This is a genomic window from Actinoallomurus oryzae, assembly GCF_039541955.1.
GTDB lineage: Bacteria > Actinomycetota > Actinomycetes > Streptosporangiales > Streptosporangiaceae > Actinoallomurus > Actinoallomurus oryzae.
In genome coordinates, this window is record NZ_BAABHF010000044.1 from 1 (window position 1) to 44,038 (window position 44,038).

Sequence of the window (44,038 nt, forward strand, 5' to 3'; positions counted from 1 at the left end):
AACGGCCAACCCGCCCACTCCGAACGCCTCACCCCAGAACTGATCATCCGCGCCTCCACGGACCCCACACAACGTTCCGGCACCATCACCGGACTCCATCCGGATGGCTGAGAGATTCGCCGGGCGAGGGCACATGCGGTACGGCGGAGCCCGGGTCGTGGCCGGCGAAGGCCAGACCGATGACGAACCCCGCGACCTCCTCCAGCTGGCGGGCGCGGTCCAGCGGCCCCAGCACGGCCGGTGCGCCGCCGACCGCGCGTACGAGATCGCCGACGACCTCCAGCGCCGCCGCGTCGTCGCCGCACATCGCCACGGTGACGGCCGCTTCGCCCGGTCTCGTCCACTGGTCGGAGGGGAAGAGATGGAAGGCCTTGACGACGTGCGCCCCCGGCGCCAGCCCGGCGATCCGCTCCGCCATCGAGTCGTCGTGCCCGGTGAGGAGCACGCCGACGCCGTGCTCGACGGGGTTCGTGGGATCGATGAGCGGTGTGCCCGCCAGCGAGCCGCCGTCGGCGCCCGCCGCGCGCAGCACATCCTCGACGCCGTCCCATGTCACGGCGAGCAGCACCGCGTCCCGCCCGGTGACCACCTCCCGCGGCTCGGCCGCGCGTACGCCCTGGCCCACCCGATCGGCGAGGTCCCGCGCCCTGGCGTACGACCGCCCGCCGACCACGATCTCGTGTCCCGCTCGTGCCCAGCCCTCGCCCAGCGCCGCGGCGAGGGTTCCCGTCCCCAGGATTCCGATCCGCATCGTCGTTTCCTTCCTGTTTTCGACCTCGGGCGGCCACAGTAGGAAAGGCGCCGCGCACCGAGCGGTGTGTATCGCGTGCGCGACGATGGTGAGTGAGATGAGCGAAGCCCACTGCTACGAGCTGGTCGCCGACTGCCGCCTGCGGGCGGCCACCGATCTGTTCGCCCATACATGGGACCCCGTCGTCCTGGCGGCCCTCCAGGGCGGGCAGCGCCGGCGCCGCGAGCTGCGGGCCGCGATCGGCGGCATCAGCGACAAGGTCCTGACCGACACGTTGCACCGCCTGTCCGCCAACGGCCTGATCGAACGCCACACCTATGCCGAGGCCCCGCCGCGCGTCGAGTACGGCCTGACCGCCCTCGGACAGAGCCTGGTCGAGGGCCCGATGAGGGCGCTCGCGCGCTGGGTGAACGAGCACGGTGACGAACTCGCCGACGCCCAGGAACGCGCCGTACGGACACTGCCCATAGATTGAAGCCATGCCGCGCGGGACGTACGTTCATGACTCGCAGGTCGAGGAGAGGTTCTCCTGCGCTCCGGACGGAGGGGGCTGGCGCTACACCGCCGAGCGCTCCGACGGCGGCACCGTCGAGCTGGTCGCCGACGGGCACTGGCGGCCCGCCCGCCTCCAGGTGACCTCAGGCGAGCACGTGCTGCGCGGCGGCGCGGCAGGGGCCGAGCTGCTGTGGGTCACCGGAGGACGGGAGAGGTCGGCGCGTGCCGCCGGGTTCGTCGGTGAGTCTCCGGGGCTGCTCGTCGCCGTCGCCCGCTCGCTCGGCCTGGCCGAGGGCGAGCGAGCCGACGTGCGCCTCCTGGCGCTCACCGAGCCCGCGCTCGCGGTCCGTACGGTGCCGCAGCGCTGGGCGCTCACCGAGATCACCTGGCACGAGGCCGACGAGGCGCGGCTGCCGGTCGAACGCTATGAGATCACCGATCTGGAGACCGGGGAGATCTCGGAGTGTCACCTCGCCGGCGACGTCGTCGTGGCCGCCTCCGGGATCGAGCTGACCGGCCTGGACGACCCGCCGAACTTCACCTGACCCACTGCCCGGGCGGCAGGAACCGCGGCGCCGCCCCGGGGACCGCGCCGAGCCACTCGGGACCCGGCACCGGGCCCGGGCCGTACGAGGGCGGCGGTGGCGGGGGCCCGCCCACCGGGATCGCCTGGGGCAGGGGCACGACCGGCGCCCCGCGGCGGTTGATCGCCTCGCGCCGGGCGGCGCGTTCGGCCAGCCGGATCTCCTCCCGGCGCCGGCGCTCGGCCAGGACCGCCGACAGGTAGATCTCCGGCCGGAAGCCCGGGGGCGGGGGCGGGCTGACGTAACGCAGGATCTCCGCCATGAGCCGCTCGCCCATCGCGTCGCGGACGCGGGGCGCCAGCTCCCAGAAGCGCGTGAGGTACTGCCGTGCGGCCATCGCCACGTTGTCCGGCAGCATGGCGAGCTCCAGCGACCGGGCCCACGGCGCGAGCGGCGGCGGCATCATGGCGACCGGCCCGAGGAAGACGTTGACCGGCACCCGGTCCTGAATGACGATCGTGCCCGCGAACAGGTCGCCGAGCCGCTTGCCGCGCTGGTTGAGCAGCGACGTGATGAGCGCGGGCGAGCCGAGCAGCGACCAGATCTCCAGGAACCCGGCCAGCGCGCGCACGAGGGCCTGCCGGAACCGCTCAGGGCCACCGTCGTCGCCGACGACCCGCAACCCGACCGCGAGCTTGCCCAGAGTGCGCCCGCGCGTCAGCGTCTCTGTGATCGTCGGATAGCCCACGAGCACGCCGACCATGAACACGATCGCCAGCCCCGCCGTCACGGCCGAGTCGAGCACCGTCGCCGACAGGCCGACGAAGATGAAGCAGATGTAGAGAATGAAGATCTGCAGCAATATGTCGACGAACAGGGCCAGGGCGCGACTGGCCAGCCGCGCCACCCGGATGTCGAGTGCGACGGCCTCGCCGGTCACCAGTTCGATCGGCACGCGCCCTCCGGTCGGGAGTCTTTGAGAGACTGGTGGGGAATCCCCAAGAGTCTTTGAGAGTAGTCTGCCCGTTTGTGGACGTCGATGCTTTCGTGGCCGCGCACAACGCCGAGTGGCGGCGCCTGGAGCAACTGGTCAACCGGGGCTCGAGGAAGCTGAGCGGCGCGGAGATCGACGAGCTGGTCGAGCTGTACCAGCGGGCCGCGACCCACCTGTCGGTCGTACGCTCCAGCTCGCCGGAGCCCGCGCTGGTCGGCCGCCTGTCGTCGCTGGTGGCCCGGGGCCGCGCGGCGGTGACCGGTGCGCACGCGCCGATGTGGCGCGACGTCGCCCGCTTCCTCACCGTCTCCTTCCCGGCCACCGCGTACCGGATGCGGTGGTGGTGGCTCGGTGCGGCGGTCATCTCCAACATCGTGTCGGTGGTCATCGCCATCTGGGTGGCCCGCAATCCGGACGTGCAGGCGTCACTGCTGTCACCGGCGCAGATCCGCGAGCTCGTCGACCACGACTTCGCGAACTACTACACCGACCACGCGGCGGGCGCGTTCGCCTTCCACGTGTGGGTGAACAACGTGTGGGTCTCGGCCCAGGCGCTGATCTTCGGCATCCTGCTCGGCATTCCGACGATCTTCGCCCTGTGGGCCAACCAGCTGAACCTCGGCGTCTCGGCCGGCCTGATGTTCGCCCACGGCAAGGGCGCGATCTTCTTCGGCCTGATCCTGCCGCACGGCATGCTGGAACTCACGGCCGTGTACCTCGCCGCGGCGGCGGGCCTGCGCCTCGGCTGGACGATCATCGACCCGGGCCACCGCCGCCGCAGCCACGCCCTGGCCGAAGAGGGCCGCGCGGCGACGAGCATCGCCGTGGGGCTGATCATCGTGCTGGCGGTGTCGGGCGCGATCGAGGGCTTCGTGACGGGTCACGTGAACACCACGTGGCTGCGCATCGCCATCGGCGTGGTCGCCGAGGCCGCCTTCCTGACATACGTGATCGTCTTCGGCCGCCGCGCCACACGCGAGGGCGACATCGGCGACATGGAAGCCGTCCCCGACGCGGCCCCCGTCGCCGCCTGACGCAAGTTCGTCGACAACCCGCGACGAGAGTGGCGCGTCTCACGTACGCATAAGGCACGGCGGCGGTCTCGAACCTTGCCGCGGCTGTGCCCACGCACCTGAGCCGGCCGGCGATGAGTCATCCCACCGCCGACCACGCCTCGCCCTCACTCGACTCACCCATGACGCGGGATCAGGAGTTTCGCCCCTCATGCTGCCCAAGAAGCAGTTCCTCCTTACCTTCGTGCTCTTCGCCGCCACGGCCTGCGGTACCACCAGCGCGGCCGATCCGGCTCCGACCGGTACGGCAGCGGCGCCCGGCTCCGTGGCCGCCACCCCCACACCGACGCCGGAGGCCTTGCCGGACGGGTACGACCCGGCTCGGAACCCGAAGTCGGACATCGCCGCCGCGCTCGCGAAGGCGAAGGTGGACAAGCGACCGGTGTTGCTCGACTTCGGTGCGGACTGGTGCCCCGACTGTGTGGTGCTCGATGAAACGGTCCGTACCAGGCGGGTCCGCCCGATCATCGGCCGCTTTCACGTCGTGGCGATCGACGTCGGTCGATTCGACCGGCATCTCGACCTGGCGAGGAAGTACCACCTGAACCTGCGGACGAGCGGCATTCCCGCGCTGGTCGTCCTGACACGCACCGGCAAGATACGCACCGTGACCAACGACGGGTCGTTCGCGAACGCTCGTTCGATGACACCCGCTCAGGTCGCCGCCTTTCTCAAGCGGTGGCAGTGAGACCGGCACGACTCCTCTGGGCGATACCGCTCCTGCTCACCGGCTGTGTTCACTCGCAGGCCCGGCCGGTCACCGCGAGGTTCACCGAGAGCGGCGTCGAGGTGACGATCACTGTGACGGCAGAGGCGGTGCGAGCCGCCTACCGGCCGACGCGGGCCGGATTCCACGTCTACAGCGTGGACCTGCCGGAGGGCGGCGTCCGGGGATTGGGCATTCCGACACGGCTGAGCGTGCGAGGGGGGCTCACGGCGACCGGACGGGCCACCGCGGACAAGCCCGTACGGCCGCTGGACCTACCGTCTCTCGGGGTGACGCTCCGCGTCTATCCGGACGGGCCCGTCACGGTCCTTCTGCCGGTCCGGCGCACCGGGCGTACCGCCGACATCGTGGTCTCGTACGGCGCGTGCAGTAGTGGAACCTGCCTGGCACCGGTCACCGACCACGTGACCACCGTGGCCCTTGGCTGAGGGGCCGGTCAGAGGCGGCCGGCGGCCTTCAGGGACAGGTACGCGTCGGCCAGGGCCGGGGCGATCTCCTCCGGTGGGGCGTCGACGACCTCCACGCCGTACTTGCGCAGCTCCGCCGTCACGCGGCTGCGGTCGGCGCGGGCGCGTTCGGCGGCGGCGGCGTCGTACACCGCGCTCGCGTCGCCGCGGGCCGCGGCCATCTCGCTCACCCGCGGGTCGCTCACCGCGGCGACCATCACCAGGTGCTTGGCGGTGAGCTGCGGCAGCAGCGGCAGCAGGCCCTCCTCCATCGCCGCGGCGTTGAGGTCGGTCAGCAGTACCACGAGGCAGCGCTGCCGTACGCGGGCCAGCAGCGTCGAGACCATGCCCGCGGCGTCCGCCTCGATGAGCTCCGGCTCCAGCGGGGCCATGGCGCGGACCATCGCGGGCAGCAGGTTCGTGCGTGTGCTGCCCTCCACCCGGGCGCGGACCTGCCGGTCGTAGGCCAGCAGGTCCACCCGGTCGCCCGCCCGCGAGGCGAGCGCGCCGAGCAGCAGGGCGGCGTCCATCGAGCAGTCGAGCCGCGGGATGTCGCCGACCCGGCCCGCGGCCGTACGGCCGGTGTCCAGGACCAGGTAGATGCGGCGGTCGCGTTCGGGCCGCCACGTGCGGACCACGACGTCGCTCCGCCGCGCCGTCGCCCGCCAGTCGATGGACCGTACGTCGTCGCCGTCCACGTACTCCCGCAGCGAGTCGAACTCCGTGCCCTGCCCGCGGATGAGCGCGACGTGCTGGCCGGTCAGCTCCCGCAGGCGGGAGAGCTTGGCCGGCAGGTGCCGCCGCGAGGGGAAGGCCGGCAGGACGCGTACGGTCCAGGGCGCCTGCCGGGAGAGCTGGCGGGCCGCCAGCCGCAGCGGCCCGTACGACCGGATCGTCACCGAGACGGCCCGACGGTCGCCCCGGCGCGTGGGGACGAGGCGCATGTCGAGACGGCGGCGCTCGCCCGGCGGCACCGACAGGCGGGCCGAGCGCGGCGTCGCGCCGGCGCTGGGCGGCCAGGCGTCGCGCACCTCCGCGCGCAGCCGTCGGGTACCGGGGTTCTCCACGATGAGGGAGACCGAGGCCTCCTCGCCGAGCCGGACGTTCGTGTCACCGGAGCGGTGCAGGCCGAGCGCGCGGACGTTGCCCGCCAGCGCCAGGTCGGCCGCGATCAGGGCCACGATCAGGGCGTTCACCAGGAGCAGCGTCCACCAGCTCGGCACGATGACCATCACCGCCGCGCCGAGCAGCGCCAGGAGACCGGTACGGCCGGTCAGCGCCATGCCGCGCTCCTCAACGGGGCGCGGGGACGGTGGTGAGCACGCCGTCGAGCACGCCGTCGGTCGTCGCGCCCTCCAGCTCGGCCTCGGGCCGCAGCTGCACGCGGTGGCGGAGCGTCGGCCGGGCGAGGGCCTTCACGTCGTCCGGGCGCACGTAGTCGCGGCCCGACAGCCACGCCCACGCCCGTGCCGTCGCGAGCAGCGCGGTCGCGCCACGGGGGGAGACGCCGAGCTGGAGTGAGGGCGACTGCCGCGTGGCCCGGCACAGGTCGACGACGTAACCGCTGACCTTCGGGTCGACCCGGATGCGGCGTACGGCGTCGCGCCCGGCCGCCAGGTCGGCCGGTCCGGCGACCGGCTTGATCCCGGCCGCGTCCAGGTCGCGCGGGTCGAACCCGGAGGCGTGCCGCTGGAGTACGGCGATCTCCTCCTCCCGCGAGGGCACCGGCACGGTCAGCTTCAGCAGGAACCGGTCGAGCTGCGCCTCGGGCAGCGGATAGGTGCCCTCGTACTCGATCGGGTTCTGCGTGGCGCACACCACGAACGGGTCGGGCAGCGGGCGCGGCACGCCCTCCACCGACACCTGCCGCTCCTCCATCGACTCCAGCAGCGACGCCTGGGTCTTGGGCGGCGTGCGGTTGATCTCGTCGGCGAGCAGGAGGTTGGTGAAGACCGGCCCCTCGCGGAACTCGAACTCCGAGGTCCGGTTGTCGTACACGAGTGAGCCCGTGACGTCGCCCGGCATCAGGTCGGGGGTGAACTGCACGCGCTTGAAGTCGAGCCTCAGCGCCTGCGCCAGAGTGCGGATGAGCAGTGTCTTGGCGACGCCCGGCACGCCTTCGAGGAGCACGTGCCCGCGGCACAGCAGGGCGATGACCAGGCCGGTCACCACGGCGTCCTGCCCGACGACGGCCTTGGCGACCTCACCGCGCAGCGCCATCAGCGCGGCACGGGTGTCCTGCGCCGGAACGTCGTCCGACGGCTCGACGCCGTAGATGTCAGATCCCTGTTCCGTCACGCGCTGCGAACCTGCCTTTCGAGTTCGTCGAGGTAGCCGGAGAGCCGGACCAGCTCGACGTCGTCCATTGGTGGAGGACCGTACAGCGCCGCGCCGATGGCGGCGTGCGGCTCTCCCGTGTGCGCCGCGATGCCGGCGATGATCTCGTTCGCCATGGCCGGGTCGGAGGCGGCGCTCTTCGGCATGCCGAGTAGGGCGGTGAGGCGTTCGAGCGCCCCGGCGCGCAGCGCCAGGGCCGCGCGGTCGCCGGCCCCGCGCGAGCGGTACAGCCGGGCACGTCCCTCGACCGCCTCCGCGGAGCGCACCACCACGGGCAGCGGCTCGACCACCACCGGGCCCAGCCGGCGTGCCCGCCACAGCGCGACCAGCACCACCGCGATCACCGCCTGCAGCACCGCGAGCTTCACGCCGAACGGGACCAGCTCGGTGAACGACTTCTGCCCGCCGGCGCCGGGCGGCGGCGGGGCCGGCAGCAGCCAGACGACGTTCGAGCGGGAGCCGAGGAGGTTCATGCCGAGCGCGGCGCCGCCGTCGTCGGTGAGGCGCTCGTTGGTGAACGGCGTGCCCGAACCGAACACCGTGACGTTCGCGCCGTTCACCGGCAGTTGGACGAGGCCGGGCCGCCCGTCCCCGATGTAGCACTTCGTCGCACCGGCGGGGGCCCGGTAGACCTGACCGCCGATGAGGCCGATCGAGCCGGCGTTCGCCGCGGCGGGCAGCGAGCAGCCGGGGGAGATCGTGCCGGAGGTGACGCCGTCGGGCTCGACGCCGGGGGCGAGCTCGTCCAGCGTGTCGCCGGTCGGCTCCAGCAGCAGCCGGTCGCCGGGCAGGGCGCGCAGGGTGGCCAGGTCGGTGGAGGTCAGCCGGTCCGACCGCGCGATCACCAGGAGCGTGTCGGGGTTGGTGCTCATCGCGCCGGCCGCCGCGGACACGCTGCGCGCCACGGTCACCAGGGTGCCGTGCTGCCGGGTGATCTCGACCAGCGCGCGGGTGCCCTGCTGCCCCGGCGACTCGGGGTCGAGGTACTCCGCGCGGACCGTCGGCCGCAGCGCGGCGAGCACCACGCCGATGACGGCCAGCGCCAGCAGAACGATGAGGACGCCGCGCGAGCGCCGCCAGCGCCGGCGCGCGACCTGGCGTGCGGTCTCGGGCGCGGCCGGGGGCGCCGCCTGGACCGCGGTCACGTGGTCCCTCCGGAGACGAGCGGGGCCGGGCGCGCGGCGCGCAGGCGCCGGTCGAGCTCGGTGAGGCGCCCGTACGCCTCGGCGTCGCCTTGGCGCCCGCCGTACCAGACGTCGTCGAAGATCCGTACGCCGGCGGCGAGCTCCTCGGCGTGGTCGGGCAGCGCGGCGCCCGCCTCGGCGGCCAGCTCGTCGGCGGTACGGCCGGGGCGGGGTTCGACGATGACGCGTTCTTCGAGGTCGCGAGCGATGGCGCGCAGGCGTTCGCGGATGGCCTCGGGCCACTCGCCGGCCGCCGCGTGGCGTTCGGCGGCGGTGCGGTGGTCCTCGGCGGTCGTGTGCGCGTCGTCGAGCAGGCTCGTGCGTTCGGCCGCGCTGCGGCGCACGTTGCCGAGGCGCCACCACACGGCGGCGGCCACGATGATCAGCAGCACCACCAGCACGACCAGCGCCGTCCAGCCCCAGCCGCCGCCGGCGTGCTCGCCCGGCGTATGGCCGAACAGGCTGTTCAGCCAGTCACTGATCTTGTTCAGGATCCGGTCGAGGAACGACGGCTTGTCACGCTGGTAGATCGGCTTCTGCAGCTCGCGGCGGGCGAGCTCGCGCGCCGCGTCGCGGCCGACGGGCGGTGCGGGGGCGTTGAAGATCACCGTGGCCACCCCGGCGGGGGAGGCGGAGGCGGCGCGGGCGCCGTCCACGGGACGGGGGTACGTCGTACCTTCGGCTGTGGGCCGGAGCCCGCGGCGGTGAGCGGTCCGGGCAGCCACGCGGCGAGCGGGTCGTCCGGCGGTCGCATCTGCAGCTCCAGGTCGAACGCCTCACGCCGCATGCGGCGGTCGGCGTACACGATGGCGATCACTCCGGCGTTGAACGGGTTGACCAGCGTGCCGGCGACGATGCGGCCGACCGCGCTCACGGCCAGCAGGGCGACCAGGAGCCCGCCGCTCGGATTGGGATGGACGTTCGCCACGATCTCCACGACGACGGTGAACGGCCCCGGAATGACGACGAACTCGGCCAGCACCGTGATCACCAGGGCGAGGAACAGGACGCCGAAGGTGCGCCACCAGCGCCCGCGCACCATCTCCGCGGACCGGCGCAGCGAGGCGATCACCCCACGGTGCTCCATCACGAGGATGGGCGTGCTGAAGGCGAGCCAGATGTACGCCATCACCATCGCCACGAAGGCGAGCGGTGCCCCGAGGATCCAGGTCACGGCCTGGACGCCGACGGGGGCGTCGACCGCCACCGCGGCGATCATCGGGGTGAGCGGGATCGCCAGCGCCAGGAACACCGCGACGAGGACCGCCGTGGCCGCACCGAACAGGCGCCCCAGGCAGGGCCGTACGGCACGCCAGGCGTGGACGAGCGAGGTCGGGCGGCCCAGCAGCGTCCGTGCCATCACCGGCGCGAGCAGCCCGGAGAGCAGCAGCACGACGTACGCGGTGAGGAGCAGGCTGCCGGCGGAGATGACGAACGCCCAGCCCACCGACTTTTCGACGGCGCCCGGTGTGATCTCGGTACGGGCCTGCGAGCCGATGAGGAAGTACTGGGCGAGCGTGACGACGACCTCGACGACGGTCGTCATCACCGCGGACATGCCCAGCGTGGCGCGGGGGTTGCGGCGGATGTAGGTGACCGCTCCGTCGAGGATCTCCGAGACGCCGAGCGGGCGCAGCGGGATCTCGGTCTCCAGCTCGGGCTCGTCGGCGGCCGGCTCGGGCACGGGGGGCGCGGGCCGGTCGGACGGGGGCCTGTCGGCGCCCGGCGTCGCCCAGACCCCGTCGGACGGAGGTGCGTCGGCGCCCGGTGTCACCCGGGCCTCGTCGGACGGAGGCGTGTCGGAGCCCGGTGTCGCGCGGGCCTCGTCGGACGGAGGCGCGCCGGAGCCCGGTGTCCCCCAGGCCCGCGGGTCGGTCACGCTGCCCCCTCCGTACTGTCCCCTGGCGATACGGGGTGTCCCCTGTCGATACGGGCCATCCTGCCACGCGGAAGAGGGCCGCGTGATCGCGTGAGAGGACTCCCTGAAATCAGGTATCAATGGGGCAAAATAGGGACGCGGAACCACTGCGCCGGATCGATCCCCCCGAGAGACCCGCGGTGGAGCCGTCCGACAGCGACCAATCCCCACCAGGTCGGGAGAGCCGGTAATGGCGATCGTCACCGCGCGAGGGGTCGCCATATGGGGGATCAGAGGTAACCTTGGCCTGCTTGGGGGGACCCACCTCTTACAACTCCGGCGATGAGGGTACATGAAAGGACGCGTGCTGGTCGTCGATGACGACCTGGCTCTGGCCGAGATGCTCGGCATCGTGCTTCGGGGAGAGGGCTTTGAGCCGTCATTCGTGCACGACGGTGACAAGGCGCTCGAGGCGTTCCGGGAGACCCGTCCCGATCTCGTGCTGCTCGACCTCATGCTTCCCGGCATCGACGGCATCGACGTGTGCCGCCAGATCCGGGCCGAGGCCGGGGTGCCGATCGTGATGCTGACCGCCAAGAGCGACACGGTCGATGTCGTTCTGGGCCTCGAATCGGGTGCCGACGACTACATCGTCAAGCCGTTCAAGCCCAAGGAGCTGGTGGCGCGCGTCCGCGCCCGGCTCCGCCGTACCGACGACCCGACGCCCGAGCTGCTGCAGATCGGCGACATCGCGATCGACGTGGCCGGTCACTCGGTCAAGCGGGGCGACCGGCACATCCCGCTCACACCGCTGGAGTTCGACCTGCTGGTGGCGCTCGCCCGCAAGCCGCGCCAGGTCTTCACCCGTGAGGTCCTGCTCGAGCAGGTCTGGGGCTACCGCCACGCGGCCGACACCCGGCTCGTCAACGTCCACGTCCAGCGGCTCCGGGCCAAGATCGAAAAGGACCCGGAGCATCCGGAGATCGTCGTCACCGTACGCGGCGTCGGCTACAAGGCCGGCCCGGCCTAGTCCGGCCGTGCGGATCCCCCTGAAGACGTCGGCCCGCCGCGGCCTGCGCGTGATCCGCCGTCTCGCTCGGGCCGCGCTGGGCGCGACGCACGCGCGCTGGCGGCGCTCGATCCGCGTGCGGGTGGTCACGACGACGCTGGTCGTCTCGGCGATCGTCGTTGCCGTGCTCGGGGTGTTCCTGATGCAGCAGATCACCAACGCCCTGCTCGAGGCCAAGGAACGCGCCGCGCTGCTCCAGCTCGACGACGGCGTGGGCATCGCCCAGGGGCAGCTCGCGACCGGGCCCAGCGACCCGGAGACGCTCAACAACGTGGTGACCACGCTCGCACGCCGCAGCGGCACGGCGGGCCTGTACGAGGTCATCCTCATCGACGACCGCGACCCGGGCATCAACGGCTTCTCCAGCAACTCGATCAAGCCCGGCAGCGTGCCCACCCGCCTGCGGCTCCAGGTCGAGCGGGCGCCGGCCAGCACGCCCTACCGCACGTACGGCCGGCTGAGCTACGACGACGGCACCTCGGCGGCCGGACTGATCGTCGGCGCCAAGGTCAACGCCTACCAGATCTACTACCTGTTCCCGCTGACCCAGGAGCGGCAGAGCCTCGTGGTCGTGCAGCGCACGCTGTTCGGCGTCGGCGCGGCCCTGATGCTGCTGCTCGCGGCGATCGCCTCCCTGGTGACTCGCCAGGTCGTCATCCCCGTGAGCCTCGCCGCCCAGTCGGCCGAACGCCTGGCCGCCGGGCGGCTCGAAGAACGCATGAAGGTCCGCGGCGAGGACGACCTCGCGCGGCTCGCGACCTCGTTCAACGACATGGCCGCGAACCTCCAGGAGAAGATCGTCCAGCTCGAGGAGCTGTCGAAGGTCCAGCGCCAGTTCGTCTCGGACGTCTCTCACGAGCTGCGGACACCGCTGACGACGATCCGGATCGCCGCCGACGTGCTCTATGAGGCACGCGAGGAGTTCGACCCGCTGACGTCGCGGTCGGCCGAGCTGCTGCAGAGCCAGCTCGAACGCTTCGAGGGCCTGCTGACCGACCTGCTGGAGATCAGCCGGTACGAGGCGGGCGCCGCCACGCTGGACGCCGAGTCGATCGACGTGCGCGAGCTGGTGCTGCGCGCGGTCGGCGACACCGAGGGCCTCGCCGAACGCAAGGGCAGCAAGATCATCCAGCAGCTCCCGGGCGAGGCGACCATGGCCGAGGTCGACCGCCGCCGCGTCGAGCGGATCCTGCGCAACCTGCTGGTCAACGCGGTCGAGCACGGTGAGGGCAAGGACATCGTGGTGAGCGTGGCGGCCGACCGCGACGCGGTGGCCATCGCGGTCCGCGACCACGGATGCGGCCTGCGGCCGGGCGAGGCCCACCTGGTCTTCGACCGCTTCTGGCGCGCCGACCCCGCCCGCGCCCGCACCACCGGTGGCACCGGCCTGGGCCTGTCGATCTCCAAGGAGGACGCCCGCCTGCACGGCGGCTGGCTCCAGGCGTGGGGTGAGCCCGACCAGGGGTCGCAGTTCCGGCTGTCGCTGCCGCGGGTGGCAGGAGCCGAGCTGCGAGGGTCGCCGCTGCCGCTCGTCCCGCCGGAGATCGAGCTCCGGCGCGCCCCGTACGCCGAACTCAAACTGGAAGCCGACGCATGAGGCGGGGGCTCGCGCTGGTGACGCTCGTGCTGTTCGCGGTCACGGGGTGCGCGGGCGTTCCCTCGGGAAGCCAGGTGGTGGGCGGCCGGGTGACGGGTCACCGGCAGCCGATCGACGATCCGTACGTCCGCGTCATCCCGGTCGGCCCCGGCCGCGACTGGGACCCCGGCAAGATCATCACAGCCTTCCAGGCCGCGTCGGGCAGCTTCGACGGCCCGAACGGCGACCACAAGGTGGCCCGGGAGTACCTGGCCTGCGGCGGATGCTGGCAGCCCGGCATCTCCACGGTGGTCTACGACCGGATCGAACAGACCTCGGTGCAGATCGGCGGCGCCCGTGCGTCCGTGACCGTGGAGGTCGACCAGCTCGGCAAGATCGGCTCGGACGGGCAGTACATCGCCGACTCGCACCGCCTGAAGGTGACGTACCAGCTCCGCCAGGACGCGCAGAAGCAGTGGCGCATCAGCTGGCTGCCGCAGGAGCTGCTGCTCAGCCGCAACGACGTGAACCGCGCCTTCCGCACGCTCGACCTGTACTTCTTCTCGCCCGACCGGCAGGTCAAGGTCCTGGTGCCGAACCCGGTGTTCATCCCGATGGTCAACCGGACGTGGCTGTCGCAGCAGCTCGTGAAGCAGCTGCTCGGCGGCCCGACGACGTGGCTGCGGGGCGCCGCCGTCCGCACCGGCTTTCCCGGCGGCACCCAGCTGCGGCGGCTGGACATCTCCGGAGGCGTGGCGACGGTCGACCTGAGCCGCCAGGCGCGCTCGGGCGACCTGCGCAACATGTCGATCCAGCTGATGTGGACGTTGCGGCAGCTGCGCGAGGTCGACCAGCTCAAGCTGGAGATCGAGGGCAAGCCGGTGGAGGTGCCCGGCGCCGGCGGGACGGTGCAGTCGGCGAGCGTCTGGGCCGGTTATGACCCGGACGGCCAGGGCGACGTGCCGCGAGGCTGGGTGCGCACCGCCGACGGACGGCTGGCCCGCCTCGACTCCTCCGTACCGCAGGTGCTGCTGCCCAAGCTGCGGGTGTCCCACCCGGCGATCTCCTACGACGCACGGCAGGTCGCCGCCGTGAGCAAGTCCGGCGACACGGTGACGGTGACGGACATGACGACCGGCGGCACCCGGGTCGTACTCCACGCCAAGCTCGCGGGCGGCCGGTTCTGCAAGCCGTCGTGGGACCTGCACGGGAACGTCTGGGCGGTCGAGTCGAACTCCCGGGGCTCCCGCCTGTGGGAGATCACCCCCGGCACGACGAAGATCGCCGTTGACGGCTGGACCCTCGCGCCGTACCCGGTCCGTGCCCTGCGCATCTCGCGCGACGGCACGCGCGCCGCCGCGATCGTGCAGATGGGCCAGGTCTCCCAGGTGCAGCTGGGCCGCGTCGACCCGGCGCCGACGGGCGGCCTGCAGGCCGAGGGCTTCATCGCGATCAACTCCGACCTGTCGGCGGCCGTGGACCTGACCTGGCGCGACGCCGACCACCTGGCGGTCATCGGCGCGACCGACGGCAACCCGTCGCCCCTGCTCTACGACGTGCCGGTCGGTGGCGGCGCCATCCAGCCGATAATGGGCCCGGGCGGCGACATGAAGGCGGTGGCCGCCTACCCGGGTGCCCCGCTGCTCGTCGCCCAGCACGTGGCGAGCCCCCAGCCCCTGGACAACGTGTGCTGGCTCAGCGACAAGTACGGCGAATGGAAGTGCTACGACCGCACCTCCGCCCCCGCCTACCCCGGCTGACACGTGTCCTCCTGAGCGGTCGCCGCCCGACAGCGCCTGACCTGCGTGTTCTCCTGCCCTTCTGGACCGTCGGGCCATCTCGACGAGTACCTCTCTCCTCGTGAGCGGCGTCGCGTGGCAGCGATCACGGCGCTCGCCTGTACTTCGGCACCGGCGGCGCGCAGGGCCCGGGCCGCTTCGGCGAGGGTCGCGCCCGTGGTGACCACGTCGTCTACGACGATCACTCGCCGGCCTCGAAGGGCCACGCGGGACTCCATGGCACCAACGAGGTTGAGGACGCGATCCGCGGCGGTCAGGCCGGCCTGGTCCGCCACGCGGCGCCGATGCCGCAGCGCCCGCACGCACACGGCCCCACCCGCAGGGCGGGCGTCGGGCGTTTCGCGTGCCGCCCGTCTCGCTGCCCGCTCTGCGGCCCCTCTTGTGGCCTGTCTCGCCGCCTCCTCGGCGATGCGCAGGGTCGGGTCGTGGCCCCGGCGCCGTACGGACGCCCTTGAGGAGGGCACAGGGACGAGGAGGAGCGGCCCGCCGGGATCGGCGGCCGTCGTCGCGGCGCGTGCCAGAGCGGCGCCCAGAGGCCGCGCCAGGCCGGATAAGCCGTGCTCTTTGTGCGCGATGATCAGTCGGCGGACCGGGCCGGCGTACGGCGCGACGGCGAAGGGCGGCGGCAGGCCCACGGGGAGGGGGCTTGGCAGGCACAGCCGCGCGGGACCGGCGAGATGGTCTTCGCAGGCGCGGCACACAAGTCCTCCGGGCTCGCCGCAGCCCGCGCACGGCTGGGGAAGGAGCAGGTCAAGAGCTGCTGCGAGAAGCCTCATGCCTCCTGAGCCTGCCGGGTCGGCTGATGGGATACCAGCCCCGTCCACACCCTGTGGAAAACTCGGCGCCTCGCGGGCGGCGGGGGAGGGCGCGCGGCGACACGCCGAAGCCGGGCGCACGGCCATCTCGTCGGATGCGGCTACCAGCGGTAGCGGTTTATCGCCTGTCCGCCCCACGGGCGTCGGACACGGTGGGCGATCGGGTGTTCGCGGCGAGCGAGATCGGCTCACGCCGTCTCAGGGCATCGCGCAGGTGGCGACGGTGGGCCGCCGGGCGGCCGTACCGCCGTCCCCGTAAGGCGTGGCGCGCCGCGCCGGCCGCCCGAAACCCCGGGTGCCGATGACTATCCGTGGTTTTTCTCGGGGCCCCCACCTGACATTCATGGCGTAAGGGGTTAGCGTTCCTGACATGACACCCGCCCGGGTCCGTGGTTGCGCCGAGTCTCAACCGGCCCGGCAAGCCGATGCCAGCCGCAGGCGAAACGGCCCACGTAAGGCGACTTCTCGTCGACCGATCACGGTGCGGCTTAGAGGTAAGACCTGCCCCGCCGGGGGATCAGATGTCCTCCGGACCGGGAGAAGGGCAGTAGTGGCGAGAGCGCTGCGAGACCCTCAGCAGGCGGATGTGGGGACGAAGACCAGGTCGGCCGGGCGGGTGTTTCCTCTACGTCACGGCAACCGACGTATGGAGACATGGAGTGTCGAGCCCGGCTGCCCCGTGCCGGGTGCTCTTGAATACCGGGAGGAGGGGGGTCCCCTATGGACATCATCGTGAAGGGGCGTCACACGGACGTCAACGATCGGTTCCGTCGTCATGTGGACACCAAACTCGCCAAGGTGGAGAAGCTGGATCCCAAGGTCATCCGTGTCGACGTGGAGGTCTCCGAAGAGCACAACCCCCGCCAGTCCGACACCCGTGAGCGGATCGAGCTCACCATCGTCTCCCGTGGCCCCGTGATCAGGGCCGAGGCCGCCGCGGACGACCGCTACGCCGCTCTCGACATGGCCCTCGGCAAGCTGGAGAACCGCCTGCGCCGCGCGTGCGACCGCCGCAAGGTCCACCACGGCACCCATGGCCGTGCCAGGCTCGCCGACGCGCTCGCGCCGGAGACCGACGCGCTCCCCCCGATCGCATCCGAACAGCCGCCGGCCCGGGCCGAGGAGCCCGCGCGCACGCCGGAGACCGACGCGTACGCCCCGCCCGAGCCCGAGGGCATCGTGCCGATCGCGATGGAGGGCGACGGTCCGGTCGTTCTGCGCGAAAAGTCGCACAAAGCGGACCCAATGACCATTGACCAGGCACTATTCGAGATGGAACTGGTCGGCCACGATTTCTATCTCTTCCGTGACAAGGAGAGCGGCCGTCCGAGTGTCGTTTACCGGCGGCGGGGCTGGGATTATGGAGTGATCCGTCTTATCGAGGAGTGACGCCGCGCTTGCGCGGCGCCACCACCTCGACCAATCTGGTCCCAGGCGGTTCCGGCGAGGGACCGCCTGGGACCACACGGTCGTATATGTCTCACCCCCGCGAAGACGCCCACGATCCCCATGGGCCGGCGCACCGTTTGGAGGAGGAGTTGAGCGAGGCTCCGCAGACTCGTGACCCCGCGGCCGGTGACCCCATCCGCGTCCTCATCGTCGACGATCACGCGCTGTTCCGCCGTGGCCTCGAGATGGTCCTCGACGACGAGGACGGCGTCGAGGTCGTCGGCCAGTGCGGTGACGGCGAGGAGGCCGTGGAACAGGTGGGTGACCTCGTTCCGGACGTCGTGCTCATGGACATCCGGATGCCGCGTCGCGGCGGCATCGAGGCGTGCACGGCCATCAAGGACCAGGTGCCCAGCGTCAAGATCGTGATGCTGACCATCAGCGACGAGGAGGAGGACCTCTTCGAGGCGATCAAGGCGGGCGCCACCGGCTACCTGCTGAAGGACGTCTCGATCGACGAGGTCGCCGACGTCGTGCGCGCGGTGCACGACGGCCAGTCGTTCATCAGCCCGTCGATGGCCTCGAAGCTGATCACCGAGTTCGCGGCCATGGCCAAGCGCGGCGACGAGCGCCAGCAGCAGGTGCCCGCGCCGAAGCTGACCGACCGCGAGATGGAGGTCCTGCGCCTGGTCGCGCGGGGGCTCGGCAACCGCGAGATCGCCAAAGAGCTGTTCATTTCGGAGAACACCGTCAAAAACCACATCCGGAACATCCTGGAGAAACTCCAGCTCCATTCCCGGATGGAGGCCGTCGTGTACGCGGTACGGGAGAAGCTGCTCGAAATCAGCTGACCCCGGCCGAGAGCCCCCGCCCTAATTCAGGGCGGCGGTCAGCGGTGCGGCGAGGGCCGGCGGGTCGATGCGTTCGACGCGGACCGCGTCGCAGCCCACCCATTCCGCCGCCTCGCGCAGCGCCTGGGCCAGGTGGGCGACCGCGCGTTCGGCCTTGCCCGGGGTGTTCGCCGCCGCCGGCTCCACGGAGGCCTTGCGGGCGATCAGCGTCGTGCCCTCACGCGCCGGGTCGACCCGGCCGATCAGATGCCCGCCCGCCAGCACGGGCATCGTGAAGTAGCCGTGCACGCGCTTCGCCTTCGGGACGTACGCCTCCAGGCGGTGGTCGAAGGCGAACATCCGCTGGGTGCGCTTGCGATCCCACACCAGCGAGTCGAATGGCGAGAGCAGCGTCGTGCGGTGGCGGCCACGCGGCACCTCGGCCAGGGCCTCCGGATGGGCCCAGGCGGTGCTCCAGCCACGAACCTCCACCGGAACCAGGCCGGTCGCCTCGATCACCCCGTCGACCTGTTCGCCCCGGACCCGGACGTAGTCGGCCAGATCCGCCCGCGTCGCGACCCCCAGGGCGCGGCCCGCACGGGCGACGAGCGTGGTGACGCACTCATCGTCCGACAGGTCCTGCTCGCGCAGCTCCGCCGGGATCGCCCGCTCCGCCAGGTCGTACACCCGGCGCCAGCCGACCCGCCGGGTGCAGACCACCTCACCGGTCGCCAGGAGGTATTCCGCGGCGATCTTGTGGTCCGTACGGTCGAACCACTCACCGCCCTTCTTCGCGCCGCCGAGGCCCGTCGCCGTCAGCGGGCCGTCGGAGCGGAGGCGCTCCAGCACCTCCTTGCACGCCTGCTCGGGCGTGCGGTGCCAGTGACGGCCCTTCCGCTGGTAGTCACGGCGCCGGAAGGCGTACAGCGGCCAGTCCTCGATCGGCAGCACGCACGCGGCGTGCGACCAGTATTCGAAGGCGGCCGTGCCGTTCCAGTAGGCGCGCTCGACGCTGGAGCGGCCGACGGCGCCCAGGCGCGCGTAGGCGACCAGCTCATGAGAGCGCGCCAGGACCGAGATGGTGTCGAGCTGAACCGCCCCGAGATGACGGAGCGTGCCGAGGGCACGCCGGGCACCGGGGTCGCCGCGCAGGCCACCGCCTCGATGTGTGCTCGCGACACGCCCGAGGAGACCTTGGGCGCGAAGTTGAATCCGGCGTGCCTGCTCGGGGGTGAGCTCTACGGGAGGCATGGCCCGATGTTACGGACCACCACCGACAGGAACGTGAGGAAGATCAGCCGTGCGGCCTGGTCGTGGCCGGGTCGGTGGCCGTCCCCGGCCCACCCACCTCGCCACGGGCGCCGGCGAGCTCGGAGTGGTGCCGTTTCTCGGCCACCTGGCGAGGACCGTCCAAGATGACGTCGTCGAAGATGTGCACGGCCGCGGCGATCAGCCCGCCGACCACGACGATCCCGACGCCGACCCAGAACAGCCACCACTTCGGGTGCGGCACCAGCGCGACGCCCCCCACGCCGAATCCGATCCAGATCACGACGACCGCCAGCCATGAGCTGGCACGGCCGGCGTGTGAGTTCTGGGCCATTCATCCCTCCCCGCGGGTCACGCGCTTTCGTTCGGTGCGGACGACCGGTCACGCGCCCGCTGCTCCAGTTTTTTACACGATCGCTTGGCACGATCATGGCGAACCCTGACCCGGTCGCGGGCATCACCGGTCTCGTGATAGTGACGGTTGTCCCGCTGTACGGTTGGACTCGCCTACGATGACACCGTACGGGTCGTGTACGCGCGCCTCCGACACGACCCCCGGCGATACCACGAACGCTGCGAGGAGCTCCCGAGAGTGCCAGTAGTCATCGACAAGATCCTTCGCGCCGGCGAAGGCAAAGTTCTGCGTAAGCTCAAGCGGATCGCCGACCAGGTCAACTCCATCGAGGAAGACTTCGTCGACATGAGCGACGCGGAGTTGCGCGCGCTCACCGACACCTACAAGGAGCGTCTCGCCGACGGCGAGTCCCTTGACGATCTGCTTCCCGAAGCGTTCGCCACGGCCCGAGAGGCCGCCAAGCGGACTTTGGGTCAGCGCCACTTCGACGTGCAGATCATGGGCGGGGCCGCGTTGCACATGGGCAACATAGCGGAGATGCGCACCGGTGAGGGCAAGACCCTGACCTGTGTCCTCCCCGCGTACCTCAACGCCCTCGCCGGCGACGGCGTGCACGTGGTCACGGTCAACGACTACCTCGCCAAGCGCGACGCCGAGTGGATGGGCCGTGTCCACCAGTTCCTCGGCCTCGAGGTCGGTGTGATCCTGGCCGACATGACGCCGGAGGACCGCCGCAAGGCGTACGCCGCCGACGTCACGTACGGCACCAACAACGAGTTCGGCTTCGACTACCTGCGCGACAACATGGCCTGGAGCCTGGATGAGTGCGTCCAGCGCGGCCACAACTTCGCGATCGTGGACGAGGTCGACTCCATCCTCATCGACGAGGCGCGTACCCCGCTCATCATCTCCGGCCCCGCCGAGCAGAACTCCCGGTGGTACGTCGAGTTCGCCAAGATCGTGCCGCGGCTCAAGCGCGCCACCGACGGGCCCGAGGGCGAGGACGGCGACTACCAGGTCGACGAGAAGAAGCGCACGGTCGGCATCCTGGAGTCCGGCGTCGAGAAGGTCGAGGACTGGCTCGGCATCGACAACCTGTACGACTCGGTCAACACGCCGCTGGTCAGCTTCCTGAACAACGCGCTGAAGGCCAAGGAGCTGTACAAGAAGGACAAGGACTACATCGTCAACGCGGGCGAGGTCCTGATCGTCGACGAGTTCACCGGGCGCATCCTGCACGGCCGTCGTTACAACGAGGGCATGCACCAGGCCATCGAGGCCAAGGAAGGCGTGGCGATCAAGGACGAGAACCAGACGCTCGCCACGATCACCCTGCAGAACTTCTTCCGCCTCTACGACAAGCTCGGTGGCATGACCGGTACCGCCCAGACCGAGGCGGCCGAGTTCAACAAGATCTACAAGCTCGGGGTCATCCCGATCCCGACGAACAAGCCGATGATCCGCAAGGACGTCCCCGACGTCGTCTACAAGACCGAGCAGGCCAAGTTCGAGGCCGTGGTCGAGGACATCAAGGAGAAGCACGACAAGGGCCAGCCGGTCCTGGTCGGCACGACCTCGGTGGAAAAGTCCGAAAAGCTCTCGCGGATGCTCAAGCGGCGCGGTGTCGCGCACGAGGTGCTGAACGCCAAGTACCACGAGAAAGAGGCGCTGATCGTCGCCGAGGCGGGCCGCAAGGGCGCCGTCACGGTCGCCACCAACATGGCCGGTCGTGGCACCGACATCATGCTCGGCGGCAACCCCGACCACATCGCCGACCAGGCGCTCCACGCCCAGGGCCTGTCCCCGCTGGAGACCCCGGAGGAGTACGAGAAGGCCTGGCCGGAGGCGATCGAGAAGGCCAAGCAGGCGGTCAAGGAGGAGCACGAGGAGGTCACCGAGCTCGGCGGCCTGTACGTCCTCGCCACCGAACGCCACGAGTCGCGGCGCATCGACAACCAGCTGCGCGGCCGTTCCGGCCGCCAGGGCGACCCGGGCGAGTCGCGGTTCTACCTCTCGCTCGAAGACGACCTGATGCGGCTGTTCAACTCCGCCCGCGTCGAGGCGATCATGACCCGCCTCAACATCCCGGACGACGTGCCGATCGAGTCGAAGATCGTCTCGAACGCCATCCGGTCCGCCCAGCACCAGGTGGAGCAGCAGAACTTCGAGATCCGCAAGAACGTCCTCAAGTACGACGAGGTCCTCAACCGCCAGCGCAAGGTCATCTACGGCGAGCGCCGTAAGGTCCTCGAGGGCGCCGACCTGCACGAGCAGATCGTCCACATGATCGACGAGGTCGTCGCGGGCTACGTCACGGCGGCCACCGCCGAGGGCTTCCCGGAGGAGTGGGACCTCGACAAGCTGTGGAAGGCGTTCAAGCAGCTCTACCCGATCTCGATCAGCTCCGACGACCTGGTCGAGGAGGCGGGCGGCGAGGCCGGCCTGACCGCCGAGCTGCTCACCGAGAAGATCACCGAGGACGCCCAGGAGGCGTACACCAAGCGCGAGGAGGAGCTCGGCGGCGAGGTCCTGCGCGAGCTGGAGCGGCGCGTCGTCCTGTCGGTCCTCGACCGCAAGTGGCGCGAGCACCTCTACGAGATGGACTACCTCCAGGAGGGCATCGGCCTGCGGGCGATGGCCCAGCGCGACCCGCTGGTCGAGTACCAGCGCGAGGGTTACGACATGTTCACCGCGATGCTGGAGGGCATCAAGGAGGAGTCGGTCGGCTACCTGTTCAACCTCGAGGTGGAGATCGCCGAGGAGGAGCAGCAGCCCGCCGTGGCGGGTGTCGGCGAGGCCCCGGTCGAGCTCGCCGACACGGCCGAGGAGGAGGAAGAAGACGACGTCCCGGAGATCGTCGCCAAGGGCCTCGACGAGGGCAGCCGGCCGCAGAGCCTGAGCTACAGCGCGCCGACGGTCGACGGTGAGGGCGGCGTCGAGACCCACACCGATGAGACCGACGACGTCTACGCCGACGTCTCGCGCAACGACCCGTGCCCGTGCGGCTCGGGCAAGAAGTTCAAGCGCTGCCACGGCGACCCGCGCAAGAACTGACGCCGGACGATAACGCGAACGGCCCCGGGCGGATCTCCGATCCGCCCGGGGCCGTCTCGCGTGCAGAGCCGGTGGCCCGTCTGCCACCGGGCGGGTCCGGTTCCGGGTCGGCGGCCTCCGTCGGCGCCGGGATCGGCCATGCCTCGGTCGTCACCGCGCTGTACCGAGCTGCGGCCGCCTACGAGGCACAACTCGGCGGGTTCCCGCACGCCCCGCTGCTCTGACCGGCCGTCCCCAGCGCACCTTCCGCGGTGGATCGTCCCCGTACGGGATCGGCCGCTAGCTTGTTGCGGTGTCCGCCCTCAAAGAACCACACCGGTTGATTCTGTTCACCGACGCCGTCGTGGCGATCGCCGTCACGCTGCTCGTGCTCCCGCTCGTGGACGTCGTTCCCGAGGTCGCCCGAGAGCACCGCCCCGCCACCGAGGTGATCACCGGTCACCAGCCCGAGATCTGGACCTTCCTCCTCAGCTTCGCGGTGATCATCAGGCTCTGGCTGTCGCACCACAAGGCGTACCAGCACGTGCGGGCGTACTCCACGCCGTTGCTGCTCTGTAACAGCGCCTGGCTGCTGGCCATCGTGGTGTTGCCGTTCTCCACCGAGATGGTGGGCGTGTTCGACAGCAGCCGGTTCACGACCGGCCTCTACATCGGTACGGTCCTCGTCGCCGCCGGGCTGCAGGCCGCGATGTACCTCATCATCCGGAGCGACCCCGAGGTGGCCTCGCAGGACAACCCCGTGCCGGGCGAGTTCGTGCTCGGGCCCGTCACCGCGACCGTCCTCCTGCTGTTCTCCCTGGTCGTCGCGCTGGCCGTGCCGACGGTCGGCTACTGGGCCCTGCTCCTGTTGCTGCTGTCCGGCCCCGTCGAGTGGGCCTGGCGCCGGCGGCGAGCGGTCGCCGAAGCCTAGAAAAAAGCGGGAACCGCGACGCCCGATCACACCAAGTACCGGATGAACCGACGCGCACGCGCAGGACTTGGAGAACCGGTTGGTGATGATCGATACATACCCGCATCCGGAGACCGGTGAGGTGAGCGACAGCGAGAGCATCCGCGCGTCGCTCACCGATCCGGAGAGATTCGCCGAGATCTTCCACCGGCACTGGGACGAGATCCACCGCTACGTCGTGCGGCGGCTCGGGCCCGAGGCGGGCGAGGACGTCGGCGCCGAGACCTTCGCCGTCGCCTTCCGCAGCCGTGGGCGGTACCACCTGGACCGGCCGGACGCCCGGCCCTGGCTGTACGGCATCGCGACCAACCTCATCGGCCAGCACCGCCGGGCCGAACGGCGCCGCCATCAGCTGCTCGCGCGTACGCCCGCCGAAGGCGAGACCGCATCGTTCACCGACGGCAGCGACGCACGGGTGACCGCCGAACTGCTCGGCCCCCGCATCGCGACCGTGTTGAAGAACCTGTCCGCGGCCGACCGCGACCTGCTGCTCCTCATCGCCTGGGCCGACCTGACGTACGAGGAGGCCGCCGAGGCGCTCCAGGTGCCGATGGGCACCGTCCGCTCCCGCCTGCACCGTGTCCGCAAGAAGATCCGCCGTGCGTTCGGCGGCGTCGACCCCATGCGATTTCAGGAGGAGAACCGATGATCGACAAGGAGATCGCGCTCGTCCGTGAGGCGCGACCGGCCGACCTTCCGGACGACGCCGCGGTGAAGGCCCGGGCTTGGGCCCGCCTGCAGGCCGAGATGGCGTCGCCCGGCGGCCGCGCGTCCGGATCCCGTCCGCTCCACCGGCGCATCGGCTGGCGGCTCGGCGCCGTGGGGGTGATCGCGGCCGGTGCCGCCGCCGCCGTGGTCGTGACCCAGGTCGGCGGATCCGCGCCGTCGGGCAAGCCGAATGTCGGACCCGCGCCCAGCCTCGAGCTGGCCGCCCAGACGATCGAGCACCAGACGGTCCCCAGACCGCGGGCGAACCAGTGGGTGTACGCGCCCGAGCTGCGCAACTGGGCCATGGCGCCCGGCAACAAGATCGGCACGCTGCGGGGCAAGGTCAAGGTCGAGCAGTGGTGGCGGTTCGACGGCAGGAGGATCGCCGAGTCCATCAACGGTTCGAAGGTCACCATTCAGGGTGTCCTGCGACCCGGAGAGAAGCTCCGCCCCGGCCACGTCGTTTCCGGCGTCGACGGCGGCTGGGTCTCGGGCCCGGCCATCTGGAGGAGTTCGCCGCGCTGGATGTACGACTACGTGGCCAAGCTGCCCACCGATCCGGACGCGTTGCTGGCGAAGATCCGGCACGACGTCAAGGACCGCGGGAACGACACGTCCACCTTCGGGCGCATCCAGCAGATCCTCGACGACGACAAGCTGATCCCGCCGAAGACCAACGCCGCCCTCTACCGCGCGCTCGCGAAGATCTCCGGAGTACGGATCGTTCCGGGAGTCAAGGATCTCGCCGGCCGTACCGGCGTCGCGGTCGTCCGCGACGAGAGCACGATCCGCGTTGAGATCATCCTCGACCCGAAGACGTACCAGTACCGGGGCTGGCGGTCCGTCGCGCTCAAGGACCAGTACGCCAAGAAGACGCTCATCGCCCGGGCGGGCAAGGTCCTGAACGACACCGCCGACCAGGACGCGCGTGTGGTCGACCAGCCCGGCGTACGCGGCTGAGCCGACTCCACGCGCGACATCCGCTGGCGTGACGCGCCCGGGAACCCGCGTGCGGGGCCGTGGTTCCCGGGCGGTCATTCACGCCGGAACGGTCGTCTCGATCGCGGCGCAGCGCCAGCGCCGGTCGTGCTCCAGCCGCAGCGCGAGCGCCTGGACGCGCGGGCCGACCAGCGCCACCGCCGCCACCTCGGCGACACCCGGCTCGGGCTCACAGACCCGCACCGTGCCCAGCCGGGGCGCGGCCCGCCCGGACAGGCGCGACGACAGCGACCCGAGCCGCTCGAACAGGCGCGGTGTCGTACGTCCGGCCAGGTGGTGGTACGGCCGGACGCCGGCCAGGACCTCGAGGACGAGCCGGGCGATCAGCCGTGCCTCCGCCCGCAGGTCGGGCGGGTCCTCGCGTACGACGCCGAGGACGGGCCGGGGCGGCCGCCGGTGCGGCGGGCCGGAGTCCAGGGCGAGAGCGAGTGACCCGTGCACCGCGATCGCGGCCGGTTCACGCCCCTCGTACGGGATGAGGCGGATCGGCGAGCGTGCGGGCGTTCGCCTGCGCATGATGAGACCTCCCTGATGTGCGGGCCGCCGGACGGCGGCGACACACAGAGAGGTCTCAGCGGAGAGGGAGATACATCCTGGCCGGATGCGGACAGCTCACCGTCCGGCCGCTCGGCTCCGACGGGGGATCTCCAGCGCGCTGTGCAGCTGGTAGCGGTCGGCGCGGTAGGTCGAGACGGCGAGTTCGACGCAGGTGCCGTTCATGAACGACCGCCGTTGCAGCAGCAGCACCGCGCTGCCGCGGGCCAGGTCGAGCAGCCGGGCGTCGGCCGTGTCGGCGATGCCGGCCTCGATGGTCTGCTCCCCGGCGTCGAACACGATCCCGAAGCGCGTCTCCAGCACGTCGTACAGCGACGCGTCGCTCAGCGGCGTGTCCGGCAGCCCCGGCGCGACGGTCAGCGGGATGTGCGAGCGCTCGACGGCCATCGGCTCGCCGTCCGCGGTGCGCAGGCGCTCGACGACGTGGACCCCGGTGCCCGGCGGAACGTCGAAGACCCGCGCCAGGTGGGCGTTGGCCGGCGTCGTACGGCGGTCGAGGTCGCGGGCGCCCGGTTCGAGGCCCCGGGCCCGCATGTCCTCGGTGAAGGACACGAGCCGCAGCGGCATCTCGATCTTGGGCCGGGCGACGAACGTGCCCTTGCCCGGCACGCGGTACAGGCGGCCCTCGGTGACGAGATGGTCGACGGCCTGCCGTACCGTCATGCGTGACAGCCGGTAACGCTGGCACAGCTCCCGTTCGGAGGGAATGGGCGCGTCCACCGGCAGTTCGGCGTCCTCGATCAGGTCGAGGAGGATCTCCCGGAGCTGGAAGTACTTGGGTACGGGGCTGGTCGGATCGATCTTGCCCATGGGGTACCTCTGGCAGCGATGTCGGGGAGTGAAGTATGGTTCATACTGGTCTAGTCCGGACTAGACCACACGTCCCGTCAGCGTGTCAATGCAGGTCAGAACTACGAAGACGTAACGACGCGATTACGCGCCGACAGGCACGCGGAGCCGGACGCACAGCCGTGGACCCGCGCACGGCGGGAGCCGTAGATTCCACACGGCGAAGGAGATCCCATGACCGACACTTCCCGTATGCGCAGCGAGATCGGTGAGCAGGCCACCGCGCTGAACGCGACGCTCGACGCGCTGTTGCCCCGCGTGGCCGAGGTCGGCGTCCTGGGTCGGGAGACCCGGCAGGTGCTGTTCATCGCCCGCGGTTCGTCCGACAACGCGGCCGTCTACGGAAGTTATCTGGTCCAGACGCACGCCGGCCGGCTCGCCACCCTCGCCTCGCCCTCGATCGCGACGACGTACAAGAAGAAGATCGACCTGTCCGGCGTGCTCGCGGTGGCGATCAGCCAGTCGGGCCGGACCGAGGAGATCGTCGAGACCCTCGACTGGGCCGCCGGCTGCGGTGCGCGCACCGTCGCGGTCACCAACGGGGAGGGTTCGCCGCTCGCCGAGGCCGCCCAGCTCGCGCTCGTCACCCGGGCCGGGGACGAGATCGCCGTTCCCGCGACCAAGACCTACACCACCCAGCTCGCCGCGCTCGCCGTACTCGGCATCGGCCTGGGCGCCGAGGTCGACATCGCCGACCTGCGCCGCGCGCCGGAGGAGGTCGACCGGCTGATCGCCGCGACCGAGGCCGCCGACGCGCTGCCCGAGATCGTGGAGGAGCTCGCGAGCGTGCCCGGCGCGGTCGTGTCCGGCCGCGGCATCGCGTACGGCACGGCGCTGGAGTTCGCGATCAAGCTGAAGGAGGCGTGCTACCTGCACGCGATGGGCCTGTCGTACGCCGACCTGCTGCACGGGCCGATCGCCGTCGTCGACGACGACACCCCGGCGATCCTGGTCGCCGCCGACTCCGGGCCGACGCTTCCGGGCACGGTCGCGCTGGCCGAGCGGGTCACCGCGGCGGGCGCGAAGGCGTACGGCATCGGCGGCGGCCGTATGCTGGCCGAGGCGTCCACACGTGCGCTTCCCGGTCCGGACCTGCCGGAGTGGGTCGCGCCGCTTGCCCTGATCGTGCCGGGTCAGCTGATCACCGAACGGCTGGCCCGCCGCCTGGGGATCGACCCCGACATGCCGCGCGGTCTCGGCAAGGTGACGCAGACGGATCAATGATGGGGCCCGTAGCGACAAGGGAGACTGTCTGATGGCCGAGCGCCGTGTCACGGTGCAGACCGAGGTGGGGCTGCACGCCCGCCCCGCCGCCTTGTTCGTCCAGGCCGCGACGAAGGCGCCGATGGACGTGACCGTGGGCCGCCCGGACGCCGATCCGGTCAACGCCAAGAGCATCCTGCTGGTGATCGGGCTCGACGTCCGCCACGGCGAGGAGATCGTGATCAGTGCCGAGGGCGACGGCGCCGACGCCGCCCTCGACGAGGTCGTCGCGACGGTGACCGCGAACGGTGCCTGACCGCCTCAGCGGTCTCGGCGTCAGCCCCGGCGCCGGCACCGGACCGGTGCGCACGATCGCGGGCGCGGTCCCCGAGCCGCCCGTGGGTGAACGCCACGAGGGCGACGCCGCCGCGGAGACGGCACGCGCCCTCGCGGCCCTCGAAGAGGTCGCCGCCGACCTGGAGAAGCGTGGCGACCGGGCCGGCGGCGAGGCACGGGACGTCCTGGCCGCGCAGGCGATGATGGCCCGCGACCCGGGCCTGGCCGAGCTGGCCGGGCAGAAGATCGCCGACGGCACCTCGGCTCCGCGCGCGGTGCACGAGGCGTTCGGGGTGTTCCGCGACATGCTGGCCGGCGCGGGCGACTACATGGCCGCGCGCGTCGCCGACCTCGACGACATCCGCGACCGTACGGTCGCCGTGCTGCGCGGCCTGCCGATGCCGGGCGTGCCCGACTCCGACGAGCCGTTCGTGCTGGTCGCCCGCGATCTGGCGCCCGCCGACACGGCGCTCCTCGACCCCGCGAAGGTCGTCGCCTTCGTCACCGAGGAGGGCGGCCCGACCAGCCACACCGCGATCCTGGCCCGCTCCATGGGCGTGCCGGCCGTGGTCGCCTGCCCCGGCTGCACCGCGCTCGCCGAGGGCACCGTCGTGCTGGTCGACGGCGGTTCCGGCGACGTACGCCCCGATCCGTCCGCCGAGGAGGTCGCCCGCGCCCGCTCGGCCGCCGGGGCGCGTTCGGCGGCGCTCGCGGCGACGACCGGCCCCGGCGCGACCGCCGACGGGCACGCCGTGCCGCTGCTGGCCAACATCGGCGGCCCGCAGGACGTCGCGGCGGCCCTGGCCCACGGCGCGGAGGGCGTCGGCCTGTTCCGCACCGAGTTCCTCTTCCTGGACCGTACGACGCCGCCCGGCGAGGACGAGCAGGAGGCCGCCTACCGCGCGGTCCTGCAGGCGTTCCCGTACGTGGTCGTGCGCGCCCTCGACGCGGGCGCGGACAAGCCGCTGGGCTTCCTGCCGGCCACGGGGGAGGAGCCCAACCCCGCCCTCGGCGAACGCGGCCTGCGCATGCTGCGGCGGCATCCGGAGGTGTTGGCGGGCCAGCTCGCCGCCCTCGCCCGCGCCGCCCGCGGGCTGCCGGTCGAGCTGCTGGTCATGGCACCGATGGTGGCGGACGCCGCGGAGGCGCGGGAGTTCGCCGAGGCGTGCCGGGCGGCGGGCGTCACGCGGGCGGGCGTCATGATCGAGATCCCCGCGGCGGCGCTGCGGGCCCGTGACCTGGCCGTCGAGGCCGACTTCTTCAGCATCGGCACCAACGACCTCGCCCAGTACACCTTCGCCGCCGACCGGCAGGTGGGCGCGCTCAGCCGGTTGCAGGACCCCTGGCAGCCGGCCGTGCTCGACCTGGTCGCAGTCACCGCCGAGGGCGCGGGCGGCAAGGCCTGCGGGGTGTGCGGCGAGGCCGCGGGCGACCCGGCGCTGGCGTGCGTACTGGCCGGCCTCGGCGTCACCTCGCTGTCGATGAGCCCGCCGTCCCTGCCCGCCGTACGCGCCGCGCTCGCCGCCCACACGCTCGACCAGTGCCGCCACGCCGCCATCGCCGCACGCGCCGCCCACGACGCCGCGACTGCCCGCAGCGCCGCCCGCGAGGCTCTGCCCGCCCTGGCCGGCCTCGGCCTGTAGCCCCGCCGGCTCCTCGTCATCAGCTCTGGCGTGGGTCGGCCGTGCGCAGATAGTGCTCGGCGATCTCGTCGCTGGTGGTCAGCCAGACGTCCGGCTGCGCCGCCAGGTACGCCAGCGCCCGGTCGAGGTACTTGGCGCGGAACGCCTGACCGATGGAGAACGGGTGCAGGGCCAGCGCCATCACCCGCCCGCTGTGCGCGGAGTCGGCGTGCAACCGCTCGTACTGGTCGGTGACGATCTGGAGGAACTCCGGCCCGGTGGTGCCGTTGCCGAAGAGCATCAGGTCGTTGAGCTCGACCGAGTACGGAACGCTGATCATGCCGGGTACCCGCAGCGGATACGGCTGGTCGTCGTTGGTCCAGTCCAGCAGGTAGCGGAAGCCGAGGTCGGCCAGCAGCCGCGGGGTGTGGAACGTCTCGGTCAGGCCGGGCCCCATCCAGCCGCGCGGTCGGTGGCCGGTGCCCTCGGCGATGGTGTCGGTGATCTCGGTGAGGACACGACGCTCGTCCTCCAGGTCCATACCGGTGTGCAGGATCGAGTTGGTCCGCCCGTGCGCCAGCCACGCCCAGTCCCGCTCGACGCCGGCCTTGACGATCTGCGGGTAGTGGTGGACGACGTCGGAGTTGAGCAGCACGCTGGCCCGGACGCCGTGCCGGTCCAGGATGTCGGTGATGCGCCAGATGCCGACTCGGGCGCCGTAGTCACGCCAGCCATGGTTGAGTGCGTCGGGCACCAGGTCCGCGGTGCCGGGCCAGATGCTCGTGGACGGGCGGCCGGGCAGGAAGTGCTCGACGTTGAGCCCGACGTACACGGCGACCCGGGCGTTGCCGGGCCAGGTGATCGTCGGCCGTTCGGTGATCGGGCTGTACTCGAAGAGATCCAGGTCCTGTGTCATGCCGGCACGGTAAGACCTAACATCAATGTCAGGTTCAAGCGAGGAGTGACATGCGCATCGGTGAGCTGGCGCGGCGGACCGGGGTGAGTGAGCGGTCCTTGCGGTACTACGAGCAACAGGGCCTGCTGGCCGCCGACCGTACCCCGGGCGGCCAGCGCGACTACCCGGACGCCGCGGTCGACCGGGTCATCCGCATCCAGGAGCTGTTCGCCGCGGGGCTGCACAGCAGGAAGATCGCGGAGCTGCTGCCCTGCATGCGTGACGCCGACGGCGGCCCCTCCGAGATCGCCGACGCGAAGCTGGTCGCCGAGCTCACCGCCGAACGCGACCGCATCGACCGCATGATCGGCGACCTCATCACCTCCCGCGACGTCCTCGACGACGTCATCACCGCGGCATCGGAGCCCGGCGACTGACCGGTGAGTCCGGCAGTGCACCGGTCCCGACCGGGGCGGCGACGGCTCTCCTTGCTCACACGGCCTCTTTACTCACGCGAGTCATGCCGGCCGGTGCGGAGGGTTTGCTCTCGTCCGTGGGACTCATTAGCGTCATGCGGGTGCGACGGACGTTCGGGTGGAGGTTCGTGACCGCCATCGCCGCTGGTGCGATGGCCGTTTCGGCGTGCCACGAGTCCGGCGCGCGGTCGGCCACCAGCCCGGCCCGGAGCGCCTCCGCGCGGGACTCGGCGTCGCCGACGCCCGTCGCGCCCGAGGTCGCCCTCGTCAAGAAGATGAGCGTGCGCGAGAAGGTCGGGCAGCTGTTCATGCCGACCATCCCCGGTTCCACGCCCGCCCAGGGTGCCAAGCTGGTCGAGCGGTACCACCTCGGCGGGGTGATCTACTTCCCGGTCAACCTGCGCACCCCGCGCCAGACCGCGCAGCTGTCCAACGGCCTGCAGAAGGCCGCGATGAAGCACGGTGGCGTGCCGCTCGTCATCAGCACCGACGAGGAGCAGGGCCCCGTCTCGCGGCTGCCCTACGTCACCCGGTTCCCGGCCAACAAGTCGCTCGCCTCCGGCCGGCATCCCGACGACGACGTCCGGACCGCCGCCCGGGTCACCGGCGAAGAGCTGCGTGCGGTCGGCATCAACCAGGACAACGCCCCCGACGCCGACGTCAACATCAACCCGAACAACCCGGTGATCGGCATCCGGTCGTTCGGCGCGGACCCCAAGAAGGTCGCCCATTTCGTCGGCGTCGCCATCGACGCCTACCACTCCGCCGGCGTGGCGGTCGTGGCCAAGCACTTCCCCGGCCACGGCGACACCGACACCGACAGCCACACGGGCCTGCCGATCATCAACCACAGCAGGGCGAAGTGGGAGCGCGTGGACGCGCCGCCGTTCAAGACCGCGGTCGATCACCACGCCGACGTGATCATGACCGCGCACATCGTCGTCCCGGGCCTGGACAAGTCCCGACTGCCGGCCACGATGTCCAAGACCGTGCTGAGCGGGCTGCTCCGCGGCACGCTCGGGTACCACGGCGTGATCATCACCGACTCCCTCCAGATGGCCGGCGCGACGATCAAGTTCGGGCCGGAGGAGGCGGCGGTACGCGCGGTCGTGGCCGGCGCCGACATGCTGCTCATGCCGAGGGACCTCGGGCGCGCCTACAACGCGGTGCTCGCCGCGGTGAAGTCCGGCCGGATCTCCAAGAGCCGCCTCGACGACGCGGTCACCCACATCCTCCACATGAAGTACGAGCGGGAAATGTTCCGCTCGCCGTACGTCGACGCGGCGAAGGCGTCGCACGTCATCGGATCGAAGGAGCATCGGGAGGCCGCCCGCAAGGTGGCGGCCGACGTCCGTTCTGGCGGCTGATGTCCAGTGCTGGCCGTTGACGTCCTTCCCTGCGCGTGACTAAGTTTCAGCTCGCTGGCCAGGGCCAGTCATTTTCTTTCGCGCATCTCGGGGGCGGAAGGAGTTACCGATGTCCCGTCGCCGACGGCTCATTGCCATAGGTGCGGCGTCAGTGGTGGCCGTGGCCGGTATCGGCTCAGGTACCGCCAACGCGGCACAGGCCGGGCACCAGCCCGGCAAGGACAAACGCGTCCTGAAGATCTTGAACAGGATGACGCTCGAGGAGAAGGTCGCCCAGCTCTTCGTGCTCCAGGTGTACGGCACGAGCGCGGACACGACCGATCCGACGGCGGTCGCCGCCAACCAGAAGCTGTACGGCGTCGACAACGCTCAGCAGCTGATCGCCAAGTACCACCCCGGCGGGATCATCTACTACTCGGTCGACCCGCCGAACGTCACCAGCCCGGCGCAGGTCGCGCACCTGTCGAACGGCATCCAGCAGGCGGCCATGAGGCAGCGGGTGCCGATCCCGGTGACCATCGCCACCGACCAGGAGCAGGGCGCGATCGTCAGCCGGATCCCGGCGCCGTTCACCCAGTTCCCCGGCAGCCAGGCCCTCGGCGCGGGACGTACGCCGAAGGACGCGTACACGAGCGCGAAGATCACCGGCCAGGAGCTCAAGGCGATCGGCATCAACACCGACTACGCCCCCGACTCCGACGTCAACGTCAACCCGGCCAACCCGGTCATCGGCGTACGGTCCTACGGCTCGGACCCGACGCTGGTGTCGCAGTTCGCCGCGCAGGCGGTCGACGGCTACCAGGCGGCCGGCGTCATCCCCACGGCCAAGCACTTCCCCGGCCACGGCGACACCGATACCGACAGCCACACCGGCGTGCCGATCATCAACCACACGAAGGAGCAGTGGGAGAAGCTCGACCTGCCGCCCTTCAAGGCCGACATCGCGCACGGCATCGACTCGATCATGACGGCGCACATCATCGTCCCGGCGCTGGACCCCTCCGGCGACCCCGCGACGCTGTCCAAGCCGATCCTCACCGGCATCCTGCGCGACCAGCTCCACTACGACGGCGTGGTGGTCACCGACGCGCTCGGCATGCAGGGCGTCCGCGACAAGTACGGTGACGACCGGGTGCCGGTGCTGGCGCTCCAGGCGGGTGTGGACGAACTGCTCAAGCCGCCGACGGACTCCGCCGGCAACGGCCTGTTCAAGGTCCAGTACGACGCCGTGCTGAACGCCGTGAAGAGCGGACAGCTCAGCGAGTCGCGCATCGACCAGTCCGTCTACCGGATCCTGCGGGTCAAGCTGCGCCATGGCCTCTTCCAGCACCCGTACGTGGACGAGAGCAAGGTCGCCAAGCGGGTCGGCACGCCGTCGCACCTCGCGACCGAGCAGGCGATCACCGACAAGACGACGACGCTCGTCAAGAATGCCGTGCTGCCGCTCCCGAAGGACAACCGCAAGGTCCTCGTGACCGGGTACGGCGTCTCGACCACCCAGACGCTCGCGAACGACATCGGCAAGCGCGGGCCGGTCACCTCGGTCCTGCAGACGGGCATCAGCCCCACGCAGGCGACGATCGACAAGGCGGTGGCCCAGGCGAAGGACAACGACGTGACCGTCGTGACGACCAACGCCGCCTGGAACATCAAGGCCAACGGTCCCGGGCAGCAGAACCTCGTCAAGGCGCTCGTCGCGACGGGCAAGCCGGTGATCGTGGCGTCGGTGCGCGACGCGTACGACATCGGGTACTTCCCGGAGGCACAGAACTACCTGGTGACGTACGGCTACACGCCCGCGTCGCTGGAGTCGCTCACCAAGGTGCTGTTCGGTGAGATCAGCCCGCAGGGCAAGCTGCCGGTCATGATCCCGGTGGCCGGCCATCCCGACCAGACGCTCTACCCGTACGGGTACGGGCTGACGTTCGCGAAGTGACCGAACGGCCGCGGGACGGTCGGGAAACCGCCGTCCCGCGCCCGTTCCTAGGCTCTGACGCGGTGGGCGGCGAGGCGCGCGGCGCCCACCGCGCCGTCGCCCGCCGGCGTGGGTGCGACGCCGAAGCGGCTCACCAGGCCCTCGCGCACCCCGTCGGCCACCGGCCCGCTCTCCAGCAGGGACCCGGCGACCACGAGGCCGAACCCGGGCTTCTCCCGGGCGGCGAGCAGCTCATCGAGCGCGGGGCGTACGGCGTCGACGTTCTCCAGAAGATGCCGGACGGCCTCCGCGATGATCTCGATCGCGACCGGGTCGCCCTGCTCCGCCGCCGCGCTCACCTGCGGCGCCACCTGGCCGATCGTGGCGGGCCGCTCGGCGTAGACCTTCCTGATGATCGCCTGGGGCAGATCGGTTCCGGGCCAGGTGCTGCCCGCGGTCGGCGCGCCGCTCGGCGCGACGACGGACGGATCCAGGCCCGCCAGCAGAGGCCCGGCCTCCTCGCCGAGGAGGGCGCGCGGCATGGTCTCGGCGAGGACCGTCGCCCGGCCACGGCCGTCGTAGGCGCGCATCGCGGCGCGTACGCCCTCCCGGCCGATCCACACCGCGGATCCCTCGTCCCCGATCAGGTAACCGTTGGCGTCGGAGCGGCGTTCGATCTCGCCGGCGTCGATGACGGCCGCGCCCGCGCCGGTGCCCGCCATGACCACGATGCCGGTGCGTTCGGTGCTCCCGGCGGCGAACGCGACCGGGATGTCGGTGACCACCTCGGGCTCGCCCGGGATGCCCGCCGCCGCCCAGGCGGTGTTGGCGGAGGCGACCGCGCGCGGCCGGTTGGCGGCTCCGGCGCCGGCGATGCCGAAGACGCCGTTCACCACGCGCGCGGGGTCGAGATCCTGCAGAGCGTCCGTGAGGGCGGCGGTCAACGCCCGGGTCAGCTCGTCGGCGGTGCCGCCGCCGGAGTTGGGATTGGCGCCGGGCCCGGTGCCGTAGCCCGCGACGACGCCGTCGAGCGTGACGATCGCCGCTCGCGTGCGGGTGCCGCCGGCGTCGACGCCGACCACGTAGGGACCGATCGGGTTAGAGCACACATAGTGACGGTAGAACATCGGCCGCCGCCATCGGAACATCAGCCGTTGACATCACATGGTTTTCGTAAGAAACTTTCCGCCATGAGGAAGGTCGGGCCCGAATCCGGGCTGGGGGCCGACGCCACAGGCGCATCTCCGCTCAGCACAGTCGTCCGCGTCCGTTCGCTGCTGCCATCACTGCCACCTGCGGAGGCACGCGTCGCGCAGCGGGTCATCGACGACCCCGAGGCGGTCGCCAGCTCCACGATCACCGAGCTCGCCCAGGCGTGCGGCACCTCCGAGACCACCGTCATCAGGTTCTGCCGCGCGATCGGCTTCTCGGGCTATCCCGAGCTGCGACTCACGCTGGCCACCGAGGCGGGCCGGGCACAGGGAGTGACCGGCGGCCGGGTCGTGGGCAGCGACATCAGCGCGGACGATACGCTGGAACAAATCGTCGAAAAGATCGCCTTCGCCGACGCCCGCGCGGTCGAGGAGACCGCCAACCAGCTCGACATCGAGGTGCTCGGCCAGGTGGTCACGGCGATCGCCGAGGCCCGCCGGGTCGACATCTACGGCGTCGGCGCCAGCGCCTTCGTGGCCTCGGACTTCCAGCAGAAGATGCACCGGATCGGCCGGACCTCCTACGCGTGGTCCGACGCCCACATCATGCTCACCAGCGCAGCGGTTCTCGACGCCTCCGACGTCGCCGTCGGGATCTCCCACACGGGGTCGACGGTCGAGACGATCGATGCCCTCAGCGTCGCCAAGCGCCGCGGCGCCACGACGGTGGCCCTCACCAACTTCCCTCGCTCTCCGATCGCCGACGCCGCCGACCTGGTGCTGACCACGGCGGCCAGGGAGACCACGTTCCGATCGGGAGCGACGGCGAGCCGGCTGGCCCAGCTCACCGTGATCGACTGCGTGTTCGTCGGCGTCGCGCAGCGTACGACCGAGATCAGCGAACATCTGGAGGCGACACTCGAGGCGGTCAGGGTCCGCCGGGTGCGCCCCGAGCGGAGGCGCAGGTGAACGACAGCATGCCCCTGGCGATGCTGGGGACCGTACCCACCGAGGTACGCAACCCCCGCACCACCGAGATCGACGTGCTGCCCACGCTGGAGATACTCCGCCTGATCAACAACGAGGACACCAGAGTTCCGGGCGCCGTGGCGGTGGCGCTGCCGCAGATGGCCAAGGTCGTCGACCTGGAGGTCGAGGCGCTGCGCGGCGGCGGCCGGGTGCACTACTTCGGCGCGGGCACGTCCGGGCGGCTCGCCGTCCTCGACGCGGCCGAGCTTCCGCCGACGTACGGCATCGAGCCCGGTCTGGTGGTCGCACACCACGCGGGTGGCATGGACGCCATCTCCCACGCGATCGAGAACGTCGAGGACGACGCCTCGCTCGGCGCCCGCGACGCGGGCGAGGTGAACGCCGGCGACGTCGCGGTCGGCATCACCGCCAGCGGCCGTACCCCCTATGTCGTGGGCGCGCTGCGCCAGGCCGCGGCCGCGGGCGCGCACACGGTGCTGATCAGCTCCAACCCGGCCGCGGCGGCCGGGGCGGAGGTCGAGGTGCACATCGCGGTGGACACCGGACCGGAGGCCGTGTCGGGCTCGACGCGGATGAAGGCCGGCACCGCAGCCAAGCTCGTGCTGAACGCCATGTCCACGGCGGTGATGGTGCGGCTCGGCCGCACCTACTCCAACCTCATGGTCAGCATGAGCGCGCTCAACTCCAAGCTCCGCGGACGGCTGGTCAAGATCCTGGTGGAGGCGACCGGCATGGACGCGGAGACGTGCGAGGCCGCCCTGGCCGATGCGGCAGGCGACACGCGCACCGCCCTTGTCTCCCTGTTGTGCGACGTCCCGCCGGGCCGAGCCGCCGAGGCGCTGGCCGCCTCCGGTGGCTCCGTCCGCGAGGCGATGCGCACGATCCGCGGAGACGCCTGATTCCTCGGGGGTTAGAGAAAGGGTCCACCTCCTTATGCGTAAGTTCTGCACGGTCATCACGGCGCTCGGCGTCGTGCTCGCCGCCCCGGCATGCGCCCCCAGTACCAAGAGCGGCGGTGACAAGGTCACCCTCACCGTGCTCTCCTGGCGACCCGAGGACACGGCGGGGTACGCGAAGATCTTCGCGCCGTTCGAGAAGAGCCACCCGAAGGTCAAGGTCAAGTTCAAGCCGATCAAGAACACCGAGTACCTCACGGTGCTGCCGACCGAGCTGAAAAAGGCGACGGGCGGCCCCGACGTGGTGCAGCTCAAGCCGTACGGCCCGATCCAGTCCCTCATCTCCGCCGGCAACCTGGCGCCCCTCGACGGCCAGGTCGACGTGAGCAAGTGGGACCCGACGGTGCTCCAGGCGGCCAAGGGCAAGCAGGACGGCAAGCTGTACGGCGTCCCGTACGCCATGCAGACGCTCTCGGTGCTCTACAACAAGAAGATCTTCGCCGACCAGCAGATCCAGCCGCCGACGACCTGGGCACAGTTCATCGCGGACTGCGACAAGCTGAAGAAGGCCGGCATCACGCCGCTGTCCACGAGCGGCCTGCAGCCGTGGGTGCTCGCCATCGACCACCAGATCTTCGGCGCGACGCGCTACGGCGGCGACGACTTCGCCAAGGCGGCGGTGGCCGGCCAGAAGAACTTCACCGATCCCGACTACACGGCCTCGCTCGACGTGACGGCCAAGCTCAAGCCGTACTACCCGGACAAGGTCACCGCGGTCGACTACCCCGACGCGCAGACCCTGTTCACCAGCGGCAAGGCCGCGATGTACCCGGGCGGTTCGTATGAGGTCGGGCCGTTCACCAAGACCAACCCGGACCTGCAGATCGGTTCCTTCGACGCCCCGCCGGCCCCGGGCGCCAAGGTGAACCACGCGCTGACCTCGGGCTTCGTCGACGGCTCCTACGGCGTGAACGCGCACTCGGAGCACAAGACCGAGGCGATGGAACTGATCAAGTGGATGGCGACGCCGGAGTTCGGCCAGCTGTACGCCAACACGCTCAAGCAGATCTCGGCCGTCCCCGGCGTGACCCCCGGCGACCCGCTGCTCGCGCAGACGTACCAGGGCTTCAAGACCCACGGCGCGACGTACATGATGGTCGTCGACTTCGGCTACGGGAACCCGCTCGGCCGCGACCAGGAGGGTGAGGCCCTGCAGAAGATGCTGGGCGGCACCTCGGCCGCGGACGCGGGCAAGCTCGTCCAGAAGGGCATCTCGGCGTGGTTCAAGCCCAGCGGCGGATGACGTCGACGACCGAGCCGGTCGAGGTCGCCGGTCCCGGCGGCGGGAGCTCCCGCCGCCGGGGGCGGCGGCGCTGGCCGCTGCTGCTGGTGTTCCTGCTGCCGGCGCTCGTGCTGTACACGGTCTTCATCGTGTACCCGCTGGTGTCGGCCCTGCAGTACAGCTTCTTCGACTGGACCGGCACCCGGCAGGACGGCTTCGCCGGCCTGGCGAACTTCCGTGACCTGTTCACGAAGTACCCGCTGAGCGAGCAGGTCTGGCGGGCGCTGGCGCACAACTGCGTCTTCTTCATCGGCACCATGCTGATCCAGACCACGGGCGGGCTGCTGCTGGCCACCCTGCTGCACCGCTCCCGGCGCGGCAAGCGCTTCCTGCAGACCGCGTACGTGCTGCCGCACCTGGTCAGCCCGATCGTGGCCGGCTACCTGTGGTCGCTGATGCTCAACCCGCAGTTCGGCGCGGTCAACGCCGCGCTGCGCGGGATCGGCCTCGGCTCCCTCGCCCAGCCCTGGCGCGGCGACCCCCACCTGGCGCTGCCGGTGGCGATCGTGATCAACGCCTGGCAGTGGGTGGGCTTCCCGATGCTGCTGTTCGCCGCCGCGCTGGCCGGCATCCCCGAGGAGTACCACGAGGCGGCGCGGGTGGACGGCGCGTCGGCCTGGAAGAGCTTCTGGCGGGTGACGTTCCCGCTGCTCACGCCGGTGCTCGGCATCGTCACCGTGCTGACCTTCATCGGCAACTTCAACATTCTGGACCTGATCTACGCGTTGCAGGGCTCGAAGGGCAACCCGGCGTACTCCACCGACGTGCTCGGCCTGCTGTTCTACCGCACCGCCTTCGAGAACCCCGACGCCAACGCGATCGGCCAGTCCTCCGCGCTCGCGGTCTGCATGTTCATCCTGATCTTCGGGATCTCGGCCGTGGCGAACCGCTTCTTCCGCCGGATGGAGGCACGCCTGAAATGACCACCTCCGTGCTGGAACCGGCGGTCGCGGTCGCGCCCGCCCGGCGGCGCCGCCGTCGCCCGAGCCGTGGCGCGGTCGCCTCCACCGTGCTGCTGTGGGTGTACGCGGTGGCCGCGCTGGCGCCGCTCATCATCATGGCGCTGGGCTCACTGCGCACCGAACAGGACCTCGCCACCAAGCCGCTCGGGTTCCCGACGCACCCGGCCTTCGAGAACTACGCGAAGGCGTGGTCCGAGGGCGGGTTCAGCTCCTACTTCGTGAACTCGATCCTCGTCACGGTCGGCGCGGTGGTGCTGGGCACGGGCGTCGCGGTCCTGGCCGCGTACCCGCTGGCGCGCTATCGCTTCCGCGGTCAGGGCCTGCTCACCGCGTACTTCCTGGCCGGCCTGATGCTGCCGATCCGGCTCGGCATCGTGCCGGTGTTCTACCTGCTCAACTCCATCGGCCTGATCGACTCACGGATCGGCCTGATCTGCGTGTACGCCGCCAGCGGCGTGCCTTTCGCGATCTTCGTGCTGACCGCGTTCTTCCGCGGCCTGCCGAACGAGCTGGAAGAGGCCGCCCGCATCGACGGGGCCGGTGAGCTGCGCATCTTCGCCCAGATCATGGTGCCGATGGTCCGGCCCGCGCTGACGACCGTGGCGCTGTTCCAGTTCATCCCCCTGTGGAACGACTTCTTCTTCCCGCTGGTGCTGATGGAGGACGACAAGTACACGCTGCCGGTGGGCCTGACCCGCTTCGTCGCGGAGTTCGAGGCGGCACACGCCCAGCTGTACGCGGGCCTGGTCATCACCACGATCCCACTGGTCCTGCTGTTCCTGCTCGCCACCAAGCAGATCGTCGCCGGCCTCACGGCAGGCATGACGAAGTAGCCCGGGGGGATCAGCGGTGAACGGCCGCCTGCCGGTGCGGTGTCCGCTGCGTTGCTCACCGGGGCCGGGGGCGTAGTCCGTCGAGGATGAGCTGGGCGATATGTGCTGAGCGTTCGCGGCTGGTCTCCGCGCCGGCGTGGCGGATCGCGGCGAAGGCGCCGGCGACCAGGGCCATCACCTCGTCGACGGTGAGGTCGTCGCGTACGACGCCGGCCGCGTGCGCGCGATCCAGCAGGTTCGCGACATGGCGGGTGATGTCCGCCGCGACATCCGGAGCGGCGGTGCGCAGGTCGAACTCGGCGGCCACCAGCGCGCTCTTGACCGCCACGTTCTCGGCGCCGGTGGCCATCATCCGGGACAGCAGCGTGAACAGGGCCGCGGGATCGCCGGTGGCGGCGAGCACTTCTGCCTCCGCCACCAAGTGCTTCAGCTGATCGGTCGCGACGGCGAGATACAGCGCCTCCTTGGCCGGGAAGTGTCGGTGGACGGTGCCGGGGCCGACGCCCGCGCGACGGGCGATCTCATCCAGCGAGACACCCAGGCCCTCCGTCGCGAACAGCCGTTGCGCGGTCCGCAGGACGCGCTCGCGATTGCGGCGTGCGTCGGCGCGCAGCGCGCGGTCGCTGCGCCGAGCTGCCGGCGGCTTCGCCGGTGTGGGATCGGGCGGCTGGCTGGACATGGGCCCCTAGCTTAACCGGGGCGCCGCACCGTATGCTCCTGAGCGTAACCGGGGCGGCGCACCGCTTAATGGCGTGCGTCGCTCGTCCTGACTCGGCCTGCGGGCCACGAGGAGATACGCCGATGACCACACGCGAGGACGCCAGCGACCTGGTGCGGCAGATGCAGGAGTGCTTCAACAGCCGGCAGTTCGACAAGGGCGCCGATCTGCACACGCCCGACTTCTTCAGCCATCCGCTCGGCACCACCGGATTCGAGGCGGGCAAGGACGCCTGGCGCATACTCGTCGCCCGGCATCCCGACATGCGCGTCGTGGCCCAGGACATCCTGGTCGACGGCGACAAGGCCGCCGTCCGCTCGACCGTGGAGGGGATCGCGGTGCCGGACGGCGACGGGCGGCCCATGCTGTTCGAGATCTTCCGCTTCGACGATGGCAGGTTCGCGGAGATGTGGGGTGCCGCTACGGGATTCCCGCCCTCGGCCGGCCCCGAGGACGTGCTCGGCTAGCCGGGGAGCTCAGGCGCCTCGTCGCCTGCGTGGGGCGATGGTGTAGCTGAAGGAGATCACGAAGTCGATCGCCAGCACGAGCCCCCAGGGGACCATCACCGACCACGGTTTCAGGGTGCGGTGAACGTCGCCGACGAGCAGCGTGAAGGTGCCCAGCACGGCCGCCGCCACGACGTAGGCGAGGAGATGGCGAAGCCATTGGCCGCGTTCGTAGGCGGCGTGGGCCCGTCCGGTCCTGGGCGCCTTCGCGGGTGCGGGGCCGCCCGCGAAGCGATGGGCGTACCGCTGGTCGGCCCAGCGGATCATCTGGTGGCCGAAGGCGAGCGAGACGCCGATGTAGATCGCGGCCAGACCGTGCGCGGGTGACGCGGGTGCGCCGCTCCGGAGGTCGATGACCGAGGCCGCGAGCAGGACCACGTCGACCATCGGGACACTGACCAGCAGGATGTTGCTGAGCCGCCGGGCGCGAAGGAGATAGCGGGTCGCGAGCCCGCTCACCAGCAGCACCCAGAACCCGATCTCGCATCCAACGATCAGGAAGATCACAACGCACCTTATTTCGCACGACCGTACGAAAAAGAAAATAACACGACTGTGCGATAATGGCCAGATGCCGAAGATCGTGGACCACGAGGCACGCCGGCTGGAGCTCGCCGACGCTGTCGGTCGCGTCATCGCCCGGGAGGGGGTGAACGAGGTCTCGATCCGCTCGGTCGCCGCCGAGGCCGGCTGGTCGTCCGGCGCGCTGCGGCACTACTTCACCACCCGCGCCGAGCTGCTGGCCTTCGCCTGCGAGCAGGTGGTACAGCGGGTCACGACCCGGATCGCCGGCCTGAGGCATACCGGCACCGTCCATCAGGCGGTCCGCGACACGCTGCTGGAGACCATGCCGATCGACGCGCAGCGTCACACCGAGGCCGCCATCGCCTTCGCGTTCCTGGCGCTGGGCCTGAGCGATCCGCACCTGGCCGAGGTCCAGCGCACCCACTTCGACGGCATGTACGGGCTCTGCCTTCAACTCATCGAGGGCCTGGACTCCGAGGGCCTCCTGGCCCCCCACACCACCTCGACCGAACTCCTCGCCCGGCGCCTGCACGCCCTCGTCGACGGCCTGTCCATCCAGCGGCTGGCCGGCCACCTGCCCCCGGAGAGCATGATCACCCAACTCGACGCCTACCTGGCCGAAATCACCCTCGGCACCGACGAGACCCGAGATCTTGTTCGTCGATAATCGTGCGCTGTCCGCTCCGGCGGGTGTTTCGGGCGGCGGCAGCTGATTTTCGGGCAGCCGGCGCGTCGGTGGACCTGCGGCGTCGCCGTGCCGGCGAGTCGGGGCGGTGGTGTTCAGTCGCCTGCCGCGCCGCTGGGTGTCTTGCTGACGAGTTTCCAGCCGTGTCCGCTGCATCCGTCCTGGAGCGGCGGAAACCGGTGTCCCTTCACGTCGGTCGACCACTGATGGCCACAGTCGGAGTCGCACTCATAGATGCCGCTGACCGGCACGACCTGGCCCGGTTGGAAAACGTCGCCTTCGCTGACCTGCTGGTTCGTCATGCCGGGGTGCTACCCGATCAAGTAGGCGACATGCGTCACCCGGATCTCGCGCGGGCCTGGGACCGCGGACGGGTGTGCCACCATCGTGCCCGTGACCTTGGAGATTCCGGGTGATGAGCGGATTTTCGCCCCCCACGAGAAGCATGCGAGGTGCTGACCCGCGTGTTCGGCTTCGGCGACGCCGGTACGTTGCGCTACTCGGCCCAGGTGGAGCGGACCGGTGAGCCGCTGCTGCTCGCCGGGCTGGACGTCCCGTACATGGGGACACCGGTGCCCGAGGAGGTGCCGATGGCGGTGCAGGCGGGCGCGGTGGTGCCGTCGCACGTTCACACCGACGGGTGGTGGATCTGGTCGGAGGCGCTGGCCTACTACGCCTGGCGGTACGGCATCGCGCCGGAGCCGGAGTTCCTGCGGCACATCCGGGCGCGCGGCTACCGGTACCCGGAGGTGGCCCGCGCCGCGCTGGACCGGGCCGCCGCGATGGTCCGGTCGCCGGAACACCGGCCGCGCGCACGGCCGGGCGGCCCGCTGCGGATGGACCCGGAACGACGGCGCCGCCTGGTGGAGCCCGACCGGCGGCAGCGCGAGTGTACCGAGCGGCGCCGGGCGAACCCTCCAGAGGACTAGTCCGTGAATGGTCCTTAGGTGGGCGCGCGGCAGCGGACTCCGGCGTGGTGGTCCGGTGTCTGGTGGAGGCTGATGGGTCAGG

The 44,038-nt window shown here is 71.0% G+C and carries 46 protein-coding genes; 29 read left to right on the plus strand and 17 right to left on the minus strand.

Annotated elements, in window-relative coordinates; genetic code table 11:
• Nucleotides 1-85 precede the first annotated feature (85 nt).
• The gene (locus ABEA10_RS34915) at nucleotides 86-751 is read right to left on the minus strand and encodes an NADPH-dependent F420 reductase (RefSeq protein ID WP_425551005.1); all 666 of its coding nucleotides are present in this window, start codon (nucleotides 749-751) and stop codon (nucleotides 86-88) included.
• Between the two features lie 97 nt (nucleotides 752-848).
• Between ABEA10_RS34915 and ABEA10_RS34920 the strand changes: the two genes are divergently transcribed.
• Nucleotides 849-1,226: a winged helix-turn-helix transcriptional regulator gene (locus ABEA10_RS34920; RefSeq protein WP_345471316.1), complete on the plus strand. Its 378-nt coding sequence runs from the start codon at nucleotides 849-851 to the stop codon at nucleotides 1,224-1,226.
• A gap of 4 nt (nucleotides 1,227-1,230) precedes the next feature.
• Nucleotides 1,231-1,791 carry a hypothetical protein gene (locus ABEA10_RS34925; protein WP_345471318.1) on the plus strand — a complete coding sequence of 187 codons (561 nt, stop codon included), beginning with the start codon at nucleotides 1,231-1,233 and terminating at the stop codon, nucleotides 1,789-1,791.
• Here ABEA10_RS34925 and ABEA10_RS34930 read toward each other — a convergent pair.
• Nucleotides 1,784-2,725, minus strand: coding sequence for an RDD family protein (locus ABEA10_RS34930; RefSeq protein WP_345471320.1), 942 nt, complete (start codon nucleotides 2,723-2,725; stop codon nucleotides 1,784-1,786). The two genes, ABEA10_RS34925 and ABEA10_RS34930, sit on opposite strands and share 8 nt — an antisense overlap.
• A gap of 74 nt (nucleotides 2,726-2,799) precedes the next feature.
• Here ABEA10_RS34930 and ABEA10_RS34935 point away from each other — a divergent pair, with 74 nt between their 5' ends.
• From ABEA10_RS34935 to ABEA10_RS34945, 3 genes are all read left to right on the plus strand, one after another.
• Nucleotides 2,800-3,798 (plus strand): stage II sporulation protein M, encoded by a 999-nt coding sequence (locus ABEA10_RS34935; protein ID WP_345471322.1) that lies wholly within the window; start codon nucleotides 2,800-2,802, stop codon nucleotides 3,796-3,798.
• Nucleotides 3,799-3,988: 190 nt separating this feature from the next.
• Complete coding sequence (locus tag ABEA10_RS34940; protein WP_345471323.1) at nucleotides 3,989-4,525, plus strand: thioredoxin domain-containing protein; 537 nt, start codon at nucleotides 3,989-3,991, stop codon at nucleotides 4,523-4,525.
• Complete coding sequence (locus ABEA10_RS34945) at nucleotides 4,516-4,992, plus strand: hypothetical protein (protein ID WP_345471324.1); 477 nt, start codon at nucleotides 4,516-4,518, stop codon at nucleotides 4,990-4,992. The genes ABEA10_RS34940 and ABEA10_RS34945 overlap by 10 nt, the downstream gene beginning before the upstream one ends.
• A gap of 8 nt (nucleotides 4,993-5,000) precedes the next feature.
• Here the strand turns inward: ABEA10_RS34945 and ABEA10_RS34950 are convergent, their stop codons facing one another.
• From ABEA10_RS34950 to ABEA10_RS34970, 5 genes are all read right to left on the minus strand, one after another.
• Nucleotides 5,001-6,293, minus strand: coding sequence for a DUF58 domain-containing protein (locus tag ABEA10_RS34950; protein ID WP_329251544.1), 1,293 nt, complete (start codon nucleotides 6,291-6,293; stop codon nucleotides 5,001-5,003).
• A gap of 10 nt (nucleotides 6,294-6,303) precedes the next feature.
• Complete coding sequence (locus ABEA10_RS34955; protein WP_329262163.1) at nucleotides 6,304-7,230, minus strand: AAA family ATPase; 927 nt, start codon at nucleotides 7,228-7,230, stop codon at nucleotides 6,304-6,306.
• A 74-nt stretch (nucleotides 7,231-7,304) separates the two neighbouring features.
• Nucleotides 7,305-8,492 (minus strand): DUF4350 domain-containing protein, encoded by a 1,188-nt coding sequence (locus ABEA10_RS34960; protein ID WP_345471327.1) that lies wholly within the window; start codon nucleotides 8,490-8,492, stop codon nucleotides 7,305-7,307.
• Nucleotides 8,489-9,187: a DUF4129 domain-containing protein gene (locus ABEA10_RS34965; protein WP_345471329.1), complete on the minus strand. Its 699-nt coding sequence runs from the start codon at nucleotides 9,185-9,187 to the stop codon at nucleotides 8,489-8,491. The genes ABEA10_RS34960 and ABEA10_RS34965 overlap by 4 nt, the downstream gene beginning before the upstream one ends.
• Nucleotides 9,136-10,410: a DUF7847 domain-containing protein gene (locus ABEA10_RS34970; protein ID WP_345471331.1), complete on the minus strand. Its 1,275-nt coding sequence runs from the start codon at nucleotides 10,408-10,410 to the stop codon at nucleotides 9,136-9,138. The genes ABEA10_RS34965 and ABEA10_RS34970 overlap by 52 nt, the downstream gene beginning before the upstream one ends.
• A gap of 331 nt (nucleotides 10,411-10,741) precedes the next feature.
• On the opposite strand from ABEA10_RS34970, the gene mtrA reads away from it, so the two are divergent.
• Genes mtrA through ABEA10_RS34985 form a run of 3 tightly spaced genes read left to right on the plus strand, consistent with a single transcriptional unit; the run spans nucleotide 10,742 to nucleotide 14,794 of the window.
• A complete protein-coding gene (gene mtrA / locus ABEA10_RS34975; protein ID WP_285579099.1) occupies nucleotides 10,742-11,419 on the plus strand; it encodes an MtrAB system response regulator MtrA in 678 nt (225 codons plus the stop codon).
• Between the two features lie 7 nt (nucleotides 11,420-11,426).
• Entirely contained in the window at nucleotides 11,427-13,055 is a 1,629-nt protein-coding gene (mtrB, locus tag ABEA10_RS34980; RefSeq protein WP_345471333.1) for an MtrAB system histidine kinase MtrB, read from the plus strand.
• A complete protein-coding gene (locus ABEA10_RS34985; protein WP_345471335.1) occupies nucleotides 13,052-14,794 on the plus strand; it encodes an LpqB family beta-propeller domain-containing protein in 1,743 nt (580 codons plus the stop codon). Before mtrB ends, ABEA10_RS34985 begins: the two co-directional genes overlap by 4 nt.
• On the opposite strand, the gene ABEA10_RS34990 is transcribed toward ABEA10_RS34985, so the two are convergent.
• A complete protein-coding gene (locus tag ABEA10_RS34990) occupies nucleotides 14,782-15,735 on the minus strand; it encodes a ComF family protein (protein ID WP_345471337.1) in 954 nt (317 codons plus the stop codon). The genes ABEA10_RS34985 and ABEA10_RS34990 overlap by 13 nt on opposite strands.
• Before the next feature lie 633 nt (nucleotides 15,736-16,368).
• Between ABEA10_RS34990 and hpf the strand changes: the two genes are divergently transcribed.
• Together hpf and ABEA10_RS35000 are read left to right on the plus strand one after the other, a co-directional pair.
• Nucleotides 16,369-17,037, plus strand: coding sequence for a ribosome hibernation-promoting factor, HPF/YfiA family (hpf, locus tag ABEA10_RS34995; RefSeq protein WP_345471339.1), 669 nt, complete (start codon nucleotides 16,369-16,371; stop codon nucleotides 17,035-17,037).
• Nucleotides 17,038-17,186: 149 nt separating this feature from the next.
• A complete protein-coding gene (locus ABEA10_RS35000) occupies nucleotides 17,187-17,888 on the plus strand; it encodes a response regulator transcription factor (RefSeq protein ID WP_329251566.1) in 702 nt (233 codons plus the stop codon).
• A gap of 21 nt (nucleotides 17,889-17,909) precedes the next feature.
• On the opposite strand, the gene ABEA10_RS35005 is transcribed toward ABEA10_RS35000, so the two are convergent.
• Nucleotides 17,910-19,118 carry a winged helix-turn-helix domain-containing protein gene (locus ABEA10_RS35005; RefSeq protein ID WP_345471342.1) on the minus strand — a complete coding sequence of 403 codons (1,209 nt, stop codon included), beginning with the start codon at nucleotides 19,116-19,118 and terminating at the stop codon, nucleotides 17,910-17,912.
• A 43-nt stretch (nucleotides 19,119-19,161) separates the two neighbouring features.
• Nucleotides 19,162-19,470: an HGxxPAAW family protein gene (locus ABEA10_RS35010; RefSeq protein WP_345471344.1), complete on the minus strand. Its 309-nt coding sequence runs from the start codon at nucleotides 19,468-19,470 to the stop codon at nucleotides 19,162-19,164.
• Nucleotides 19,471-19,728: 258 nt separating this feature from the next.
• On the opposite strand from ABEA10_RS35010, the gene secA reads away from it, so the two are divergent.
• The 5 genes from secA to ABEA10_RS35035 all read left to right on the plus strand — a co-directional run bounded on the left by secA (nucleotide 19,729) and on the right by ABEA10_RS35035 (nucleotide 25,162).
• Nucleotides 19,729-22,545: a preprotein translocase subunit SecA gene (secA, locus tag ABEA10_RS35015; RefSeq protein WP_345471346.1), complete on the plus strand. Its 2,817-nt coding sequence runs from the start codon at nucleotides 19,729-19,731 to the stop codon at nucleotides 22,543-22,545.
• A 71-nt stretch (nucleotides 22,546-22,616) separates the two neighbouring features.
• A complete protein-coding gene (locus ABEA10_RS35020) occupies nucleotides 22,617-22,769 on the plus strand; it encodes a hypothetical protein (RefSeq protein ID WP_345471348.1) in 153 nt (50 codons plus the stop codon).
• A gap of 68 nt (nucleotides 22,770-22,837) precedes the next feature.
• Nucleotides 22,838-23,455: a TMEM175 family protein gene (locus ABEA10_RS35025; RefSeq protein WP_345471350.1), complete on the plus strand. Its 618-nt coding sequence runs from the start codon at nucleotides 22,838-22,840 to the stop codon at nucleotides 23,453-23,455.
• 85 nt (nucleotides 23,456-23,540) lie between these two features.
• Nucleotides 23,541-24,143, plus strand: a complete 603-nt coding sequence (locus ABEA10_RS35030; RefSeq protein ID WP_345471390.1) for an RNA polymerase sigma factor — start codon at nucleotides 23,541-23,543, stop codon at nucleotides 24,141-24,143.
• Entirely contained in the window at nucleotides 24,140-25,162 is a 1,023-nt protein-coding gene (locus ABEA10_RS35035) for a CU044_5270 family protein (RefSeq protein ID WP_345471352.1), read from the plus strand. Before ABEA10_RS35030 ends, ABEA10_RS35035 begins: the two co-directional genes overlap by 4 nt.
• Before the next feature lie 78 nt (nucleotides 25,163-25,240).
• On the opposite strand, the gene ABEA10_RS35040 is transcribed toward ABEA10_RS35035, so the two are convergent.
• Together ABEA10_RS35040 and ABEA10_RS35045 are read right to left on the minus strand one after the other, a co-directional pair.
• Entirely contained in the window at nucleotides 25,241-25,717 is a 477-nt protein-coding gene (locus ABEA10_RS35040; protein WP_345471354.1) for an Rv3235 family protein, read from the minus strand.
• Nucleotides 25,718-25,813: 96 nt separating this feature from the next.
• Nucleotides 25,814-26,566, minus strand: coding sequence for a GntR family transcriptional regulator (locus ABEA10_RS35045; RefSeq protein WP_345471356.1), 753 nt, complete (start codon nucleotides 26,564-26,566; stop codon nucleotides 25,814-25,816).
• Nucleotides 26,567-26,779: 213 nt separating this feature from the next.
• Between ABEA10_RS35045 and ABEA10_RS35050 the strand changes: the two genes are divergently transcribed.
• Genes ABEA10_RS35050 through ptsP form a run of 3 tightly spaced genes read left to right on the plus strand, consistent with a single transcriptional unit; the run spans nucleotide 26,780 to nucleotide 29,787 of the window.
• Complete coding sequence (locus ABEA10_RS35050) at nucleotides 26,780-27,829, plus strand: SIS domain-containing protein (protein ID WP_345471358.1); 1,050 nt, start codon at nucleotides 26,780-26,782, stop codon at nucleotides 27,827-27,829.
• A 31-nt stretch (nucleotides 27,830-27,860) separates the two neighbouring features.
• On the plus strand, nucleotides 27,861-28,124 hold the full coding sequence (locus tag ABEA10_RS35055) for an HPr family phosphocarrier protein (RefSeq protein ID WP_345471360.1): 264 nt from the start codon (nucleotides 27,861-27,863) through the stop codon (nucleotides 28,122-28,124).
• Complete coding sequence (ptsP, locus tag ABEA10_RS35060; RefSeq protein WP_345471362.1) at nucleotides 28,117-29,787, plus strand: phosphoenolpyruvate--protein phosphotransferase; 1,671 nt, start codon at nucleotides 28,117-28,119, stop codon at nucleotides 29,785-29,787. Before ABEA10_RS35055 ends, ptsP begins: the two co-directional genes overlap by 8 nt.
• A 19-nt stretch (nucleotides 29,788-29,806) precedes the next feature.
• Here the strand turns inward: ptsP and ABEA10_RS35065 are convergent, their stop codons facing one another.
• Nucleotides 29,807-30,682, minus strand: coding sequence for a polysaccharide deacetylase family protein (locus ABEA10_RS35065; RefSeq protein ID WP_345471364.1), 876 nt, complete (start codon nucleotides 30,680-30,682; stop codon nucleotides 29,807-29,809).
• A 50-nt stretch (nucleotides 30,683-30,732) separates the two neighbouring features.
• Between ABEA10_RS35065 and ABEA10_RS35070 the strand changes: the two genes are divergently transcribed.
• The 3 genes from ABEA10_RS35070 to ABEA10_RS35080 all read left to right on the plus strand — a co-directional run bounded on the left by ABEA10_RS35070 (nucleotide 30,733) and on the right by ABEA10_RS35080 (nucleotide 34,440).
• Nucleotides 30,733-31,098 carry a MerR family transcriptional regulator gene (locus ABEA10_RS35070; protein WP_345471366.1) on the plus strand — a complete coding sequence of 122 codons (366 nt, stop codon included), beginning with the start codon at nucleotides 30,733-30,735 and terminating at the stop codon, nucleotides 31,096-31,098.
• Between the two features lie 140 nt (nucleotides 31,099-31,238).
• Nucleotides 31,239-32,504 carry a glycoside hydrolase family 3 protein gene (locus ABEA10_RS35075; RefSeq protein WP_345471368.1) on the plus strand — a complete coding sequence of 422 codons (1,266 nt, stop codon included), beginning with the start codon at nucleotides 31,239-31,241 and terminating at the stop codon, nucleotides 32,502-32,504.
• 109 nt (nucleotides 32,505-32,613) lie between these two features.
• On the plus strand, nucleotides 32,614-34,440 hold the full coding sequence (locus tag ABEA10_RS35080; RefSeq protein WP_345471370.1) for a glycoside hydrolase family 3 protein: 1,827 nt from the start codon (nucleotides 32,614-32,616) through the stop codon (nucleotides 34,438-34,440).
• Nucleotides 34,441-34,487: 47 nt separating this feature from the next.
• Here ABEA10_RS35080 and ABEA10_RS35085 read toward each other — a convergent pair whose 3' ends face one another.
• Nucleotides 34,488-35,528 carry an N-acetylglucosamine kinase gene (locus ABEA10_RS35085; RefSeq protein WP_345471372.1) on the minus strand — a complete coding sequence of 347 codons (1,041 nt, stop codon included), beginning with the start codon at nucleotides 35,526-35,528 and terminating at the stop codon, nucleotides 34,488-34,490.
• A gap of 81 nt (nucleotides 35,529-35,609) precedes the next feature.
• Here ABEA10_RS35085 and ABEA10_RS35090 point away from each other — a divergent pair, with 81 nt between their 5' ends.
• Genes ABEA10_RS35090 through ABEA10_RS35110 form a run of 5 tightly spaced genes read left to right on the plus strand, consistent with a single transcriptional unit; the run spans nucleotide 35,610 to nucleotide 40,593 of the window.
• On the plus strand, nucleotides 35,610-36,539 hold the full coding sequence (locus ABEA10_RS35090) for a MurR/RpiR family transcriptional regulator (RefSeq protein ID WP_345471374.1): 930 nt from the start codon (nucleotides 35,610-35,612) through the stop codon (nucleotides 36,537-36,539).
• An 8-nt stretch (nucleotides 36,540-36,547) separates the two neighbouring features.
• A complete protein-coding gene (locus ABEA10_RS35095) occupies nucleotides 36,548-37,459 on the plus strand; it encodes an N-acetylmuramic acid 6-phosphate etherase (protein WP_345471392.1) in 912 nt (303 codons plus the stop codon).
• A 34-nt stretch (nucleotides 37,460-37,493) separates the two neighbouring features.
• Nucleotides 37,494-38,759 (plus strand): ABC transporter substrate-binding protein, encoded by a 1,266-nt coding sequence (locus ABEA10_RS35100; protein WP_345471376.1) that lies wholly within the window; start codon nucleotides 37,494-37,496, stop codon nucleotides 38,757-38,759.
• Nucleotides 38,756-39,721 (plus strand): carbohydrate ABC transporter permease, encoded by a 966-nt coding sequence (locus tag ABEA10_RS35105; RefSeq protein ID WP_345471378.1) that lies wholly within the window; start codon nucleotides 38,756-38,758, stop codon nucleotides 39,719-39,721. The genes ABEA10_RS35100 and ABEA10_RS35105 overlap by 4 nt, the downstream gene beginning before the upstream one ends.
• Nucleotides 39,718-40,593 (plus strand): carbohydrate ABC transporter permease, encoded by an 876-nt coding sequence (locus ABEA10_RS35110; protein WP_329251634.1) that lies wholly within the window; start codon nucleotides 39,718-39,720, stop codon nucleotides 40,591-40,593. Before ABEA10_RS35105 ends, ABEA10_RS35110 begins: the two co-directional genes overlap by 4 nt.
• Nucleotides 40,594-40,648: 55 nt before the next feature.
• On the opposite strand, the gene ABEA10_RS35115 is transcribed toward ABEA10_RS35110, so the two are convergent.
• Nucleotides 40,649-41,272: a TetR/AcrR family transcriptional regulator gene (locus ABEA10_RS35115; RefSeq protein ID WP_345471380.1), complete on the minus strand. Its 624-nt coding sequence runs from the start codon at nucleotides 41,270-41,272 to the stop codon at nucleotides 40,649-40,651.
• A 122-nt stretch (nucleotides 41,273-41,394) separates the two neighbouring features.
• Between ABEA10_RS35115 and ABEA10_RS35120 the strand changes: the two genes are divergently transcribed.
• Nucleotides 41,395-41,778 (plus strand): nuclear transport factor 2 family protein, encoded by a 384-nt coding sequence (locus ABEA10_RS35120; protein WP_345471381.1) that lies wholly within the window; start codon nucleotides 41,395-41,397, stop codon nucleotides 41,776-41,778.
• 9 nt (nucleotides 41,779-41,787) lie between these two features.
• Here the strand turns inward: ABEA10_RS35120 and ABEA10_RS35125 are convergent, their stop codons facing one another.
• A complete protein-coding gene (locus ABEA10_RS35125; protein ID WP_345471383.1) occupies nucleotides 41,788-42,324 on the minus strand; it encodes a hypothetical protein in 537 nt (178 codons plus the stop codon).
• A gap of 64 nt (nucleotides 42,325-42,388) precedes the next feature.
• Between ABEA10_RS35125 and ABEA10_RS35130 the strand changes: the two genes are divergently transcribed.
• On the plus strand, nucleotides 42,389-43,009 hold the full coding sequence (locus ABEA10_RS35130) for a TetR/AcrR family transcriptional regulator (RefSeq protein ID WP_345471384.1): 621 nt from the start codon (nucleotides 42,389-42,391) through the stop codon (nucleotides 43,007-43,009).
• A gap of 113 nt (nucleotides 43,010-43,122) precedes the next feature.
• On the opposite strand, the gene ABEA10_RS35135 is transcribed toward ABEA10_RS35130, so the two are convergent.
• On the minus strand, nucleotides 43,123-43,329 hold the full coding sequence (locus ABEA10_RS35135) for a hypothetical protein (RefSeq protein ID WP_329251647.1): 207 nt from the start codon (nucleotides 43,327-43,329) through the stop codon (nucleotides 43,123-43,125).
• 150 nt (nucleotides 43,330-43,479) lie between these two features.
• Here ABEA10_RS35135 and ABEA10_RS35140 point away from each other — a divergent pair, with 150 nt between their 5' ends.
• On the plus strand, nucleotides 43,480-43,956 hold the full coding sequence (locus ABEA10_RS35140; protein WP_345471386.1) for a hypothetical protein: 477 nt from the start codon (nucleotides 43,480-43,482) through the stop codon (nucleotides 43,954-43,956).
• The last annotated feature ends 82 nt before the right edge of the window (nucleotides 43,957-44,038 follow it).

Coding starts and splice junctions, on each gene's coding strand:
- ABEA10_RS35080 (WP_345471370.1), top strand. CDS start 32,614: ATGTCCCGTCGCCGACGGCTCATTGCCATAGGTGCGGCGTCAGTGGTG.
- ABEA10_RS35040 (WP_345471354.1), bottom strand. CDS start 25,717: ATGCGCAGGCGAACGCCCGCACGCTCGCCGATCCGCCTCATCCCGTAC.
- ABEA10_RS34920 (WP_345471316.1), top strand. CDS start 849: ATGAGCGAAGCCCACTGCTACGAGCTGGTCGCCGACTGCCGCCTGCGG.
- ABEA10_RS35135 (WP_329251647.1), bottom strand. CDS start 43,329: ATGACGAACCAGCAGGTCAGCGAAGGCGACGTTTTCCAACCGGGCCAG.
- ABEA10_RS34940 (WP_345471323.1), top strand. CDS start 3,989: ATGCTGCCCAAGAAGCAGTTCCTCCTTACCTTCGTGCTCTTCGCCGCC.
- ABEA10_RS35055 (WP_345471360.1), top strand. CDS start 27,861: ATGGCCGAGCGCCGTGTCACGGTGCAGACCGAGGTGGGGCTGCACGCC.
- ABEA10_RS35045 (WP_345471356.1), bottom strand. CDS start 26,566: ATGGGCAAGATCGATCCGACCAGCCCCGTACCCAAGTACTTCCAGCTC.
- ABEA10_RS35115 (WP_345471380.1), bottom strand. CDS start 41,272: ATGTCCAGCCAGCCGCCCGATCCCACACCGGCGAAGCCGCCGGCAGCT.
- ABEA10_RS35130 (WP_345471384.1), top strand. CDS start 42,389: ATGCCGAAGATCGTGGACCACGAGGCACGCCGGCTGGAGCTCGCCGAC.
- ABEA10_RS35005 (WP_345471342.1), bottom strand. CDS start 19,118: ATGCCTCCCGTAGAGCTCACCCCCGAGCAGGCACGCCGGATTCAACTT.
- hpf (WP_345471339.1), top strand. CDS start 16,369: ATGGACATCATCGTGAAGGGGCGTCACACGGACGTCAACGATCGGTTC.
- ABEA10_RS35090 (WP_345471374.1), top strand. CDS start 35,610: ATGAGGAAGGTCGGGCCCGAATCCGGGCTGGGGGCCGACGCCACAGGC.
- ABEA10_RS35095 (WP_345471392.1), top strand. CDS start 36,548: ATGCCCCTGGCGATGCTGGGGACCGTACCCACCGAGGTACGCAACCCC.
- ABEA10_RS34925 (WP_345471318.1), top strand. CDS start 1,231: ATGCCGCGCGGGACGTACGTTCATGACTCGCAGGTCGAGGAGAGGTTC.
- ABEA10_RS35070 (WP_345471366.1), top strand. CDS start 30,733: ATGCGCATCGGTGAGCTGGCGCGGCGGACCGGGGTGAGTGAGCGGTCC.
- ABEA10_RS35105 (WP_345471378.1), top strand. CDS start 38,756: ATGACGTCGACGACCGAGCCGGTCGAGGTCGCCGGTCCCGGCGGCGGG.
- ABEA10_RS35065 (WP_345471364.1), bottom strand. CDS start 30,682: ATGACACAGGACCTGGATCTCTTCGAGTACAGCCCGATCACCGAACGG.
- mtrA (WP_285579099.1), top strand. CDS start 10,742: ATGAAAGGACGCGTGCTGGTCGTCGATGACGACCTGGCTCTGGCCGAG.
- ABEA10_RS35035 (WP_345471352.1), top strand. CDS start 24,140: ATGATCGACAAGGAGATCGCGCTCGTCCGTGAGGCGCGACCGGCCGAC.
- ABEA10_RS35120 (WP_345471381.1), top strand. CDS start 41,395: ATGACCACACGCGAGGACGCCAGCGACCTGGTGCGGCAGATGCAGGAG.
- ABEA10_RS34990 (WP_345471337.1), bottom strand. CDS start 15,735: ATGGCCGTGCGCCCGGCTTCGGCGTGTCGCCGCGCGCCCTCCCCCGCC.
- ABEA10_RS34985 (WP_345471335.1), top strand. CDS start 13,052: ATGAGGCGGGGGCTCGCGCTGGTGACGCTCGTGCTGTTCGCGGTCACG.
- ABEA10_RS35010 (WP_345471344.1), bottom strand. CDS start 19,470: ATGGCCCAGAACTCACACGCCGGCCGTGCCAGCTCATGGCTGGCGGTC.
- ABEA10_RS35100 (WP_345471376.1), top strand. CDS start 37,494: ATGCGTAAGTTCTGCACGGTCATCACGGCGCTCGGCGTCGTGCTCGCC.
- ABEA10_RS35110 (WP_329251634.1), top strand. CDS start 39,718: ATGACCACCTCCGTGCTGGAACCGGCGGTCGCGGTCGCGCCCGCCCGG.
- ABEA10_RS35050 (WP_345471358.1), top strand. CDS start 26,780: ATGACCGACACTTCCCGTATGCGCAGCGAGATCGGTGAGCAGGCCACC.
- ABEA10_RS34950 (WP_329251544.1), bottom strand. CDS start 6,293: ATGGCGCTGACCGGCCGTACCGGTCTCCTGGCGCTGCTCGGCGCGGCG.
- ABEA10_RS34915 (WP_425551005.1), bottom strand. CDS start 751: ATGCGGATCGGAATCCTGGGGACGGGAACCCTCGCCGCGGCGCTGGGC.
- ABEA10_RS35030 (WP_345471390.1), top strand. CDS start 23,541: ATGATCGATACATACCCGCATCCGGAGACCGGTGAGGTGAGCGACAGC.
- ABEA10_RS34955 (WP_329262163.1), bottom strand. CDS start 7,230: ATGGCGCTGCGCGGTGAGGTCGCCAAGGCCGTCGTCGGGCAGGACGCC.